Here is a 55,989-nt window from a genome sequence, read left to right on the forward strand (position 1 = left end):
CGCCGAGCCCGGCCACGCGCCCGCCGAGCCCGGCCACGCGCCCGGCGGGGCGGGCCAGGCGCCCGGCGAGCCCGGTCAGGCGCTCGGTGGGGCGGGCCGCGCCGAGCCCAGCCATTCGCACGCCGACGGGCCGGATGGTGGGCGCGCTGAGCCTGGTCATCCGCCCGGTGAGGCGGGGCGCGCCGAGCGCGGGCACTTGCCGGGTGGGCGTGGCGAGCAGCCCGGCGGTGCCGCCGCCGCGGCGGATGGTCTGGCCGAGGGGGTGGTCGTCCGGACGTTCCGGGCGGCGACCGCCGAGAGCGCCTATGTGGCACACACCCTTCGCGAGGCGCACCTTCTGCACGGCGTCCCCTGGTCGCGGATGGCGGTCGTGCTGCGGTCCACCTCGCTGCAGCTGCCGTCCTTCCAGCGCGCCCTCGCCGCGGCCGGCGTCCCGACCGTCACGCACGCCGAGGACATGCCGCTGCACCTCCAGCCAGCCGTCGCGCCCTTCCTGCTGCTGCTCCGATGCGCCCTCGACCCGGCAGCGCTCGACGAGGAAGCCGCCGTGGCCCTGCTGCATTCGCCGCTGGGCGGTGCCGACCCGCTGGCCGAGCGCCGGCTGCGCCAGGGACTCCGCGCGCTGGCCCTGGCGGCCGGCGACCGGCGCCCCTCCGGCGAGCTGCTGCTCGACGCCGTTCGCGACCCGACCGGCCTCGACATGGTCGACCGCCGCTGGGCCCGGCCCGCGCAGACCGTGGCCCGGCTGATCACCACCGCCCGGGCGGCCGCCGCCGAGCCGGGCGCCGACGCCGAGCAGGTGCTGTGGACGGTCTGGCGGGAGAGCGGCCTGTCCGACCGCTGGTTCGGCATGAGCACCCGGGTCGGTCTCTCGGACGACGCCGACGTGGCCCGTGCCCGGCAGTGGCGTGCCGAGGCGGCCGACCGTGATCTCGACTCGATGGTGGTGCTCTTCGACGCGGCGGCCCGATTCGTCGACCGGCTGCCCGGCGCGCGCACCGAGGTGTTCCTCGACCACGTGCTCGGGCAGGACCTTCCGGCCGACTCGATCGCACCGAGCGCCGACCGCGGCGAGGCGGTGCGGCTGCTCACCGCGCACGCCGCCAAGGGCCTGGAGTGGGAGGTCGTGGTCCTGGCCGGCGTGCAGGAGGGGATTTGGCCCGACCTGCGCCTGCGCGGCAGCCTGCTCGGCTCGGAACGCCTGGTCGACGTCCTCGCCGGCCGCGCCGCTACCGGCTCGGCCGCGGTGGTCGGCGAGACGTCCGCGCTGCTCGACGAGGAGCGCCGCCTCTTCTATGTGGCCGCCACCCGCGCCCGCCGCAAGCTGATCGTCACGGCCGTGGCCTCGGCCGGCGTGGGGGGTGCCGAGGGCGAGGAGCAGCCGAGCCGCTTCCTCACCGAGTTGTCCTTCCCGATCCCCGGCCCCGAGTCCCCACCGCCATCGGGCAACCCGCCCGACCCCGACCCTTGGGACACCGGCCCACCCGACCCCGACTCGCCCGGTCCCGACTCGCCCGGCCCCTCCGGCCCACCCGGCCCCGACGCGCCCGGCCCCGACTCGCCCGGCCCCGACGCGCCCGGCCCCGACTCGGCCGGCCCCTCCGGCCCAGGCGCCGCGGGGAGCGACGAGCCCGCCCCCGGCGAAAAGGAAGCCGGCACGCCGACCTTAGAAAGCGCGGACGGTGCCGGCCCGACGGGTGACGATTACCGTGGGCGGCCGGGGATCCGCGACGGCGAGATCGGCGACGGGGAGATTCCGGTCGGGCGGGCGCCGCGGGCGCTGACGCTCGCCGGGCTCGTGGCGGAGCTGCGGACCGTCGTGGTCGGGCCTGACCAGACGCCCGGCCGGCGGTGGGCCGCCGCGGCGGAGTTGGCTCGGCTGGCCGCGGCCGGCGTGCCCGGTGCGCATCCCGACGAGTGGTGGGGGCTGCGCCCGCTCTCGGACGACCGGCCGCTGGTCGAGGAGGGCCAACCGGTCAAGGTCACCCCGTCCTCGATGGAGAGCGCCCTCCGCTGCAGCCTGCGCTGGCTGCTGGAACGGCACGGCGGCGCCGCACCACCCGGCCCCGCCCAGGGCGTCGGCAACCTCGTGCACGCCGCCGCGATGCTCGCCGAGGACGCCAACGCCGATCGGGAGAAGCTCGTCGAGTACGTCGACGCCCGGTTCGACGCGATCGAGCTCGCCGCCCGCTGGCTGGCCGGCCCCGAGCAGGAACGTGCCCAGGGCATGGTCGACAAGCTGCTGCGCTGGCTGGCCGCCAACCCGCGGCGACTGCTGGCCATCGAGCACGAGTTCACCGTGCGCATCGAGGACGACAAGCGCCCGATCCAGCTCACCGGCCGGGTCGACCGGCTCGAGGTGGACGAGAACGGCCGGCTCGTCGTGATCGACCTCAAGACCGGCAAGACCACCACCGTCTCCTCCGCCGACCTCGAGGAGCACGCCCAGTTGGCCGGCTACCAGGCCGCCGTCGAGGCCGGCGCCTTCGCCGGCCACGGCCACGGCGCCGAGAGCGGGGGTGCCGCGCTCGTGCAACTCGGGCCCGGCAAAGATGCTCGCGAGCAGATGCAACTTCCGCTGGCCGACGCGGCCGACCCGCAATGGGCGTACGCGATGGTCCGCCGCACCGCCGAGACGATGGCCGCGGCCACGTTCTCGGCCGTGGCGAACAGCCGGTGCCGGGTCTGCCCGGTCCGCACCAGCTGCCCGATCTCCGGCAAGGGGCGCCAGGTAGTAGAAGATACGCAGTGACCCAGCCCAGCCTCTTCGCCGACGAACCGTCGGCGCCACGTCGTCGTGCCGACTCGGGACCGCGCTACACGCCCGCCGAGCTGGCCAGGCTGTTGCGCCTGCCGCCGCCCACCGGCGAACAGGAAGAGATCATCTCGGCGCCGGTGGAGCCGCTGCTGGTGGTGGCCGGGGCCGGCTCGGGCAAGACCGAGACGATGGCCTCCCGGGTGGTGTGGCTGGTCGCCAACGGGTACGCGCATCCCGACCAGATCCTCGGCCTCACCTTCACCCGGAAGGCGGCCGGGGAGCTCGCCCACCGGGTCCGCACCCGGCTCGGCCAGCTGGTGCGGCGGCTCGGCCGGGACGACGCGCTGGTCGGCGAGGCCACGATCGCCACGTACCACTCGTACGCGGCCCGGATCGTCACCGAGCATGGCCTGCGCGCCGGCTTCGAACCGTCCGCCCGCCTGCTGACCGAGGCGGCCCGCTGGCAGATCGTCGACTCGCTGGTCCGGTCGTACACCGGCGAGATGACCGGGCTCAACCGGGCGCCCGGCACGGTCACCGACGACGTGCTCGCGCTCGCCGCCGAGCTGGCCGAGCACCTGGTCGGCCCGGACGAGCTGGCCGCCTGGACCGGCCGGTTCTTCGCCGAGGTGCAGGAGCTGCCCGGCCGGGTCTACAAGGACGTCTCCGACGTGCTGCAGCGGCAGCGGCAGCGGCTGACCCTGCTGCCCCTGGTGCGCCTCTACGAGCAGCGCAAGCTCGACCTGGAGGCGATGGACTTCGGCGACCAGATGGCCCGCGCCGCCCGGGTGGCCCGCGATCACCCCGAGGTCGGCGAGATCGAGCGCGGCCGGTACCGGATCGTCCTGCTCGACGAGTACCAGGACACCAGCCACGCCCAGGTGACGATGCTGAACGCGCTGTTCGGCGGCGGCCATCCGGTGACCGCGGTCGGCGACCCCTGCCAGTCGATCTACGGCTGGCGTGGCGCCTCGGCCGGCACGCTCGACCGCTTCCCGGGCGAGTTCGTCACCGCCGAGGGTGCGGACGCGGCGACCAAGACCCTCACCACGAGCTGGCGCAACCGCCCCGAGATCCTCGAGGTGGCCAACGAGCTGTCCCGCCCGCTGCGGGACTTCGGCGCGCAGGTGGCCACGCTGCGGGCCGCGTCCCGGGTGGCGGCCAGCGTGGGCGGGCGCACGGTCAGTTGTGCTCTGCTGCCGACGTACCAGAACGAAGCGGACTGGATCGCCGACCAGATGCTGACCGCCTGGCGGATCGCCGCCGGCATGTTCGACGCGTCGCCCGAGCAGATCCCGGTGGAGAAGCGTCCGACCAGCGCGGTGCTGGTGCGGGTGCGCAGCCAGATCCCGGTGATCGAGCAGGCGCTGCGGGCCCGCGGGCTGCCGGTCGAGGTGGTCGGCCTGGGCGGCCTGCTGGACACCCCCGAGGTCCGGGACGTGGTGTGCACGCTGCGGGTGCTGGCCGACCCGGCCGACGGCGCCTCGCTGCTGCGGCTGCTGACCGGCGCCCGCTGGCGGATCGGCCCGCGCGACCTGGTGGCGCTGCATCGGCGGGCGCGCGGGCTGGCCGCGGCCCGCGCCGAGGTGGTCAACCGGGCCGACCCCCAGGAGGTGCTCGCCGACCGGCTCGACGACGCGACGCTGATCGAGGCGATGGCCGACCTGGGCGCCCCGCAGCAGTACTCGGCCGAGGGCTACCTGCGGCTGCGCGCGTACAGCCGGGAGCTGGGCGCCCTGCGGCAGCGGCTGGACCAGCCGCTGCCCGACCTGGTGGCCGACATCGAGCGGACCACCGGGCTGGACGTCGAGGTCGCCGTGCGCGGCTGGCGGGCCGGCGACGCGGGACTGGCCCGCGGGCACCTGGACGCGCTCGGCGACGTGGCGGCCCGCTACGCGGCCGAGACCGACGGCGGCACGCTGGCCGGCTTTCTCGCCTTCCTGGCCGCGGCCGAGGAGGAGGAGCGCGGCCTCGAGCCGGGCCAGGTCGACGTGGTCGAGGGCGCCGTGCAGATCCTGACCGCGCACGCCGCGAAGGGCCTGGAGTGGGACGTGGTGTCGGTGGCCGGTCTGTGCCGGGGCGTCTGGCCGGGCCTGGTTCGCGGCACCGATCACTACCTGATGGGCATCGGCGTGCTGCCGTTCCCGCTGCGCGGCGACGCCGACGGCCTGCCCCGGCTCGATCTCTCGCCGGCCGAGGACCAGAAGGGCGTGCTGGCCGCGGTCACCGCGTTCGGCCGGGCCTGGCGGGACCATGACGAACGAGAAGAACGAAGGCTGGCGTACGTGGCGGTAACCCGTCCCCGCCGTCTCCTGCTCTGCTCGGGGTACTGGTGGGGCGAGGGCGTGAAGCGGCCGCGGGGGCCGTCGGTGTTCCTCGACGAGATCCGGGCGAGCTGTGCGGCCGGCGCCGGGCTGGTCACCGAGTGGGCGCCGGAGCCGGCGCCGGATGCGACCAACCCGTCCGGGGACGAGGTGACCTCGCTGGAGTGGCCGCTCGACCCGCTGGGTCGCCGCCGTCCGGCCATGACCGCGGCCGCCGACCTGATCCGCCGCATGATCGCCGACCCGGATGCGTCGGCCGCGACCGCGTTCGCCGAGCTGGCCGCCCGCGAGCCGGAGATCGCCGCGCGGGCGGGCTTCGCGGCCGACCTGGTCGGGCTGCCGACCCCCGACGACGCGGCCGATCCGGATGTCGTGCGCTGGCGGCGGGAGGCCGACCTGCTGCTGGCCGAGCGGGACGAGCGGTCCCGCCGGGACGGCCCGGTGGAGGTGGCGTTGCCCGCCCACCTGTCCGTCTCCCAGCTGGTGGTGCTGCGCCGCGACCCGCAGGCGCTGGCCCGCTCGCTGCGCCGCCCGCTGCCGCGCCGGCCCGCGCCGTACGCCCGCCGGGGCACCGCCTTCCACGCCTGGCTGGAGCAGCGTTTCGGCTCGGCCCGGCTGATCGACATCGACGAGCTGCCGGGCGCGGCCGACGACGAGGCGGCCGCGGACGACGAACTGGCCGCCCTGCAGGAGGCGTTCCTGACCGGGGAGTGGGCCGACCGTACCCCGATCGAGGTGGAGGTGCCGTTCGCGACCTCGGTGGCCGGCGTGGTGGTGCGGGGCCGGATGGACGCCGTCTTCGCCGAGTCGGGCAACCGGTACGACGTGATCGACTGGAAGACCGGACGGCGGCCCACCGGTGCCGAGGCGGAGGCGGCGGCGGTGCAGCTGTCCGCGTATCGGATCGCCTGGGCCTCGCTGGCCGGGGTGCCGATCAACCGGGTCCGGGCCGGCTTCCACTACGTGCGCGAGCAGGTGACCGTCCGCCCGGCAGATCTGCTGGACGCCGAGGCGCTGACCGCGCTGCTCGCGGAGCTCCCCGAGGCGAGGGCTTGACCGGCCGCCGCCGGGAGATCAAGAGCGGCTAATCGGCGCCGCCGGGGGCAAGAGCGGCTAATCGGCCGCCGCCGCCAGCAGGTGGAGCAGCGCGCCCGCGTACGCGTCCTCGGCGGTAGGCCCCTCGAAGCGTCGCTTCTCGCCCAGCAGCTCCATGGTCACCTCGAAGCCCTCGGTGTCGCGGCGCAGGCCGCGGAAGGTCCCGCCGAGCAGCTCCCGCAGCTGGTCCTCGCGCGGCAGCCAGATCGCCTCCTCGAGCTCGACGTCGTCGAGGGCCCACTCGGTGGTCCCGTTGAAGCCGATCACCCGGCCTTCTGGCGCGTTATGTACCTGTATGGTCATGTTGCTGAGCACGAAAACTTCGTTGTCCAGATCCCGGTCCGGGATCGCGAAGCGGTCGCCCAGGGCCGGCTTCCAGCCCAGACCCGCTGCCCGGAGCTGCTCCGCCAGTTGTACGCCGATCACCGCTGAGTCCCCTCTTCCGTGCTAGGCTGCGGTCGTTGTTCGTTTGGTTCCCAAGTACTCAGGAGCGCCTGTGGGGAAGTCTGCCCCAGGCGCTCTTCGTCGTAACCCGGGTTTCTCCGGTACGGGCGATCAGTACGGCGACACGAGACCCGGGGAATCCGGGTCTTACCACCTCGTTCCCGTCCATAATGGCCGGGAACGATCGACCGTCGAGGAGACGATCATGGTTACCGGCGTTGTGAAGTGGTTCAACGCGGACAAGGGCTTCGGGTTCATCACCCCGGACGACGGCGGGGCCGACGTCTTCGCCCACTTCTCCGCGATCCAGATGTCGGGCTACCGCAGCCTGGAGGAGAACCAGCGAGTCGAGTTCGAGGTCACCCAGGGCCAGAAGGGCCCGCAGGCCGCGAACATCCGCGCAGTCTGATCTTCGCAAAAGGTCAGATCTCTATGTGACGGCGCCGCATCTCTGGTGGGGTGCGGCGCCGCTCATGAGTGTCAGACGGCCGCCGCCTCCGGCAGCGGCGCCGTACCGCCCAGATGGGCGGGGAGCCACCAGCGATCGTCCGGGCCGGCGGGCTTTTCCGGGTACGCCTTCTGCACCGCGTCGAGCAGGCCGGTGAGCCGTGCCTTGAGCGTCGCGGTCAGCGCCTCGGGCGAGACCCCCTTGGGCATCTCGATCGCCTGACCCACCTTGATCAGCACCGGCACGTGCCGCTTGGTCAGGTCTTTCTTGTGCCCCTTGGTCCACAGCCGATGCGGGCCCCAGACCACCATCGGGATCAGGGGCACCTTCGCCGTACGAGCCAGGCGCACCGCGCCGGACTTCATCCCCTTGACCGTGAACGACTCGCTGATCGTCGCCTCGGGGAACACGCCGACCACCTCGCCGCCCTTCAGCGCGTTGGTGGCCTCGCGGAACGACGCCGCCCCGGCGTCCCGGTCGACCGGGATGTGCCGCATGCCGCGCATGAGCGGACCGCTGATCTTGTGGTCGAAAACCGACTTCTTCGCCATGAACCGGACCAGGCGCTTGGCCGGCTGGGCGGCCAGGCCGCAGAAGATGAAGTCCAGATAGCTCACGTGGTTACTCGCCAGCACCGCCCCGCCCTCGGTGGGGATGTGCTCGGCACCGTCGACCTCGATACGCAGGTCGAGTGCGCGGAACATCGTCTTGGCTAAGCCGATGACCGGGGGATACACGAGTTCCATGGAAAGACGGTAGCCGAACGCGCTGAAGATCGGCTGAGCCGGGTTGCAACCAACCGCGCCTCGATTGCGTCTTTATCTGTGACGCCTCTGTTCGCCGTCCCGGGGAGGACCGCATGCGCAGCACGCCCGCCCGTCGTGAGCTGGCGTTCGTGCTCGCCGTGGCCGCCGCGGGTCTGGCCGTCGTCCTGGCGGTGGTCTTCGCGCCGTGGTACCCGGTCGCACCGCCCACCTCCGCCGGGGTCACCACCGTCCGCGACCACATCGTCCACCTCGTCGACGACCGCCCGGCCGGGGAGACCACGATCACCCGGTGAGGCGCGCTCCGCACGGGCGGCGCTCAGGTACGTGGTGTTCACTGGGGCTCATGTCTGAGCCGACCCCCGAGGCGTTCGCCTGGCAGCGGCCCGGCGACCGGTTCGCGTCGGGCATGGTGACGGCTCCGCCCGGCCCGCCGGTCCCGCCACCGCCCGCCCCGCCGGAGCGGCCCCGGCCGGACGGCCCGCGGCGACGGCGGCGTCAGCTGCAGATCTTCGCGGGCATCGCGGGCGGGATCGTGGCGGTCGGCCTGACCGTCATCCTGGTGCTCGCGTTCTCCGGCGACGCCGGCGTCTTCGGCCACCAGGAGTCGGCGCCCACGGACGTGCGGCCCCCGCTGGCCAAGGCCTGCCCCGAGCCCACCTCGTCGCCGAGCGCCGCGCCGACCCAGACGCCGAGCGCGCTGCCCCCGGTGACCGGCGCGCGCACGGTCGACCAGGAGGCGGGGATCTCGTACAAGGCGTACGGCGCGCCCTGGGTGCCGTGGGACGAGGTGTGGCGGGCCGGGACGCTCAACGTGCCGTACAAGACCGGCCAGCACTTCATCACCGAGACGTACGCCGGGGGCGACTACCACGCGTCGATCCTGTCCGCCGCGGTGCCGGCCGGTGACAACGACGCCGTGACGCTCAACCTGGAGTGCGTGGGCCAGCAGGTGGCCGCGGACGTCCGGGCGATGTATTACCCGCAGCCGAACACGCTCGACCGGATCAAGGACGGGCTCACCACGCTGGGCGGCCGGCCGGCCTACCTCAGCGAGTTCCGGTTGCACTTCCATGCGCCCGGACTGACCGCCACCGACGAGCTCTCGGCGGTGGCGGTCATCGACGTCGGCAAGCCGAGCGCGGCCGTCCTGTACGTGTCGATCCCCGGCACCCACAAGCAGTGGGACTACGTGGTCGACGACGTCATGCGTTCGGTCCGGGTGGGTTAGCTGCTGGTCAGGCCCCAGCGCTTGCGCAGGCTGTTGTCGGCCGCGTTGAACAGCAGGTCGATCAGGATGCCGATGGCCAGCACGACGATGATGTAGCAGATCACCAGGCTGGAGTCGGAAAGATCACGGGCCTGCTGCATGCGTACGCCGATGGACAGCGCCCCCGGCACGATCACCAGCAGCTCACCGGCCATCAGGCTGCGCCAGGAGAACGCCCAGCCCTGCTTGAGCCCGGAGATGAACGACGGCAGCGACGCCGGCAGGATCAGGTGCCGGTACTTCGCGAAGCCCTTCATGCCCAGCACCTGGCCGACCCGCAGCCAGGTCCGCGGCACGTAGTCGATGCCGCTGATCAGACCGTTCGCCACCGACGGCGCGGCACCGATGATCACCACGAACATGATCGCGCTCTCGCTGATCTGGAAGAGCAGGATGGCCAGCGGGAACCACATGATCGACGGCATCGTCTGGAGGCCGGTGATCAGCGAGCCGATCGCGGCCCGCAGCGGCGCGAAACGGGAGACGGCCGCGCCCACCACCGTGCCGATCAGGACCGCCAGGCCGAAGCCGATGAGCGCCCGGGTCAGCGTGAGCCGCACGCCGTCCCAGAAGTCCCCGGTGGTGATCACGTCCTTCAGGTCGCTGAACACCGTCTGCGGGCCGGGCAGCACGTAATCCGGCTTCCACCCGGACCAGACCACGAGCTGCCAGACCAGCAGCACGATCGCCACGGCCAGCAGCTTGGGCCAGGCGCTCTTCCAGATCCGTTTGCCGGTCGTGCCCCTGTCCGTCTTCGGCGCGAGCTCGAGCGCGTCGAGCCCGGAGACCTCGTTGTCCTGCACAGTCGCCGTGACGGAAGGGCCCTCGAGCGCGCCCTCGAGCCCGGCGCGAGCGGACGGGTACTTAATGGGCATGGCGGGCCACCTCCGCGCGGAGCCGGTCGGTGATCTCGCCGGCCTGGCCGGCGACCTCGGGGGAGTCGATGCGCCGCGGCCGATGATGGGTGATCGGGAAGTCCTCGATCACCCGGCCGGGCCGGCTGCTCAGCAGCACAACCCGGTCACCGAGCCGCACCGCCTCGCGGACGTTGTGGGTCACGAACAGGATGGTGAGCTCCTGCTCCCGCCAGATCCGCTCGAGCTCGTCGTGCAGGATGTCGCGGGTCATCGCGTCGAGCGCGCCGAACGGCTCGTCCATCAGCAGAATGTCGGCGTTCTGCGCCAGCGCGCGGGCCAGCGCCACCCGCTGACGCATCCCGCCGGAGAGCTCGTGCGGGCGCTTCCCGCCGAAGCCGCCCAGCCGGACGATCTCCAGCAGCTCCTGCGCGCGTTTCCTGCGCTCGGCCTTGCCCACCCCCTGCAGCCGCAGCGGCAGCTCGACGTTGCCGGCGACGGACAACCAGGGGAAGAGGGCGGCCTCCTGGAACATCAGCGAGACGTGCCGGCCGCCGATGTCCAGGGTGCCTGCGCTGATCCGGTCGAGCCCGGCGACCAGCGAGAGCAGCGTGCTCTTGCCGCAGCCGGAGGCGCCCAGTAGGCAGACGAACTCGCCCTGCCGGACCGTCAGCGAGACGTGATCGAGCGCCAGCAGCGCCGAGGCGCCCGACCCGTACTGCTTGGAGACGTTCTCGAGACGGACGACCGCATCGGTGGTACGGACGTTGGTTTGTTCCAGGAGGCTCATGGTGTTCCCGCCTTTCAGGCCGCGGCGTCGCTCACCTCGGGCTGACCGGCCGCCTTGAGCAGCTCGTTCAGCGGGCCGAGGTCGTAGATGCCCTTGAGGTCGACCGGCTTGAGCAGGCCGACATCCTGGGCGTGCTGAGCGCTGGTGAACAGGGAGGAGGCGATCGGGTCGGCGGTGAAGCTGAGGTTGCTGAACGACGCGGCGAGGATCTTGTCCTTCAGCGGCTTGCCGGAGAGCGCCTGGATCTGGGCGTTGGCCGCCTTCTGTGCGTCGGCGTTGTCGGTCTTGATGTAGTCCAGCGCCTTGAGGTGGCCCTGCAGGAGCTTCTTGACCGTGCCCGGGTACTTCTTCAGGAAGTCCTGCGAGACGATCAGGTGGGTGGTGACGAACTGGCCGCCCGGCCACAGGTCCTTCTCGTTGACCAGCACCTTGCCGCCGGACTCCAGCTGCAGCCGGCTGAAGTAGGGCTCGGGCACCCAGGCGCCGTCGATCGCGCCCTGGGCGAACGCCTGCAGCGTGGTTGCGTTGTCCTGCGGAAGGATCGAGACGTCGCCGCCGCCCTGGGCGTCGGCGTTCAGGCCGTTCTGCTTGAGCCAGGAGCGCAGCGCGACGTCCTGGGTGTTGCCCAGCTGCGGAGTGGCGAGCTTCTTGCCCTTGAGATCCGCCGCGGTGTTGATGCCCGGCTTGACCACCAGGCCGGCGCCGCCGGAGGTGCTGCCCGCGATGATCTTCAGGGCCTGGCCCTTCGACTGGGACCAGCCGTTGATCGCCGGGTTCGGGCCGATGTAGGTGGCGTCGATCGCGCCGGAGATCAGCGCCTCGAGCGCGGCCGGGCCGGCGTTGAAGGTCTTCGCCTCTAGTTTGGTGCTGCCCAGGGCGTCCTGGAAGAAGTTCTTGTTGACGCCGATCAGCGCGGGCGCGTGGGTGATGTTCGGGAAGTAGCCGAGCCGGATCGCCGACGCCTCGGCGGTGCTGTTCGCGGCGGCCTTGTCGTCGTCCTTGCCGCAGGCGGTGAGGACGGTCGCGGTGATGAGGGCGGTGGCGGCCAGGGCAAGCACACGTATGGTGCGGGAGCTCATGCTCACTCCTTGTTATTTGTTTATCGGGGAGAGTTCGGCCAAGGTCCGGTGGTCGACGACGCCCTCGATGGCTTCCTCGACGGCGACCCACACGTCACGCAGCCCCGTCGCGGCGCCGTGGTAGGTCGTGGTGGCGGTGGGCAGTCCGCGCACGGTGGTCAGCGCGCCGCCGACGGCCCGCACCACGTCACCGACCGTGATCTCCTCGGCCGGCCGGGCCAGCGCATACCCGCCGTCCACGCCGCGGTGGCTGTGCAGCAGCCCGGCGCGGCGCAGATCGAGCAGGATGCCCTGGAGAAAGCTGAGCGGAATGTCCTGGGCGGCGGCCAGTTCGGCGGCCTTGACCAGGTGCGGCTGTTCGGCGGTGATGGCGAGCATGGCTCTTACCGCGTAGTCGGTGCGCGCCGAGACGTACACGGTCCGGTCCTCCGCTCCACTCCAAACTCTGCTTTCCCTATCTGATGCATGGGAATAATGGACGAGATGGGAAAGGGTCGTCAAGGGCGGACCGCATCGCGGGATGCGTAGTACTCGGACGGGCTAAATCGACCCATAGATCGAAATTGGCGCTCTGCCTGTTGGTGACCTGCCGTGGCCACGGTGCACACGGAGCGCGCTAATGTCAGTCCGTGGCGCGCAGAACAAAGATCCCCGCAACCAAGTACCCGGTCGAGCGATTCACCCTGGACAACGGCCTGCGGGTGGTTCTCACGCCCGACCGCAGCGCACCCGTCGTGGGCGTGGCCGTCGTCTACGACGTGGGCATCCGCTCCGAGCCGGAGGGGCGGACGGGGTTCGCTCACCTCTTCGAGCACCTGATGTTCCAGGGCTCGGAAAACCTGGAGAAGCTGGCCCACTTCCGGCACGTGCAGGGCGCCGGGGGCACCTTCAACGGCTCCACCCACCTCGACTTCACCGACTACTTCGAGGTGCTGCCGGCCGGCGCCCTCGAGCGGGCGCTCTTCCTCGAGGCCGACCGCATGCGCGGCCCCCGGCTGACCGAGGAAAACCTGCTGAACCAGATCGACGTGGTGAAGGAGGAGATCCGGGTCAACGTGCTGAACCGGCCGTACGGCGGGTTCCCCTGGCTCAAGCTGCCCCCGGTGATGTTCTCCACCTTCGCCAACGCGCACGACGGCTACGGCTCGTTCGGCGACCTGGACAGCGCCACCGTCGAGGACGCGGTGGCCTTCTTCGACCGCTACTACGCCAGCGGCAACGCCACGCTGTCGGTGGCCGGCGACTTCGACGTGGCCGAGGCCACCGCGATGATCGAGCGGCACTTCGGCGACGTGCCGGCCCGCCCGGCGCCGCCGCTGCCCGACTTCGACGAGCCCGGGCTCGACGGCGAGCGGCGCGACGTCTACACCGACCGGCTCGCCCCGCTGCCCGGCGTGGCCAGCGCCTGGCGGGTGCCCGACCCGATCGCCGGCTTCGCCGAATACCTGCCGTACGTGGTGCTCGCCGAGGTGCTCACCGACGGCGAGGCCTCCCGGCTGGTCGAGCGGCTGGTCCAGCGGGACCGCTCGGTGACCAGCATCGGCGGCTACATCGGCTTCATGGGCGACGAGTTCCAGGTGCGCAACCCGACCGCGCTGCTGCTGCAGGCGCACATGCCACCCGGCGGCGACGCGGAGAAGGTGCTGCGCACGGTCGACGAGGAGCTCGACCGCCTGGTGCACGACGGGCTCGCCCCGGGCGAGCTGGAGCGTACCCAGGCGCGCATCGCGACCCACCTGCTGCGCGACACCGACGCCGTGCTCGGCCGGGCGCTGCCGATGGCGGTGCTGGAGTTGCAGCGCGGTCGTCCCGAACTGCTCAACGAACTGCCAAAGCTGGTCGGCGAGGTAACCGAGGCGCAGATCGTCACCGCCGCGGCCGCCCTGCGCCCCGACCGGCGCGCCACCGTCGAGGTCCTCCCGGGAGCCGCCCAATGACCACCAAGAACCTGCCCGACCTGCGGCCGGACGCCAAGCTCAAACTCCCCAGGCAGGCCGAGCGCTCGCTGCCCGGCGGGCTCACGGTGATCGCCATCCGGCGTACCTCGGTGCCGCTGGTCGAGCTGCGGCTGCGGGTGCCGTTCAGCAAGGCGCCGCTGCCCCGGGCCACCCTGCTGTCCCAGGCGCTGTTCACCGGCACCGGCACCATGTCGAGCGTCGACATCGCGGCGCAACTGCAGGCGGTCGGCGGCGGCCTCTCCGCCGGGCTCGACCCGGACCGTCTGGTGATCACCGGAAACGCGCTGGCCACCGGGCTGGACCGGATGCTCGAGATCCTGGCCGCGGTGCTGACCGACCCGGCGTACCCGAACTCCGAGGTCGCCACCGAGCGCGACCGGCTGGTCGACCACATCAACGTGGCGCTCACCCAACCGGCGCACATCGCCCGCACCGCGCTGCTCCGGCGGATGTTCGGCAAGCACCCGTACGCGATCCAGACGCCCGAGCCCGAGCAGGTCCGCGCGGTCCGCCCGGCCCAACTGCGGAGCCTGCACGCCGACCGGGTCCGCCCGGAGGGCGCCGTGCTGGTGCTGGTCGGCGACATCAACCCGGAGAAGGCGATCGACGCCGCCGAGAAGGCGCTGGGCAGCTGGACCGGTCCCGGCCGGGACGAGTCGATGCCGGCGACCCCGCCGCTCGAGCCCGGCCCGCTGCTGCTGGTCGACCGCCCGGGCGCCGTGCAGTCCTCGCTGCGGATGGCGCTGCCCGCGCTGCCGCGCACCGACCCGCAGTACGCGGCCCTGGCGCTGGCCAACATGATCTTCGGTGGCTACTTCTCCTCCCGCTGGGTGGAGAACATGCGCGAGGACAAGGGCTACACGTACGGCCCGTCGACCTCGATCGAGCACTACCTGGCCGGTTCCTCGCTGCTGGTCGCGGCCGAGGTGGCCACCGAGGTGACCGGCCCGTCGCTGCTCGAGACGCTGTACGAGCTGGGCCGGATAGCCAGCCTCCCGCCCGGCGAGGACGAGCTCGAGCAGGCCCGCCGGTACGCCCTGGGCTCGCTGCGGCTCGGCATGTCCACCCAGGCCGGCCTGGCGGGCCTGGCCAGCATGTACGCGAGCTTCGGCCTGCGCCTCGAGCATCTGCGCGAGTACTCGGCGGCCCTGGCCACGGCGACCCTGGATCAGGTGGCCGAGGTGGCCGCCAAGTTCCTGGCGCCGACCCAGGCGGTCACCGTCGTGCTCGGCGACGCCGAGAAGGTGGCGGCCCCGCTGGCCGCCCTCACCCAGGTTGTGCGCGGCACCGCGTGAGCAGCCCCGAGTTCCCCGCGACGCCGCCGCTGGCGCGCAGCACGCTCGACCGCTCCGCCGTGCGCCGCCGGGACGAGGCCTGGCTCGCCGAGGCCTGGTCCCAGGGCCTGGTGCTGACCGTCGATCCGCGCGGACGGGCCATGGTCGAGGACCGGCCGGACGGCGGCGTCGGCCTGGTGCTCGTTCCCGCGGTCGACGCGCCGGCCGACGCCGAGCACTGGTTCCTCGGCGTCGACCCGGACGGCACCGCACTCTGGGCGGTCGCCGCGGCGCTGCCCGAGGCCGAGGGGGTCCGGGCGGCGTCCCTGCGCGACGTGGGTCACCTGCTCGACGCCCGGGACGCCGGGTTGTTCACGACCGCGGCGGCGCTGGCCAACTGGCACGCGAGTCACGCGTTCTCGCCGCGCACCGGGCTGGCCACCACGGCGGTGGAGGCCGGCTGGGTGCGCCGGGACACCGACGGCAACGACATGTGGCCGCGCACCGACCCGGCGATGATCGTGCTGGTGCACGACGGCGTGGCCGGGCCGGACGGCCGCTGCCTGCTCGGGCACAACGCCACCTGGCCGGTCGGTCCGGACGGCGTGCTGCGCTTCTCCTGCCTGGCGGGCTACGTGGAACCGGGCGAGTCGGCCGAGGCCGCGGTGCTGCGCGAGGTGGCTGAGGAGGTGGGCATCCCGCTGTCCGGCCTCTCGTACGCGGGTAGTCAATCCTGGCCGTTCCCCGGTTCGCTGATGCTCGGCTTCCACGCCGTCGCCGACCCGGCGCAGCCCATCCGGCTCGACCCGGAGGAGATCGACGAGGCGCACTGGTTCACTCGGGACGACGTCGCGAAGATGATCGCCGGCGGTTTCGTTCACCCCGAGACGGGCGTCCGGATGAGCCTGCCGATGCGCTCTTCGATCGCCTTCTACCTGATAGAGACGTGGTTGGGTGGTTTCACCCGGTAACGCATTGATATCGGTCGAAGTAGAAAAGTTTTCTCCTTCCCCGGTAACCAAAACCGGCCCCCGCTGCGTCTCGAACTACAAAGACCGAGAGGTGGATTTTCGATGACGCAGGTGGAGGCGCCCGCCTGGGCGCCCATGACGGACGACGAGCGCGCCCAGTTCGACCGGGACGGAATCCTCGTCGTGCCCGGGGTGCTCAGCGAGAGCGAGATCGAGGTTGGGCGCAACGCGATCCAGGCTGCGTACGAGCGGGCCCAGGAGCCCGGCGGCCACGGGCTGAACGCGACCGGCGCTCTGCACCAGCTCTCCGCGGTGACCTCCGTCCCCGAGCTGGCGTACCTGATCGACCACCCGACCGCGTTCAAGTACATCTGGTCGCTGCTCGGGTGGAACATTCACATCTACCACTCCCACGTGGACGTGCACCCGCAGATCCACGAGCAGCAGAAGGAGTGGTGGCACTGGCACCAGGACGGCGGCCGGCAGAACCGCGAGATCGAGACCGACCCGCGGCCGATGTTCTCGGTCAAGCTGGCGTATTGGTTCTCCGACGTGAGCGAGACCGGCCGGGGCAACTTCACCGTCATCCCCGGTAGCCACAAGACCAACTGGCTGCCCGGCCCGCCGAGCCGTGGCGTCCCGTGGCCGCAGCCGGAGGGCGCGACCCAGATCACCGCGAAGCCGGGCGACCTGGTCGTCTTCGACCGCCGCATCTGGCACGCCCGGTCGGACAACTACTCGACGTACACCCGCATGGGCGCCTTCTTCGGGTACACGTACCGCTGGATCGCCGGCCGCGACGACGTCGCCCACCTGCCGAATGAGCCGTGGTTCGACGGTCTCAACCCGGTGCAGAAGCAGCTGCTCGGCCACTGCCCCGAGGGCGACGGCACCGGCGACCACGCGTGGGGCCACTACCCGGCCACCACGCCGCTCTACGGCGCGCTCAAGGAGCGGGGCCTGCTGGACTCCAGCATTCCGGCTCTCATCCCGTAAGACCCCCGTTAGAGTCCCCTACGTGGGGCAAACCGGGACATTAGACAAGGCGGCGACCGCGGCGGGCCGGCTCATCCTCGAGGCACTCGGGGAGGAGCGTCCGGCGCGGTCGCTGTCTCGTCTCAGCGACTCGCCGCGCGCCGTCCGGCTGCTGCGGGAGCTGTTCATCGTGGCGATCCGCCGCAGCTTCGTCGGGCGCGAGCCGCGCGAAGTCACCCGTTACGTACGAGACCTGCTGGAGTACCAGTCGCTCCCGGCCGACGGCGAGCTGGCCCGGGAGGCCGAGGCGATCATCCGCGCGGCGCTCGGCGAGCCGGAGCTGGCGCACGGCATGCCCGAGCTGCGGCGCTTCGAGCTGATCTGCCACGTGGTCGGCGACCTCACCCGCCCGCCGGGGAAGCCGCCCGCCGAGCTGTACGCCCTGATCGATCAGGCCGAGCAGCGGGTGGCCCGCTTCGATCGGCCGCGCAACCGGGTGGTCGGGCGGAGGGTGACGTGACGAAGAGCAGACGACGTTCCCGCCTCGGCAAGGACGAGCCCGAGCCCGAGGAGCCGGCCGCCACGACCGAGTCGCAGGAGCCGCCGCCGGCGGTGGCCAAGCCGGTCGGACGCGGTCGGCGCCGATCGCTGCGTGCCGGGCAACCCTCGCCCGCCGGTGTGCGGGAGCAACCCCCGCCGGCCGGCGTGCGGGAGCAACCTCGGCAGGCCGGCGAACGGGAGCAACCCCCGCCGCCGCAGCCGAGCGCCGAGTCGCTCTCCGGCCGCCTGCCGCCCGGCGAGGCCGCCGGCACCGGGCTGATCGCGACCGAGGCGGGCCGCTATCTGCGACAGGCCGCGCGCGATGAGGCGCCGTCCCGCTTCGGCTCGCCCACCGGCGAGGTGGACGAGTCGGCACGCCGGGTATGGGAGATCGCATTCGGTCTGGCGGTGCGCCGCCGGTTCGAGCCGGACGCGGCGCTGGCCGAGATCAGCCGCACGGTCGCGATCGCCGTGCACGATCACGCGGTGGCGGGACTGCCGGTCCTCGACACCGAGATGCTGGTGCGTGCCGCGCTCGGCGAGACGGTGCCGACCGGCGACATCGACGACAGCGTGGTCATCGCCGTACACCTGCTGCTGTTCGCTTCGCTCGCGGACGAGCTCGCGCTGGGCAACGCCGAGGTGGACGCCATCATCGCCGAAGCCGAGGAGAAGGCCTCGGCGCTGATGACGGTCTGAAGGACGGCGAAGCTCGGTGCCGGTCTGAAGGACGGTCGGCCCTCAGGCGGCGATCGCGGCCAGGTGCTCCTTGACCTGGACGATCGACGGGTTGGTCAGCGCCGACCCGTCGCCGAACCGCAGCGTCGGCACGGTGCGGTTGCCGCCGTTGACGGTCTGCACGTACTCGGCGGCGGCCTCGTCCTGCTCGATGTCGACGACGTCGTAGGCGATCCCCTCGCGGTCGAGCTGCGACTTGAGCCGGTGGCAATAGCCGCACCAGGACGTCGAATACATGGTCAACATCGGTCAGGGGTCCCTTCGGCTGGGTCACATGGCACTCTGCCTTGCGACACAACGTCGGACCGGGGTGCCATGATTCCCGCGTGCGGACTGATGCGGTGCTGGCCGGGCTCGACCCCGAGCAGCGGACGGCGGTGACCGCCCCGTCCGGTCCGGTCTGCATCCTGGCCGGCGCCGGCACCGGCAAGACCCGTGCGATCACCCACCGCATCGCCTACCGCACGCTCACCGGCGAGGTCAGCCCGCGGCACGTGCTGGCCGTCACGTTCACCGCCCGCGCCGCCGCCGAGATGCGCGCCCGGCTCGGCGCGCTGGGCGCCACCGGCGTGCAGGCCCGCACCTTCCACGCCGCCGCCCTGCGCCAGGTCCGCTACTTCGCGCCCCGCCTGCTCGAGGGCCGCCAGATGCCCGAGCTGCTGGAGTCCAAAGCACGCATGGTCGGCCTCGCCGCCGCCCGGGTCGGCGTCCGGGCCGACCGCACCGGCGCGCGCGACCTGGCCGGCGAGATCGAGTGGGCGAAATCGTCGCTGGTCGAGCCCGGGGAGTACGCGGTCGCCGCGACCAAGGCGCTGCGCGAGCCGCCGTACGAGCCCGCCAAGGTCGCCGAGGTCTTCGCCGCGTACGAGACCCTCAAGCGCCGGCAGGGCGTGATCGACTTCGAGGACATGCTGCGCGCCGCGGTGTGGGGCATCGAGGAGCACCCGGACGTCGCCGAGGAGATCCGCAACCAGTACCGGCACTTCGTGGTCGACGAGTACCAGGATGTGAACCCGCTGCAGCAGCGCCTGCTCGACTCGTGGCTGGGCGGGCGCGACGATCTGACCGTGGTCGGCGACGCCAGCCAGACGATTTACTCGTTCACGGGCGCGACCTCGGCGTACCTGATCGACTTTCCGCGCCGGCTGCGCGGCGCGGTGGTGGTCCGGCTGGTCCGCGACTACCGCTCCACGCCGCAGGTGGTCGGGCTGGCCAACTCGGTGATCCGGCAGGCCCGCGGCAGCGAGGCGCGGCTGCGGCTGGAGCTCGTCGGCCAGCGGCCGCCGGGCGCCGAGCCCGAGCTCAAGATCTTTCCGGACGAGGCGGGCGAGGCGGCCGCGGTGGCCCGGCGCTGCCGGGAGCTGATCTCCGCGGGCACCTCGGCCAGCGAGATCGCCGTGCTGTTTCGCACCAACGCCCAGTCGGAGACGTACGAGGAGGCGCTCGCCGAGGCCGGGGTGCCGTACGTGGTGCGCGGCGCCGAGCGGTTCTTCGAGCGGCCCGAGATCCGCCAGGCGATGATCGCGTTGCGCGCCGCGGTGCGCTCGACGCCCGGCGAGACCCCGCTGGTGCCGGCGGTGGTCGACGCGCTCGCGGCCACCGGCTGGTCGCGCGAGCAGCCCCCGGCCGGCGGCGCGGCCCGCGAGCAGTGGGAGGCGCTGGCCGCGTTGGTCGCCCTCGCCGAGGAGTACGCGAAGGCGCCCACGCTCGTCCCGATCGGTCAGGCCGGCGCCGTGCAGCGGGACGTGTCGCTCGCCGAGTTCAACGACGAGCTGTCCCGCCGGGCCGAGCAGCAGCACGCGCCGACCGTCGAGGGTGTGACGCTCGCCTCACTCCACTCGGCCAAGGGCCTCGAATGGGATGCCGTCTTCCTCGTCGGGCTCTCCGACGGGACCCTGCCGACGACGTACGCGAAGACGCCCGAGCAGTTGGAGGAGGAGCGCCGCCTGCTCTACGTCGGGGTGACCCGGGCGCGGCAATGGCTGTGGCTTTCCTATGGTCAGGCGCGTTCCGCGGGTGGCCGGCCACGTCGGCCGTGCCGCTTCCTGCCGCGGCTCGAGCGCCACTCGCCGACCGAGCGAGCCGGCGACCGAAGTCGGAAACCCGACCGCCGCCGCCCGCAGGTGTCCTCCTGCCGGATCTGCGGCGCGACCCTGCTGGCCGGCGCCGACCGCAAGCTGGGCCGCTGCCCGACCTGCCCGTCCGACCTCGACGAAGACCTTTTCGAACGGTTCCAGATCTGGCGCAAGCGCACCGCCGAGGAGCTGAAAGTCCCTGCGTACGTGGTGTTCACCGACGCCACGCTGGTGGCCATGGCCGAGCGGCGCCCGAGCAAGCCCGCCGAACTGCTGGCGATCGCCGGGATCGGCCCGCGCAAGCTCGGCCAGTACGGCGACGCGGTCTTCGCTCTCGTGGGCGGCGCGAGCCCCGATGACATCGTGACGAAAAACTTTGAAAACTAGTCCGTAAATTCGTTTGCCCTCGCTTGAGCGAGAGGCATAGCCTCAGGACACGTCTTGCGGAGCGCCCTGCTCCACAAGACGCAGAACCCAATTAGAAGCATGACGAGTGCAGTGCATCTGGAGGAGGTGGCAACGATGGAGATTTACACGATGACCAAGCGACCGTCGATGCCGCTGCACCCTGCCTGCGCTCTGATCGCCCCCGAGCCGAAAGCTCCGGCTCAGGCTGTCTGGCCGGTAGTCATCCTTGCTGCCGAGCAGGCTCAGGTTTCGCGGGTGCACCAGGTCCAGGTCCAGGCCGAGCTGGCCCAGGTCCTGACGTCCATCGGCGGAAGCAATGGCACCACTGGGTTCAAGGGCCTCGATGTCTCCAAGAAGCGCTACGCGGATGGTGGCAGCGGTGTCCCGCCTCGAGGAAGGCCGGTCTGATCGACCAGACCTACCGGCTCACCTCGAGGCCGCGGAACCCGTACAGGGTCCGCGGCCTAATTTTTTGCCGGCTCACCGGCCGGTGCACGACCAGCACTGCGATCCAGAAGATCGACGAAGAGAGAGGTGACCGGGCTTTATGAGTCTGGCGCTGGCCCCGATCGACGTAAGCGTCGACATCGAGGCAAACCTGCCCTGTCGGAAGTTCGACCCGGACCTGTGGTTCTCGGACTCCCCGGCTCAGCTGGAGCTGGCCAAGTCGCTCTGCGGGGACTGCCCGCTGCGCGTCGAGTGCCTCGCCGGCGCGGTCGAGCGGAACGAGCCCTGGGGTGTCTGGGGCGGCGAGATTTTCGAGCGTGGAGCCGTGGTTCCGCGCAAGCGGCCGCGTGGCCGTCCGCGTAAGGCGGACGTGGCGCGCGACGCCGAGCTGGCACACGAGGTCGAGGAGCGGCTCGCCGCGAACGGTCTCGAGTCCCGCAGCCAGGTCCGTCTCGCGGCCTGACAACTTCAGCAAACATCCCTCCCCGAACGGCCACGAGGCCACAACCGAAAGCAGAGACCGAGATGAGCACGAGCGGAGCTTCCAAGATGAGACTTCTCCAAGAAGCGTTGTCCCGGGCCCGAATGCGTCGGCCTCAGCGTGACTACACACCTGAGGCTCACCGTCCCGCCCGCCTGGTAGCCATGGCGGCCCACCACCGGGCCTCCCGCGAACTCGGCGGCAGGAACTTCTGAGACCCACTGACAACCGATGAGAAGAACCAAGACGGGCCCGTCCGCCGCGCGGACGGGCCCGTCTCGCGTCAGGCGCCGGTGAAGAACACGGCGGCTGCGGCGGCAAGCGACGCCGGATCGTCCACATGGCACAGTTCGCGGGCCGAATGCATGGAGAGCAGCGGCGTTCCCACGTCGAGGGTCGGTATGCCGATCCGGGTCGCGGTCAGCGGTCCGATCGTCGACCCGCACGGCACCGCGTTGTTCGACACGAACGGCTGCCACGGCACTCCGGCTGCCGCGCAGATGCGGACCCAGAGCGCCGATCCGATCGCGTCGGTCGTGTAGCGCTGGTTGGCGTTGATCTTCAGGAGTGGGCCGCCGCCGAGGACCGGGCGATGGGTCGGGTCGTGCTTCTCCGGCCGGTTCGGGTGCACGGCGTGCCCGGCGTCGGCCGACAGGCACCACGAGCCGGGCAGCGAGCGGGCCAGATCGATGCCGAGAGCCGCGGCGACCCGGTCGAGCACGTCGGCGAGCAGCGGCCCGGACGCGCCCGAGCGGCTCTCCGACCCGAGCTCCTCGTGGTCGAAGGCGGCCAGCACCGCGATCGCCGGGCGGCCGGCACCATCGCGTACGCCGGCGGCCTTGGCGACGCCCTCGTGCCCGGCCGAGGCGTCCAGCAGGGCGGTCAGGCCGGCGTGCACCGAGGACAGGTTGTCGAGCCGGCCGGCGGCGAACAGCGCGCGGTCGGCGCCGAACCGGGCCGGCGCCGCCGAGTCGACCGCGACCACGTCGTGCCCGGCGACCTCGGCGACCGGGACGCCCGCGAGCCCGGCCAGGTGGGCGAGCACGTCCGGGCCGTCGACCGCGAAGACCGGCTGAACGTCGCGCTGGCGGTCGGGCGCGAACGACGAGTTCACCTCCCGGTCGAGGTGGATCGCGAGGTGCGGGATGCGGGCGAACGGACCGGTGTTCACCAGGTGGACCGTGCCGTCCCGGGTGACCAGCCGGCCGGCGAGCGCGAGCTCCCGGTCGAACCAGGAGGCGATGATCGGGCCGCCGTAGACCTCGACGGCCACCTGGAGCCAGCCGTTCGAGGCGAGCGCGGGCCGCGGCTTGAGCTTGAAGGTCGGCGAGTCGGTGTGCGCACCGAGGATCCGGAACGGGGTGGCCGGCCCGACCCGGTCGGGGACCGCGAAGGCGAGCACGGCGCCGTCCCGGACGAGCACCAGCCGGGAGCCCGGGTGGACCACCTCGCGCCAGTCGGCGGTCTCGTCCAGCGTCGTCCAGCCGGCCGCCGTCAGCCGGCGGGCCACCTCGGCCGCCGCGTGGTAGGAGCTGGGCGACGCCGTGATGAAACTGCCGAGATCGTCGATGTGCGCGGTGGCGTCCATGACACTTATCGAATCATGACGCCGGCGCGCAGGATCACGCGACCGGCGCGAAACCGGGCAGCCACTTCTCCACGATCGACCGGTACGGTGCGGACGCCTCCAACTGGCAGAGCACCCCGATCGAGCCCAGCGTCACCCGGTGGATCAGCAGGTACGACGGCGGCAGGTTGAGCTTGCGGCTCAGCTGGTATGCCGGGGACCGCGGGCTGCCCAGCCGGGACGCCTCGCCCCGCAGCCAGGACCGGGTGAACCGGAACTCGTCGACCGCGAGCGGCTCGATCATCGGGCGCAGGAACTTCAGCACCGCGTCGGCGTCGAGCTCGTCGTCCGGCTTGATGAAGCCCTCGGCGCGCAGCCCGTCGGCGACCGCCTCGGCGTCGCCGTCCAGCGCCAGCCGCACGAGCCGGCCGATCGGCTCGGGGTGCCCGCCGGGCAGCCGGGCCACCGCGCCGAAGTCGATCACGCCGAGCCGGCCGTCGTGCAGGATCCGGAAGTTGCCCGGGTGCGGGTCGGCGTGCAGCAGTCCGGCCCGGGCCGGGGCGGAGAAGTGCAGGGTGGCCATCAGCCGACCGGCCTCGTCGCGTTCCTCGGCGGTGCCGTCGGTGATCACCTTGGCCAGCGGGGTGCCCTCGACCCACTCGGTGACCAGCACCCGCGGCGCGGAGGCGATCACCTGGGGCACGTAGATCTCGTCGTCGCCGGCGAACGCCTCGGCGAAGGCCGACTGGGTCTGCGCCTCCAGCGAGTAGTCGAGCTCCTCGGTGATCCGGGCGCGGAGCTCGGCGAGCAGCGGCTTGATGTCCATGCCCGGCTGAATGATCTTGAACATGCCGGCCAGCAGGGACAGCTGCTTGAGGTCGGCGAGCAGCGCTTCGCCGGCCCCGGGGTACTGCACCTTGACCGCGACCTCGACGGTCTTCTGCTTCGCGTTCTTTCGCGCCCTCGGCAGCTTCCACTGCGCGCGGTGCACCTGGCCGATGCTGGCCGCGGCGGCCGGGCTGTCGTCGAACTCGGCGAACTTCTCCCGCCAGTCGTCGCCCAACTGCTCGGCGAGCGCCTTGTGCAGGCTGGCCACCGGCATCGGCGGCGCGGCCTCCTGCAGCTTGGTGAGCGCCTGCCGATAGGGGCCGGCCATCTCCTCCGGCAGCGCCGCCTCGAACACCGACAGCGCCTGGCCGAACTTCATGGCGCCGCCCTTGAGCTGCCCGAGGACGCTGAACAGCTGCTCGGCGGTGCGCTGCTGGATGTCGGCCGAGATGACGTCGGTGGCGATCCCGACGGCCCGCTTGCCCAGACCCAGTGCGGTGCGTCCGGCGAACCCCAGGGGTAGCGCGGCCAGCCTCGCTGTGCGGGACGCGGCACGACGCGGAATGTCGCTCACCAGATCATTGTGACCGACGGAGCACAGGACAACTGCCCACGCAGTGACGCTTCGCCCGTTACGTGACGAAAGTCCGATAAGCTCGGCACATCAGCGGGCGCACGAGCACGCCGGATGCGGCCCCCAGGTGCGCCGCCGCACCCGACCGGGCGCGGTGATCTCGGCGGTGGCGCCGACCGTCTGCGGGACGGCGCCGTCGAGGAACATCAACACCTCGCCAACCGCGTACGCCGTGGCGGCCAGCAGCGTCGGCACCGTGCACGGCTCCGGCCCGGACGCCGCCGCGACCGAGCCCGGCCAGCCGGCGTCCCGCTCGCGGCGGTGCAGATCGAGACAGTTCAGGCAGGGCCGCCCCGCGGCCGGGACCAGCGGCCCGATCACCGCCACGCCCTCCCGGATGGTGACCGCCAGATGGGGTTGCCGGCGGCCGGTCAGCGCGGCGGAGACCAGCGCCGTCGGCTCGTCGTGATCGAGCTGGACCAGCAGGGACGGGGATCCGCGGCGGACCGCGTCGCTGCTCTTCGGCGCCGCGCGCGACAGGGCGTCGATGATCGCCTCTCGCCGGGGCCGGCCCACGTCGCCGCCGGGCAGCGGACCGGCGGCCAGCTCGTCCGCACGCACCACGCCGCCGATCTCGGGCCGCACGTGGCCCACGCCGGCCTGGGCGAGCGCCACCGCGATCGGCGCGCCGAGCCGGCCCCGCCCGCTGATCACCACCCGGGCCTCGGCCCGCCGCCGCAGCGACCGGGCCGGGCGGGCGACGCCGCGCAGGGCCAGGGCGGCGGCCTCGCCGGTCAGCCGCTGCCGCTGCTCGGCCGGCAGGGTGTGCGGCACCAGCGCGGTGGCCGGGAGGGTGAGGCCCGCCGCGCACAGCGCGTCTAGCAGGGCGCGGCACTCGGCCGCGGTGACGCCGAACTCGGCGGCGCGGATCGTCACGAGCCGCTCGGAGCGGGTGCCGTCGAGCAGGTCGAGGACCCGTTCGCAGCGCGGGTCGGGAAGGTGCAGCAGCAGCGCGCGGGCCGGATCGGAGCCGATTTGCAGCTCGCCGGGGCGGCGCCAGATCCGGGGCAGGCCGGGAATCAGGGTGGGACGGTTCACCGTGACAGGTTGTCATCGGCAGGACGCGGAGCGCGTTCGTTGTCCACAGGGCGACCGCGGCTGTGACACGCGTTGTCCACAGGGAAACGCGAGTTATCCACAGGCCTCAGCCGTTTTCCACACTCACTCAACGCGTCGGGTCGAACACGGTTATGGGTAGAGCGGAGCGCACGCGCCGCTCTACCCAGCCGGGTGAATCAGGCCTTGGCCTTCCCGAGGATTCGGTTCACGGTCGTGCCACAGACCGGGCACTTGCCCTTCGCCATGTTCATGCCGGTCTTCGACACCTCGACGGTGCCCTGGAAGTCGCGCTTCTCCTTGCACTTCACGCAGTAGCCGTTGTACGTGTTGTCGGCCACGGTTCCTCCTAGTCAGTGTCGTCGGCCGGGTCGGCCCGATGAGTGCCTCTCGACAGCGGCGCTGGGGCCGTTCCGCAGCCACGTGGATGTGGCCTCCCCGCCAGGGGCGGTCACTACCCAAGTCCGGCCGTTTCCATGTCTCGTCAGCGCCGCCGTCGTGAGTGTGCCGGAGAAATCATCCTTTTTGCGAAGTTCAGCCGGAACACGCCGGAAATTACTGGCAAAGAGGGTGAAAAAGGATGTTTGCCACCGGTTCGGTACATGCGCTAAGTTGGCCGCTCCACGGAGATGTTGCAGGCATGGAAAATTTTTTCGGCTATACCCGGAGGAAGCGCCCATATCCGGCGCGTGTCATCGGCTGTACTCTTGCGGTGACATGGGTCTCACGGATTAGCGTCTCAACGTGAACCCGAACCTGGGCCGCGCGAGCCGGTAATGGCCCGGACGCGTAAGCCTGTCGTCGAAGTCCGTCGCAGCCAGCGCCGGCGTCGGACGGTGTCCGCCTATCGCGACGGTGAGCGCGTGGTCGTGCTCATCCCGGACCGCTTCTCCCGCGCCGAGGAGACCGAGTGGGTCGAGCGCATGCTCGCCCGGCTGGCCGCCCGCGAGGAGCGCGTCCGCAGCACCGACGCCGAGCTGCTGGCCCGCGCCCGCCGGCTCACGACCCGCTACCTGCCCGATCACGTCCACCAGGTGATGCCGGCCAGCGTGCGCTGGGTGACCAACCAGAACGGCCGCTGGGGCTCGTGCACCCCCGACGACGGCACGATCCGCATCTCGCACCGCATCCAGGAGATGCCCGAGTGGGTGATCGACTACGTGCTGCTGCACGAGTTGGCCCACCTGGTCGTCCCCAGCCACAACGCCCGCTTCTGGGACCTGGTGGCCCGCTATCCCAAGGCCGAGCGCGCCCGGGGCTACCTGGAGGGCATCTCCGCGGCCACCGGCTTGGTGCTCCAAGACGATTAAAACCATTCCCGAGTACGTGTCGGGCCAGGTCCCGCCGCCACCCGGCGAGCTGGGTGCCGTCCCGGCCCCGGACCCGCCACCATCCGGGCTGAGCCGTAACTCGAGCTTCCGAAAACCCACTCGGTAGGGTTGTGCCGTGGTGCGACGGGTTGTTGCGGCTCTGCTGGTGCCGGTCGAGTGGAGCCCGCCCGGGGTGGATCTCCGCGCCTGGCGTGCCGCGCTCGCCGAGGACGTGGTCGACCTGCTGGCCCGCCTCGCCCAGGCCGAGGCCGCCATCGCCGCCACCCCCGCGGACCGCGAGCTGGCCGAGGAGATCGCCTGGCCCGGCATGCGGATCTACGAGGTGCCCACCGCGACGTACCTGCCGGTGCTGGCGGCGGCGTCGGCCGACGGCTTCGACCAGGCCGCGGTGATCGCCGCCGACGCGCCCGACCTCCCCGGCATGATCCTGGGCAAGCTGCTGCGCCCGCTGGAGAACAAGGCCGTGGCGGTCGCCCCCGGCGGCCCCGGCAACGGCTTGCTGGGCCTGGCCACCGCGCTGCCCGCGCCGTCCTGGCTGATCGACCACGACCTGGACGGCGCGTCCGCCGCACTGCTGCGCAGGACCGCGCCGCAGCCGGGCGATGTCAGCTCCACCCCGCAGTGGCGCCGCCTGCGCGGTCCGGCCGAGCTCGCCTCACTCGACCCGGCGCTGGAAGGCTGGGAGAACACCCGCGCCCTGCTGGGCGGATAGGCCCCGCCCGTCCCGCGTGCCGGATAGGGCCGCCCGTCCCGCGTGCCGGATAGGCCCCACCAGTCTCGGCATACGGGAAAGGCGGCCACGCCCGCCCCTCCCGGCGTACCGGAAAGGTCGCGGAACCGAATCGCCTGGCGTGCCCGGCCCGGGGTTATTCGCCCTTGTCCTCGTCGGTGCCCTTTTCCTCCGGCGCCTCGCCGAGGTTGTCGAGCTCGCTGATGTCCCACTCCGCGGCGCCCTGGGCGAAGACCTCCGGGTTGGCGAAGTCTTCATCCGTCGGCAGCAGGTCGGGGTGGCCCCACAGCGCGTCCCGGCCCTGGATGCCGCGGTGCTCGGTGACCGCCGCCCAGAGCGCGCCCGCCTCGCGCAGCCGGCGCGGCCGCAGCTCGAGGCCGACCAGTGCGGCGAAGGTCTGCTCGGCCGGACCGCCCGCGGCCCGGCGCCGGCGGAACGCCTCGCCCAGGGCCGCCACGCCGGGCAGGCGCTCGCCGGCGGCGATGTCGACCACGTGGCCGACCCAGCCCTCGATCAGCGCCAGCGCGGTCTCGAGGCGGGCCAGCGACGCCTTCTGCTGCGGGGTGTCCTCCGGCGTGAAGATGCCCTCGAGGGCCATCGCCTGCATCGACTCGGGGTCGTTCGGGTCGACCCGGCTCATCGCCTCCTCGATCGCCTCGCGGTTGACGGTGATGCCGTTCGCATACGTCTCGACCGCGGACAGCACGTGCGCCCGAAGCCACGGCACGTGACCGAAGAGCCGCTGGTGGGCCGCCTCGCGCAGGGCCACGTAGAGGCGAACCTGGTCGGCCGGGAGCTCGAGGCCCTCGCCGTACGCCTTCACGTTGGCCGGCACCAGCGCGGCCGTGCCGGTCGGGCCGAGCGGCAGCCCGATGTCGCCGGCCGAGAGCACCTCGGCGGCGAGCTGGCCGAGGGCCTGGCCGAGCTGGCCGCCGAAGAGCGCGCCGCCGAGCGTGGCGACCATCGACTGCATCGGGCCGAGCTGTGCCTTCGCCTCCTCGGGGACCAGGTCGCCCATCGCACCGACCATGCGCCCGGCGATCGGGTCGCACAGCTTCTTCCACACGTCGAGGGTGTTGTAGATCCACTCGTTGCGGTTCCACGCGGCGGCCACCTGGATGCCGCTGGGCAGCGCGGAGACCGGGTCGAGCCAGAGGTCGGCCAGGCGCAGGCTCTCCTCCACCTGGTGGCGCTCGAACATGTTCACCGCGGGGTCGCCGGCGGCGGAGAGCTGGCTCGCCGCGATCTGCCGGGCCATGTCCCAGTTCACCGGGCCGCTGTCGGGGCCACCGGCGAACATCCGCTGCAGATCGGCCATGAACTGCTGCATCTGCTGCGGGTCGGAGGGGTCGGGCGGCTGGGCGCCCGGCAGGGAGAAACCGAACGGGATATCAGGCACGTAGATAACCGTACGCGCGAAACAGGCGCTCCGGACCGATGGCGGTGTCAGCTCAGAGAGAACTCAGGGTAGCGAGATATCCTCCCGCGCATGAGACGTCGCGGTGTAACCGTCATCCTCGGCGCCCTGCTCACCGCCCTACTGGCAGTCGGTGTCATGGCGGCACCCCTGCCCTACGTCGTGCTGAAGCCGGGTCCCACGGTGAACACGCTCGGTTCCAGTGATGGCAACGAGGTCATCCAGGTGACCAATGCGAAGACCACGCAGTCCGCCGGGCAGCTTCGGCTGACCACGGTGAACGTGCAGTCGCAGGTCGAGCTGGTCTGGGCGATCAGCAGCTGGTTCAGCAACAAGGACGCGGTGGTCCCGCGCGCACTGATCTACCCGCCCGGCCAGACCGAGAAGCAGGTCGAGCAGCAGAACGCGCAGGAGTGGACCCAGTCGCAGGACAGCGCCGTGACGGTAGCGCTCACCAAGCTCGGTTACCCCGTGCAGACGTACGTGAAGGGCGTCACCGCCGGCAGCGCCGCCGCCGGTCGGCTCCGGCCCGGCGACGTGATCACCTCGGTGGACGGCGCCCGGGTGACCAGCCCGACCACGCTCACCGACGCGGTGCGGGCCAAACCGGCCGGCACCACCTTCACGATCGGCTTCACCCGCGGTGGCCAGGCGATGACTGCCAAGATCACTTCGAAGGCCAGCGGCACCGACAAGACCCCGCGCCTGGGCGTCGAGATCGCGACGAAGCAGAACGCCCCGTTCCAGGTCAAGATCGACCTCGACAAGATCGGCGGACCCAGCGCCGGCCTGATGTTCACCCTCGGGATCATCGACAAACTCGAGCCGGAGGATCTGACCGGCGGCAAGGTCGTCGCCGGTACCGGCACGATCGACGACGACGGCAACGTCGGCCCGATCGGCGGCATCCCGCAGAAGCTGGTCGGCGCCAAGCGAGCCGGCGCCCAGATCTTCCTCGTGCCCAAGGACAACTGCGCCGAAGCGCTCAAGAACGCGGTCGCCGGGCTGCCGATGGCCGAAGTGGCCACGGTGGACGACGCACTGACCGCGCTCAAGACCTTCACGTCCGGCGGGACCCCTAAGCCCTGCTCGGCATCGTGACAGATGTCGTAATGTGAGACACCGGTTGCCCCAAATGATGTGTGGAGCCCACGTTGGTCATGCGTAACAGCCCTCTTCCGAGGATGAGCCGGCGCGGTCGCGTCACCGTCGGTGTCCTGGTCGGGGTCTTCCTTCTTTTCACGTTGCTCGGTTGGGGCATCGACGCGTACACCGACTATCTGTGGTTCCACGAGGTCGACTTCGTCAACGTCTTCTCCGGCGTGCTGGTGACGCGGCTGCTGCTGTTCGTGACCATCGGGCTGGTCGTGGCCCTGATCATCGCGGCCAACCTCTACCTCGCGTACCGGCTGCGGCCCCTGCTGCGGCCGCACTCCGCCGAGCAGGCCACCCTCGAGCGGTACCGGATGGTGATCGGCCCGCGCCTGGGCACCTGGATCACCGTGCTCTGCGTGATCATCGGCTTCTTCGCCGGCCTGTCCGCCCAGGGCCAGTGGAAGGAGTGGATGCTCTTCCAGAACGCGCAGCCGTTCCGCGTCGACGACCCGCAGTTCAAGATGGACATCGGGTTCTACATCTTCAACTACCCGCTGTGGCGATACCTGCTCGGCGTCGCGTTCACCGTCGTGGTGCTCTCGGTGCTCGGCGCGCTCGCGGTCCACTACATCTTCGGCGGGGTGCGCCTGCAGGGCGTCGGCGACCGGATGACCACCGCGGCCCGGGCCCACCTGACCACGCTGGTCGCGATCTTCGTGCTGCTCAAGGCCGTGGCGTACGTGCTGGACCGGCGCGCCCTGCTGCTCGAGCAGCACGTCTCCCCGGGGCTGTACGGCGCCGGGTACACCGACGTCAACGCGCTGCTGCCGGCCAAGGAGATCCTCGCGTACATCTCGATCGTGGTGGCGATCGCGATCATCGTGTTCTCCAACGCGGGCATGCGCAACCTGGTCTGGCCCGGTGTCTCGCTCGCCCTGCTGGCCATCTCGGCGGTCGCGATCGGCGGCATCTACCCGCTTGCCGTGCAGAACTTCTCGGTCAAGCCGAGCCTCGCCGACAAGGAAGCGCCGTACATCCAGCGCTCGATCAACGCGACCAGGGCGGCGTTCGGCCTGGAAACCACCGAGGCCAACCGCTATCAGGCCAACAACGTCGTCCCGCCGACGACGCTGGCCAGCGACACCAGCGCGCAGAACGCGCGGCTGGTCGACCCGCAGCTGGTGTCCCAGGCGTTCACCCAGTCCCAGCAGTCGCGCGGCTTCTACGACTTCGGCAAGAAGCTCGACGTCGACCGCTACACGGTGAAGGACCCGACCAGCAAGGACCCCAACGACAAGGGCGTCACCAGCGACTACGTGGTCGGCGCGCGTGAGATCAACGACGACAAGCTGACCCCGCAGCAGCGGAACTGGCTCAACCGGCACACGGTCTACACCCACGGCTACGGCCTGGTCGCGGCCCCGGCCAACGAGGTGGTCTGCGGCGGCCTGCCGTACTTCGTGTCCGGCTTCCTCGGCGAGGACCGGCCGCCCGGCTGCTCCTCGTCGACCGAGGAGATCACCGTCACCCAGCCGCGGATCTACTACGGCGAGCAGTCCACCGAGTACGCGATCGTCGGCCAGACCGACAAGAGCAAGAAGGTCGAGTTCGACCGGCCCCAGGAGGGCAACAACAACGCCGAGGAGCTCTACACCTACGACGGGCAGGGCGGCGTGCCGATCGGCTCGTTCTTCCGCCGGCTGGTCTTCTCGATCAAGCTGACCGAGAGCAACTTCCTGCTCTCCGACGCGGTCAACGACAACTCGAAGCTGATGTACATCCGCGACCCCCGCTCCCGGGTGGAAAAGGTGGCGCCGTTCCTGACCATCGACGGCGACCCGTACCCGGCGGCCGTCGACGGCCGGATCGTGTGGATCCTCGACGGGTACACGACGGCGAACACCTACCCGTACTCGCAGAAGATCAACCTGGCCAACGAGACGCGCGACGAGCTCACCGGGCAGGGGCAGTTCGCGCTGGCCCGGGACGACGTCAACTACCTGCGCAACTCGGTGAAGGCGACCGTCGACGCGTACGACGGCACCGTCAAGCTGTACGAGTTCGACGACCAGGACCCGCTGCTCAAGGCGTGGAACAAGGCGTTCGGCGGCCACCTGATCGTGCCGAAGGCGGATACGCCGCCCGACCTCGCCGCGCACTTCCGCTACCCGCAGGACCTCTTCAAGGTGCAGCGGAACCTGCTCACCAAGTTCCACGTGACCGACCCGCGGGCGTTCTTCTCCGGCCAGGACTTCTGGCAGGTGCCGAACGCGCCCGACGAGCCGTCCAGCAACGTGAAGCAGCCGCCGTTCTACCTCAACGTGCAACTGCCCAACCAGGCCAGCACCCGGTTCCAGCTCACCGCCGGCGTGACCCCGTTCAACCGGGAAAACCTGGCGGCACTGATCTCGGCGTCGTACGTCGACAACAAGCCGCAGCTGCAAATGCTCGAACTACCCGACCAAACGGTCATCCCCGGACCGGTCCAGGTCCATCAGAAGATGACCAACAACGCCGCGGTCAGACAGCAGCTCAGCCTGCTCTCCACCAACAACAACCAGGCACAGGTGCTCTACGGCAACCTGATCACCCTGCCGGTCGCGAGCGGCATCCTGTACGTCGAGCCGGTCTACGTGAAGACCGGCAACCAGGACACCGCCGCGCCGCTGCTGCAGAAGGTCCTGATGTCGTACGGCGACGGCGGCACGTACGTGGTGCTCGCCAACAACCTCAAAGAGGGCCTGGACGCGCTCGTCCAGCAGGGCAAACAGAGCCCGACCCAAAACGGCAACCAGGGCCAGACCGGAAACAGCGGCGGCAACAACAACAATGGCGGCGCGCCGCCCGCCCAGCTCAACACCCAACTGGCCCAGGCCGCCGCCGAGGTCGACCAGGCGATCAACAACGTCCGGCAGGCCCAGCAGTCCGGCGACTTCGCCAAGTACGGCGAGGCACTGCAGGCCCTCGACGCCGCCATGACGAAGTTCCAGACCGCCCAGCAGGCCGCCGCGTCCGGCACCACCAACCCGACACCGACCGGCTCGGCGGCGCCCTCGGCCTCGAGCACACCCACCCCGAAGGCCAGCGGATGAGATGACGCCCACAAGCCCGGAGGCCGTTTTGCAGGCGGCCTCCGGATTGCGCTAGTGTTAACAGGCCGACGCGGGGTGGAGCAGCTCGGTAGCTCGCTGGGCTCATAACCCAGAGGTCGCAGGTTCAAATCCTGTCCCCGCTACGAGTCTGAGGCCCTGCTGTCCGCACACACCGCGGACAGTAGGGCCTCTTCGCATGTCTGCCGGGGGGCCGAGCCCCCCGAACCCCCCACGGTGCGACTGTTGCGCAGCCGGGGCTGTCGCGGCCTTTTCCTGATGCGTCCACGGTGCGACTGTTGCGCAGCCGGGGCTGCCCGCGGCCTTTCCTGATGCGTCCACGGTGCGACTGTTGCGCAGCCGGGACTGTCGCGGCCTTTTTCCTGATGCGTCCACGGTGCGACTGTTGCGCAGCCGGGGCTGCCCGCGGCCTTTCCTGATGCCTCCATGGTGTGACTGTTGCGTATTCGGGGCTGTCGTGGGCGGTGGGACTGGTGCGCATTTGGCTGTTGTGGCCTTGAAACGGGTTTTGCGCGCTGGCTCGCGCGTCGGCGCAGGAGTTCGCGGTTGGGGGCTAGTCGATGTGGGCGGCGAGTAGCTTGCGGGCTGCGGGGCCGTCTTCGGGGGCTACGAAGACCTGGACGCCTTGGAGTTGCAGGGCGGGGTCCTGGGCGCCGGCGTCGTCGGCGTTGATGCCGACCTTGATGCCGTTGCTTCGCAGCAGGCCGGCGATCACCTCGGCCTCGATGCGGCTGTCCACCACGGCTACCTCGACTACGTCTTGGAACTCCACATCGACCTCCATAGGTGGGGGGTTTGCCCGGTTTCATCTCAGCCGTTCCATCTCAGCCGTCCCGGCGAGGGCCGGCTACCTCCTCGGGGGATGATCCTGGCCGTACGCCGGGGCGCACGGCCAGGCGCAACGTGGGTGATCAGCGAGCCGGTGACGTCGGCGACCGCGGCCCGAGATCACCCGGGGCGCGGAGTCGGCCGCGGCGTTGCGCCCGACCGGTCAGCCGAGGATGGCCGGCAGCGGGATGTAGCGGCCCAGCAACTGGTCGCCGGCGGCGTTGGGGTGGTAGCAGTCGGTTCGTAGGTCGGCGATCATGACGGTCGGGTCGGTGGGATCGCGGAGGACGGCGTCGAAGTCGAGGACGTCGTCGAAGACGGTGGTCGTGCGGATCCAGGCGTTGACCGCCAGGCGGGTCTGCTCCTTGGCGCTGCCGGCAGGGTTGCACATCGGCAGGATGGTGGCGCCGACGATGCGGGCGTGCCGTGCGTGCACCCGGGCGGCGATCGTGCGCATGGCGTCGATGACCTGGGTGGCCGAGGCGGAGGGGGCGTTGTCGCCGCCGCCGATGTCGTTGGTGCCCTCCAAGAGCAGGACGGTGCGCAGGCCGGGTACGGCGAGGACGTCCCGGTCCAGACGCAGGGGCGCGGGCGGGCCGCAGCACTGGCCGGTCGGGTCGTACGGGTTGGGCTGGACGCTGACCGTGTTGCCGGAGATGCCGGCGTTGGCCACGGCGAGGCGGGCCTCGGCGGGCAAGGCGTCGAGCCGGTCGGCCAGCACGTCCGTCCACCGTTGACCGGGCGGGCCGTACGCGTTGTAGCCGTCGGTGATGGAGTCGCCGAGGGTGACGAGGGTGCCGCGGGCCGCCGGGCGATCGGTGGTGATCAGGTCCATCCACCAGGTCTGGCCGGCGTGGTAGCCGGCGGCGGTGCTGCCGGTGTTGCCAGGGATGACCGGGTAGCCCGGGAAGGCGTCGTCCGAGGTCGCCGACGCGGTGTTGCCGCCGGTGCCGATGTACGAGGCCGGCGGGTCGTAGGCGAACGGCGGGAACGTGTGGTCGTTGACGGGGCTGCCGGGCGCGTAAAGGCTGACCGCCACGTCCTGCTGGGCGGCCACGGTGACCGGCACCGGGTCGCTGAGCGTCTCCTGACCGGGCGCAATCGTGACGGTGCGTGCACCGTGGAAGGTGACGCGCTGGTTGGAGCCGGGCGCCAGGCGGGCCGACCCGGGTGCGATCGGGCGACCCAGCCAGGCCTCCCGGATCACGACCGGGGACGCGCCGAACGGGTTGCCCAGGCGTACCCGGAGGCCGGTGGCGGAAACCGAGACCCGGGCGATCTGCCGGACGGTCGCGTCGGGGGCGACGCCGTGCACACCTTCGAGGGATGCCGACCAGATGCCGGCGGGCCCGGCGGCGGGGTTCGTGCCGGCCGCGGCGTCGGACGGGCCGGCCGAGCTGAGTGTGGTGGCGGCGGCCAGACCGAGGATCAGGGCCGCCGTCGAGCGCCGAAATTTGCGCACTGTGATCACCTCCATATCCACCGGTCATATTGACATACATCACTTCCTAACGCGCGCCGTGATTTTGTCGGTGCGGGTGCAAAAATCTCCGGCCAGCGTGCGACCCTGTCCGGTATGGCGCAGTTCTCCACCCCGATCGACGATCGCTGGTTCGACGACTACAAGGTCGGCGCGGTCTACGAATTCGGTGACATCACCATCACTGAGGAGGAGATCCTCGAGTTCGCGCACCGGTTCGACCCGCAGCCGATCCACACCGATCTCGCGTACGCGGCCGACGGCCCTTTCCGCGGCCTGATCGCCAGTGGATGGCACACGTCGGGCATCTTCATGCGCCTGTTCGCCGACCACTATCTCTCCAAGGTGGCCAGTCTCGCCTCGCCCGGGGTGGACGAGCTGCGCTGGCCGCATCCGGTGCGCCCGGGCGACCGCCTGCGCCTGCGGGTCCGGGTCCTGGAGGCCCGGCCGTCCCGGTCGAAGCCGGATCGCGGCATTGTCCGCACCCGCGCCCAGCTGCTCAGCCAGGAGGACCAGATCGTCCTCAGCCTGGTGGCCGTCAACCTGCTGCGCCGCCGCCCCTGAGCCCCGTCGCCGCGTACCGGAAAAGGGTTTGAATGTTTGTCGATTGGCGCCGGCGCCGTTCGTCAGGCGGGTGAGGACGAACCTTCGGAAGGAGCGGCTGTGCGGTACGTGATGATCATCGCGGGCGAGGAATCGCATTGGTACGACGATGCGGTGGCCTCGGGGTTGATGGACGAGGTCAATGCCTGGTGGGACAAGTGGCATCGGGCCGGCAAGATCCAGCTGGGGGGTGCCGAGCTCCAGCATTCGCGGACGGCGAAGACAGTGAGCGCCGGCCCGGACGGGCAGCCGACCGTTACCGACGGGCCCTACCTGGAAATCAAGGAAGTGGTCGGCGGATTCATTCACCTCGATGCCGGCGATATCGATGACGCGGTCGCGGTGGCGGCGGGATGGCCCGGGATCCGGCTCGGGGATCGCATCGAGGTGAGGCCGGTCCTGGAGCGCTGAGCCGCGCGGATCAGGTGGTGAAGCGGGCCAGCCGCCGGGTGAGAAGCTCGCGTTCCGCGTTGTTGGTGGCGAGCGCGAGCGCCCGGTGGGTGGCCGCCCTCGACTCCTCGTGGCGGCCGAGCCGGGTGAGCAGATCCGCCCTCGTGGCGTGCCAGTGGCGGTAGTTGCCGAGACGGTCGGCGAGGGCATCCACCTCGGACAATGCGATCGCCGGGCCGTCGATGAAGCTGGTCGCCACCGCCCGGCCCAGCAGAACCACCGGCGATGGGCGCAGGATCGCCAAATCGTCGTAGCGGCGGCGAACCGCGGGCCAGTCGGTTTCGGCATAGGACCGGGCCAATGCGTGCGTCGCCGCGATCGCGGCCTCCAACTGGAAAGGGCCGTGGCGATTCTGCGCGGTGGCGCGGGTCAACCGCCCCAGGGCGTCGCGGATGAGGGCGCGATCCCAGAGCGCGCGATCCTGATCCGCCAGCAGGATCAGACGGCCGTCGGCGTCCAGGCGCGCCCGGGACCGGGATTCGTGCAACTCCAGCAGGGCGGCCAGGCCGGCCGGCTCGGGCTCGTACGGCAGCAGATCGGCCAATTGGCGGGCCAGGTCCAGGGCCTCGCGGGCCAGCGAGCGCTCGCCCAGATGGCCCTCGTTGTAGATCAGGTAGATGATCCCGAGGACGGCCGGGAGGCGGGCGGCCGGATCGATGATCTCGAAGCTGACGCGCCGCAGGCGGCGTTTCGCGCGGACCAGTCGCTGGGCCATCGTGGCGGTCGGCAACAGGAATGCGGCCCCGATAGTTTCGGCGGAAAGCCCGGCCACGGCGTGCAGGGTGAGTGCCATTTGCGCGGCTTCCGGCAGGCTCGGATGGCAGCACGCGAAGATCAGCACCAGGCGGTCGTCGCCGGTGACGGTCGGCGGCGGCGCGGCGGAGAGCAGCCTGAGCTTCTCCCGGCCGGTGGCCTCCCGGCGCAACCGGTCGAGCGCCTTGTGCCAGGCGGTGGTGACCAGCCAACCGGCCACATTGTCCGGTACGCCCTCGTCCGGCCAGCGACGCAGCGCCTCGGCGACCGCCTCCTGCAGGGACTCCTCGGCGCGGTCGAGATCACCGAGGCGGCGGGCCAGGCCGCCGAGCATGGTCGCCGCGTGCCGGCGCCACGCCTCGTCGAGCACCGCCCGAACATCGATCATGCTGGAAGTTTCCCGCATCGGGCAGACAGTCCGCACGGCCCCGGTGGAGCGGAGGCGGCGCTGATCTCGCCTACCGAGTACGCGCCCGAGGGCCGGACGCTCGGTCTCGTGGCGTCGATAGATGGGTAGGCCGGCCGCCAAGGTGGGTAGCCGTTCCCGATCCGCGCGACCGCCTCTCCGTCATACGGTGACTGGGCCGACGTAAACGGAAGGGGCGACAAATGCCGATTTACATGGACGTACACACGATCGACGGCACGGTGGCGATGGACGACGTGGCCAAGGCCCATCAAGCCGACCTGAAGACGCAGGGACGGCACGACGTGAGCTACCTGCGGTACTGGGTGGACGAGACGCAGGGCAAGATTTTCTGCCTGGTCGAGGCGCCGTCCGCGCAGGCCGCGGCGGACGTGCATCGCGAGGCGCACGGGCTGGTGGCGGACGAGATCTACCAGGTGCAGGAGGGGTCGTAGCTGCGGGGGCCGCGGCCGGGTCGACGTACCTCCTACCCGGCCGCTACCTGTCCGGCCGCCGTGAGGTGCTCGGTGAGGACGGCGATCTGGGTCCGGCGGGCCTCGGCGTGCCGGCGGAGACCGGCCTCGGTGAGCTCGACGAAGACGCCGCGCCGGTCGTCCTCGCAGTGCGTACGGCGGACCAGGCCGCTCTTCTCCAGCCGGGCGACCGTCCGCGACAGCGCGCTCTGGCTCAGGTACATGGCGGCGGCGAGATCTTGCATGCGTCGCTTGTCACACTCCCTGGTGGTGAGACGGTCCAGGGTCTCGAAGTCGCTCAGGGTGAGGCTGTGCGCGTCCTGCAGCGCGCGCTCCAACTGCGCGGCGACGGCGTTGTAGCTCGTCAGCAGCGATCGCCACCGGTCGACGAGCTGAGATTCGGCCTCCATGCCGCTGCATCCTACCCGCGGGACACCGTGAATGCACCAGCATTTGTTGCGTACGACTCTATTGCGTTGTCATTTGATGCGTACGCATATAACGTCGCCGCCGTGACTATCACGGAAGCTCTGCCGCGGGTCGCGGCACCCGCGGAAGTCCGCTGGAGCGCTCGGTTGTGGGGAGTGCTCGCGGTTCTCTGCACCGTCCTGTTCCTGGACGGACTCGACGTCTCCATGGTCGGCGTGGCCCTGCCGTCCATCGGTACCGAACTGGGCCTGTCCACCACCTCGCTGCAGTGGATCGTCAACGGGTACGTGCTCGGCTACGGCGGCCTGCTGCTGCTCGGCGGCCGCACGGCCGACCTGCTCGGCCGGCGCCGGGTCTTCCTGGCCGCGCTCGCCGTCTTCACCGTCGCCTCGCTGGTCGGCGGCCTCGTCGACGACGGCGGCCTGCTGATCGCCACCCGGTTCGTCAAGGGCCTGGCCGCCGCATTCACCGCGCCGACCGCGATGTCGATCCTGACCACCACGTTCGCCGAAGGGCCGGCCCGCAACCGGGCACTGTCGATCTTCACGGTCTTCGGGGCGAGCGGCTACTCGTCCGGCCTGATCCTCGGCGGCCTGCTGACCAGCCTCGGCTGGCGGTGGAACTTCCTGGTGCCGGTACCGCTCGCGATCGGCGCGCTGGTCGGCGGCGCGTTCCTGATCGCCCGCGACAAGCCGGCCGCCACCGGCGGCCACGACCTGGCCGGCGCCCTCACCCTGATCTCCGGGATGCTGGTCGCCGTCTACTCGGTCGTCTCCGCACCCGCCCGCGGCTGGCTCGACCCGGTCACCATCAGCCTGTTCCTGCTGGCGATCGCCCTCCTGGGCGCGTTCGTCGCCATCGAGAACCGGGTACGCCACCCGCTGGTCCGCCTCGGCATCCTGCGCATCGGCTCGATCGTCCGGGCCAACGCCAGCATGATCGCGCTGATGGGGTCGTACGTGAGCTTCCAGTTCATGATGACCCTCTACCTGCAGGACGTGCTCCACTGGGCGCCGCTGCGGATGGCATTCGCGCTGCTCCCGGCCGGCCTGGTGGTGGCGTTCGGCTCGCCGTTCGTCGGCAAACTCATCACCCGGTACGGCACGGCGCCGCTGATCGTCACCGCGATGGTGTCGCTCAGCCTCGGCTACGTATGGTTCCTGGCGACAGCCGGCACCCAGCCGCACTACCTGGTCACCGTCCTGCCGACGATGCTGCTGCTCGGCGGCGGGTTCGGCTTCGGGTTCAGCTCGGTGATGGCCCAGGCCACGGACGGGATCCCCGACTCGGAGCAGGGCCTCGCCTCCGGCCTGGTCCAGTCGTCGGGCCAGGTGGGCACCGCCCTGGTGCTCGCGGTCGTCACGGCACTGGTCTCGACCAACGCCGGGGCCGCCACCGACTTCGGGCAGTTCCACCCCGGCCTCAACCTGGTTACCGGAGTAGCGGTCGTCGGGCTGCTGCTGAACGCGATTCCGCTGGTGGCGCAGGTCGCACGTACCCGATCGGCATGAGCTTCACCCCGCGCGGTAGAGTGGTCCTACCGACGCGGGGTGGAGCAGCTCGGTAGCTCGCTGGGCTCATAACCCAGAGGTCGCAGGTTCAAATCCTGTCCCCGCTACGAGTCCTGGGGCCCGCTTGTCCGCACACTTCGCGGACGAGCGGGCCTCTTCGCATGTTTGCCGGGGGGCCGAGCCCCCCGAACCCCCCCCACGGTGCGACTGTTGCGCATCGGGTCTGCCGCGGCACTTACCCCAAAACGCGGGCTGTTGCGCATTCCGGTTCTGCCGCGGCCTTTCCCCACGCGACTGTTGCGCCTCGGGGGATCCCCGCGGGTCGGCGGGGTTGGCGAATCGATAGGGTTGGGGCTCATCTGATCGATGTATCCCAAATCTTCGATTGGCTGGCGTGCGCGCTGAGCGTGGTCGGCGGTCGGCGATCACTACCTGCGTTGGGGGCGGCGCCGGGAGCGGCGGCGTGCTGCGCGGATCGGAGCTGGAATGCTGCACGGGTTGAGGCGTCATCGGCATCGGCTGATGGCGGGGGCCGCGATTGCGGTGGTCGTCGGGGGCGGCATGGCGCTCTCGGTCGGCACGGCCCAGTCTGCGGAACAACAGCCCGTGGCAGCCCCGGCTCCGGCCGCCGGGTCGCAGTTGACCGTCGGGGCGCGTGCGGTGGCCCTGAACCAGCCCGCGGAGCCGTTCCTTGCCAAGATCCCGCCGTCCGCGAAGGCCGACGTCACCGGCATGTACTCGCCACAGGTGGCGTGGCCGCTGGTGGGCATACACATGGCGCTGCTGCCCACCGGGCACGTGGTGAGCTACGGGACGCCGGTGGGCGAGGCCAGGCAGGGCGGCTTCGCCTACGACGACTGGGATCCGGCCAGGGGCACCGGCGCGGACACCCACCGGCAGTCGGCGTCCATGCACCAGAACGACAGCTTCTGCAACGCCCTGGCCCAGCTGCCCGACGGCCGGCTGCTCATGGTGGGTGGCAATGCCCTCACCGCGACGATGCTGTACGACCCGGCGACCGGCCGGCAGGCGATGGGCGCCCAACTGGCCCGGCAGCGGTGGTACACCTCGGTGCTGCGCCTGCCCGACGACCGGATACTGGTCCTCGGCGGCGGCAACTCCTACAACACCGACGCGTACCTGCACCCCGACGACGACTCGGGCGTGGCCACCACCCCGGAGATCGGGTCCGGCACCGGCGCCTGGACCTCGCTCACCGGGGCGACCAGCACGGTCGCGTTCGGCGCGCGGGACAACCGCTGGTGGTATCCGCGGGCCTACATCGCGCCGGACGGCAAGGTCTTCGGCGCCTCGTACGACCGGCTCTGGAAGCTCGACCCGAGCGGCGCCGGCAAGGTCACCGCGCTCGGCACCCTGCCCACCCCGATCGGCGTGTCCGGCTCCTCGGTGATGTACGCCCCCGGCAAGCTCCTGTTCGCCGGCGGCGGCCAGCACAAGAACGGCACCGACGAGGTCGCCACCAACCGGGCCACGCTGGTCGACATCAACGGCGCCAACCCCACGGTCACCGGCGCCGCCTCGATGCGGCTGGCCCGCAACTGGCTCAACCTGACGGTGCTGCCCAACGGCGAGGTGCTCGCCAACGGCGGCACCCGGGTCGGCGTCCAGGGCGGCGCGGCCAACTCCGCGTACCAGACGGAGATCTGGAACCCGGGTACCGGCAAGTGGCGCGACGGCGCCGCGGCGCAGCGCATCCGCAGCTACCACTCGACCGCGCTGCTGCTGCCGGGTGGATCGGTGCTGACCGCGGCCGGCGGCGTGCCCGGGCCGGAGGACAACTTCAACGCCGAGATCTACTACCCGCCGTACCTGTTCACGAAGGGCCCCGGCGGCCGGGTGCGCTGGGCCGACCGGCCGCAGATCACCAGCATCGCCGGCTCGCTGACCTACGGCGGCAGCGTGACGCTCGGGCTGGCCGACGACCGCAAGCTGACCTCGGTGTCGCTGATCCGGGCCGCCAGCGTCACACACTCCTACAACACCGACGAGCGGCGAGTGCCGCTGACCTTCCGGCAGAGCGGCAGGACCGTCACCGCCACCATGCCGGCCAACGCCAACCTGCTGCCGCCGGGCACGTACCTGCTGTCCGGGGTCGGCGCCGACGGCGTGCCCACCCCGGCCCAGACGGTCACGGTTCACCGTTCCGGACCGGGCACGGTCACCCTGTACGACAGGGACCACACTGCCGCGGACCGGACCGGGCCCAGCCTCAAGGTGCAGTTCCCGGTGACCGACGGCGTCGTCAAGGCCGGCGCCGAGATCCGCGTCCAGGCCACGGACGCGAGCAAGGCCACCGACGCCGAGCTGCTGATCGACGGCAAGCTCGTGGACACGAAGAAGATCGCCCAGGACCGGGCCGCGCTGCGCTGGGACCCGGCCGCCCGCGACGGCAAGGCCACCATGACCGTCCGCGTCTACGACTCGCTGGGCAACGTCACCACGAAGACCCAGAGCGTGCTGGTCGACAACGCCAAGCCCGTCCTGACCGTGACCCCCGGCACCTACGCCCGCGGCACCACCATCACCGCCGGGGCCACCGCCGTCCGCGACGCCAGCGGCCTGACCCAGCTGCGGGTCCACATCGACTCGGAGCCCGCGGTAACCGCGACCGCCGCGCCCTGGACGGTGCGGCTGACCAACAACAACCGGCGCGACGGTAAGCACACGATCACGTTCGAGGCGCGCGACAAGGCGGGCAACGTGACGGTGCTGCAGCGTCCGCTGTACCTCGACAATCAGAAGCCGACGGTGAGCTTCAAGAGCGCCCCGAAGAACAACACCAAGCTGCACGGCCCGGTGACCATCACCGCCAACGCCGCGGACAACCTCGGCGTCCAGCAGGTGGAGCTGCTCGTCGACGGCAAGGTGGCCGGCACCGACACGACGGCCGAGTACCGCTTCACGCTGACCCCGTCCAGGTACGGCACGACGTTCACCGTGCAGCTGCGGGCCTACGACCGGGCCGGCAATGTCGCGTACGGCGAGAAGCGAACGTACCGCCGCTGACCCCAACGCCAGGAGCGGGACGGCTGCGAATTCGCCCGTCCCGCTCGTGGCGTCACGGTGCCCCGGTCAGCCGTTGACGTGGCGGAGGACGGCCAGGACCCGGCGGTTGTCGCTGTCCGAGGGCGGCAGGCCGAACTTCGCGAAGATGTTGGCCACGTGCTTCTCCACGACGCCGGGTGTGATCACCAGAGCGGCCGCGATTCCGGCGTTCGATCGGCCCTCGGCCATCAGCGCAAGCACCTCACGCTCCCGGGCGGTCAGCGACGCCAGCCCGGCTGCCTCCTGGCCGGCCCGCATCAGGTGGCCGACCACCTCCGGATCCAGCGCGGTGCCGCCGGAGGCCACCCGGGTCAGCGCGTCGACGAAGTCGGCGACGTCGGCGACGCGGTCCTTGAGCAGGTATCCGACGCCGCCCGGCCGCTCGGCGAGCAGCCGGGTCGCGTAGCGGGTCTCCACGTACTGCGAGAACACCAGCACACCGACGCCGGGATGGTCGCGCCGGATGTCGATCGCGGCGCGCAGGCCCTCGTCGGTGTGGGTCGGTGGCATCCGGATGTCGACGACGGCCACGTCCGGCAGGGCGGCGGCGACCGCGGACCGCAACGCCTCCGCGTCGGCGACCGCCGCGCACACCTCGAAACCGCGGTCGGTGAGCAGCCGGACCAGTCCCCCGCGCATCATCGCGGCATCCTCCGCGATCACCACCCGCATGGCGTCGTCTCCGTTCACACGTGTGGGGGCAGGTCGATCTCGACCCGGGTCGGGCCGCCGGCCGGGCTGTGCACGCGCATCCGGCCGTCCACCACGGCGATGCGGCGGGCCAGACCGGACAGGCCGGGGCCGTCCGGGTTCGCGCCGCCGATGCCGTCGTCCTCGACGCTCAGCAGCACGTGTCGGCCGGATCGGCCGACGGTGAGCCGGATCCGGGTCGCCCGGCTGTGTTTGGCCGCGTTCGCGAGCAACTCGGCGGCGCAGAAGTACGCGATGGTCTCGATCGCCGGCGCCGGCCGGTCGGGCAGCTCGACGTGCACCGCGACCGGGATGGCGCTGCTCGTGGCGAGCGTGGCCAGCGCGTCGCCGAGACCGTTGTCGAGCACCGGCGGGTGAATGCCGCGTACCAGATCGCGCAGGTCGGCGAGGGCGTCCTTCGCTCCGCGGTGGGCGAGCGCGACCAGTTCCCGGGCCTGGGCGAGGTCGGGCGGCGGGCCGTCGGCGCCGAGCTTCTCGGTCGCCATGCCGAGGTTCATCGCCAGCGTGGCCAGCCGGATCTGCGCGCCGTCGTGCAGGTCCCGTTCCAGCCGGCGCATCATCGCGGCCGCGTCGTCGATCGCGCGAGCCCGGCTGACCTGCAGTTCGCGGACCCGCTCGGCGAGCCGGCCCGGACCGAGCAGCCGGCGCATCGCGGCCAGGTCGGGCGTCGTCCCGGCCCGCATCAGCCACGGCGCGACCAGCAGCATGGCGAGGCCGGCCGCGGCGATGAGGAAGGTGCCGCCGAACGTCCGGGTACCGATGGTGCCGAACGGCGTCAGCGCCCACACCGGGCCGAGGCGGGTGCCGGCCGGGTGGTTGCGAAACAGCGGCCACCACACCGGGTAGGTGAGGTTGACCAGGCCGAACACGTAGCAGAACGCGCCGTACCCCGCGGGGATGGCCAGCGGCACCTTGAGCAGGGCGTACCCGACGGCGCGCCAGCCCGGCCCGTCGGCGACCAGGGCGCCGATCCGCCGGGATGACCGGGGCGGCGGGGCGTCCACGCGCACGTCGAGCAGCCGCTTCGCGAGGGAGCGGTGCACGGCTCCGGTGGCCCGCCCGATCGGGGCGGCCAGCACGACCAGGAGCGCGACGGTGAGCGGGAACAGGACCAGGAACACCGGCGCGACGACCGGCGCGGCCGGGCGGGACAGGGCGCCGGTTGCCCAGAGGACGAGGGCGGCCAGGGCGGGCACGAGCGCCGGCACGGCCAGCACCGCGGCCGCGCTGACCACGCCGGCGACGCAGAACACCGCCTGGCGCAGGGCCAGGGTGGTGAACGGGGCGCGCAGCGCGGTCATCGGCCCATTGTCGCCGGTCACGCGTCGCGATGACGGAGCAGAACGCCGCCGCACAGGAGCACCACCGCTGCGTACCCGCACATCAGCAGCACGCTGACCCACCCGGCGAACAGCCCGGGAATGGGCGAGGTCACCGCGATCGAGTTGAGCAGCATCAGCAGCGGGAGGAAGCGGCCGACGGCGATGCCGCTCTCCCCGAACAGGCCGGCCACGATCATCGGGACGAACATCAGCCCGAACAGCGTGCCGATCGCGGCGCCCGAATGCCGCACGATCGTCCCGATGCCGAGCCCGATCAGCGCGGTGGCGCCCAGATACACGCCGGTCAACAGCACCGCGCGCAGGATCGGCGGGTCGCCGAGGGAGGCGGCCGGGATGGCGGTGCCGCGGATCGCGAGCTGCCCGCTCAGATAGCCGGCGAAGCTCGCGACCAGGCCGACGGCGAGCGCCGCGCCGCCGCACACGGCGGCCTTCGCGGCCAGGACGATCCGGCGCCGGGGTACGGCGGCGAACGTCGAGCGGATCGTGCCGGTGCCGTACTCGCCGGTCACCGTCAGGACGCCGAGCGCACCGAGGAGCAGTTGGGCCAGGATGGCGCCGCCGAGGCTGTTGTCCAGGATCTGGGCGGCGGTGGCGACCGGGGTGTGCGATCGGTAGCCGAGTCCCACCCCGGTCCCGGCCGCGGCCATCGAGACCACCGCCGCGATCGCCAGCCACCACGTCGACCGGACGCTGCGCAGCTTGATCCACTCCATCCGGGCCGCCCGCCGGAATCCGTACCCGTTCATGACGCTCCCACTCCGCGGTAGTCGGTGGCCTGCGACGTGAGCCGGAAGAACGCGTCCTCCAGGCTTTCGTCGCCGGCGGCGAGCTCGGCGACGGTCGTCTCGGCCAGCAGCCGGCCGCGACCGATGACCACCAGCCGATCGGCGGTCAGCGCCATCTCGGCGATCAGGTGGCTGGAGACGAACACCGTCCGGCCGTCGGCGGCGAGTCCGCGCAGCAGGTCCCGGATCCAGCGGATGCCCTCCGGGTCGAGTCCGTTGACCGGCTCGTCGAGCAGCAGGACGGCCGGGTCGCCGAGCAGGGCCACCGCGACGCCGAGCCGCTGGCGCATACCGAGCGAGTACGTGCCGGCGCGCCGCGTCGCCGCCTCCGACAGTCCGACGGTGCGCAGCACCTGCTCGACCCGGGAACCGGGAAGGTCGTTGCTCGCCGCGAGGGCGCTCAGGTGGGCACGGGCGCTGCGGCCGGGATGGAACGCCCCGGCGTCGAGCAGCGCGCCGACCGTCTGCAACGGCCGGTTCAGATCCGCGTACGGGACGCCGCCGATCAGCGCCGCGCCGTGGTCGGGGGCGTCCAGGCCGAGGATCATCCGCATGGTCGTCGACTTGCCGGATCCGTTCGGACCGAGGAAGCCGGTCACCACCCCCGGCTGGACCCGGACGCTCAGAGCGTCGACGGCGACCCGGCCGCCGTAGCGTTTGGTCAGCTCACGTAGTTCGATCACACCAAAAGACGCTAGGCGGGGCGGTCGGCGGTCAGAAGCCGGAAACCATCCGGCTCCGCCCGGGGGTTTTCACCCCCAACGGCGGCGACGCGGCCCGATCGGGTGACGGCGGCGGCGCCGTGGATCACCTGGATCGGGGCCGGGCCGTAGCGAAGGCGAAAGAGCGGCTTCGCACGTACGGGATCGGTGGTGGCGACCTGCACGCAGCTGCCGTCCACCTGGGGCGACAGCCAGTTGAGCGGGATGCCGCGGCTCTTCCAGTAGCGCTCGTCGGCGGACACCCGGTTGAGCAGCGCGTTCAACTCGCGGGCGGAGTGCGCGGCGTCGACGAGGCCGACCGGCTTGCCGGGCAGCGCGGCCCGCACGGCGGCGTCGAACGGCGCGGACGGGATGCGGAAGACGATGATCTTCGAGTGATCCGGCGCGAGCTCGACGCCCGCGTACACCTGGGGATAGCGCGCGCCGATCCGGTCGACCGCGGCGGCCATCTCGTCGAGGCGGTCCTGCTGGGTATAGAAGCTGGTGTCCGTGGTCGGCGGGGCGGAGCCGACCGGGGGCGGCGAGGTGCTCGTCGCGTCGCACGCGGCGGGGGCCGGTGCCGGCGCCCCGGTCTCCGGTCCGTCGTACCGGGGCTGGCGGGCGCAGCCGCCCAGGCCCACGACCAGCAACAGCAGTGGCACACCCAGCATCGGCCGTCGACACCTCATGGCGACTCCTTCCCCCGGCGGGACATGGTTCTGACGGGCTCGCCGCCCGGGTGGTTCCGTCTGCCGCTACCGTTGCCTCATGGCAGTGCCGGAGGAGATCGCCCGCAGCAAGTACGTCAGCCTGACCACGTACCGCAAGGACGGCACGGCCGTCGCAACCGCGGTCTGGCAGGCGACGAGCGACGGCCGGATGTACATCGTGTCCGACGCCGACGCGTGGAAGGTGAAGCGGATCCGGCGCGACAGCCGGGTCAAGGTCACGGTCTGCGACCTCCGCGGCCGCATCGCCGAGGGCGCCCCGACCGCGGAGGGCACCGCCGAGGTCCTCGACGACGCCGGCACCCGGACGGCGCGGAAGGCGGTGGCCGACAAATACCTGCTCTCCCGGGTCGGCAACTGGCTGGCGAGCACCCTCCACCTGCGGAAGGCTCCGGTGATCGGGATTGCCGTGACCCTCTGACGGATGGTCACAGGAGGTGCCAGAAACGGGTGACTACGGTGGCCGGCATGCGCTTCCGTCGATCCCTGGTGGCCGCCGTGCTGATCGTGGCCGGCTGCAGCAGTCACGGCGCACCGTCCGGGGTGCACGGCAGCGCCACGGCCGCGCCGCCGCCGGGTCGATCCGCGGCCGCGACCGACCGCGATTTCGACGGCATCCGACTGCCGGTCTTCGCCTCGCCGCCGCCGGCCGAGCCGGTCACCGCGCCGAGCGGCGCGCTGGCGCCGATGTATCGCCGGCTCGCCGTCCACCAGCGGGTCGCCTTCCTGACCATGGACGACGGCCAGGTGCAGCTGCCCACGGCGGGATCGCTGATGGCGGCCGCGCACGTCCCGTTCACCATGTTCCTGATCGGGCCGGTCGCCGCGAAGAACCCGCCGTTCTTCGAGCGGCTCGTCGGCGAGGGCGGGGTGATCGAGGACCACACGCTCACCCACCCGAGCATGCGCGGCCTGCCGTACGCGACCCAGCGCTACCAGATCTGCGGCGCCCGCGACCTGCTGCGCACGACCTTCCACAGCACGCCACGGTTCTTCCGGCCGCCGTACGGCAACTACGACGAGAACACTCTCCGCGCCGTGCATGACTGCGGGCTGCAGGCGGCTTTCAACTGGACCGAGACGGTCAACAACGGCAAGGTCTACTACCAGACCCCGGTGCATCGCATCGAGCCCGGCGACATCATCCTGATGCACTTCCGCCCGGCCTTCGTCAGCGACGTCACCGCCGCCCTGACCGCCATCCACCGGTCCGGCCTGACCCCGGCCCTGCTGGAGAACTACGTCAACTGAGGGTCAGTCGCTCGCTTCAAAGGTGGCGTGCAACCGGTCAGGCGGGAGCGGGCGTGGCGCGCATGGCGGGGGAGGCGTAGCCGGTCGGTACGCGCACGCCGGCCAGCCACTCGGTCAACCGCACGCCCTCGTCGCGCAGGGCTCGGGCCGCCCACGGCGGCACCTTCTCGAGCAGGCGCACCTCGACGACGCCGGCCGGGTCCTGGGTCCAGCAGCCGACGATCCGGCCGTTCGCCCACGCCGTCGTGCCGGCGTTGCCGGTACGGTCGAACAGGTCTGCCCGGTGCGGGCCGAGGTAGAAGTCGCGCGACTTCCAGCCCATCACGGTCGGGTCGAGCACCGGCAGCAGCGCCACCCACGGCCCGGGGTCGGGCACCTCGCCGGCGTCGTCCGGGAGCAGCCAGCCGGTCTCGCCACCGGCGAGCGTCACCGCGACCGCGTCGAGGGCGGCCAGTGCCGCGCGCACCACCGACTTGGTCGAGCCCAGCCACCAGACGAGATCGTCCTCGGTGCCCGGGCCGAAGCTGACCAGCCAGCGGCGCACCAACTCGCGATAGCCGGCCGTCGCGTCCAGCGCCGGCGGCACGGCGCCCAGCCAGTGGCTCATCAGGGTCCAGCGCGGCCGGGACGTGTGCCATCGGCCGGTGTTGACGCCGCGTACCACGTCGGCGGTCAGGCCGAGGTGGGTCAGCACCCGGGCCACCGGCGACTGCCCGCCGGCGGACTCCTGGATGCGGACGTCGATCATCGGAACGGCCTTGCGGATCTCGCCCGCCGTGTGGCCCTCGGGCACGTCGGCCAACAGGTCCAGCACCTCGGCGCGGGCCCGGGTCAGCCAGTCGGCGGGCATCCCGGACCGGACCACGTCGCGGGTCACCCGGGCCTGCTCGGCGCCGGCCACCCGCGCCGAGGCACTCGGCCAGACGGCCGGCAGCAGATCCCGCGGGAAGACGAACAGCGTGCGGCGCATCGCCAGCTGCTTCACCAGGCTGCGGTCGGCGTAGAGCGCGCGGTCGAGGTCGGCCACCGTGCAGGCGTCGAAGCGGGCGCGGCAGGCGAGGTGGACCGTGGCCGGCTCGGTGGCGTGCAGCACGGTCATCGCCCGGGTCACGGCCTCGGGGGAGTCGGCGCGAAAGGCCGGCGCCAGCGCGTGCCGGACCGCCAGCCGGGCCCGGCGCTCGTCGTCGGTCACCAGGCGCATCGTGTCATCGTGTCACGCCCGCGCCCGGGGACTGGCCCTACCCTTGGCCGGTGGCCGCCGATCGCCTGCACCGCGTTGCCGTCCTCGTGCTCGAGGGCGCCAAACCGCTCGACGTCGGCATCCCGGCACAGGTCTTCACGACCAGATCGAGCATGCCGTACGAGGTGCGCGTCTGCGGTCCGGCGCCCGGCTTGGTCACCGGCGGCGACGGGCTGTCGTACCACGTCGCCCACGGCCTCGACGCGCTCGACTGGGCCGACATCGTCTTCATCCCCGGCTACCGCTTCCCGGACCGGGAGGACCCGCCGCCGGCCGTGGTCGACGCGCTGCTCGCCGCGCACGCCGCCGGGAAAAGGCTCGCCGCGATCTCGACCGGCGCGTTCGCGCTCGCCGCCACCGGCCTGCTCGACGGCAAGCGGGCCACCACGCACTGGCACTACACACGCCAGCTCGCCGTGAAGCACCCGCGCGTCCGGGTGGACGAGAACGTGCTCTTCGTCGACGAGGGCAGCGTGCTCACCTCGGCCGGCGCCGCCTCGGGGATCGACCTCTGCCTGCACATCCTGCGCCGGGACCTCGGCGTGTCGGCGTCCAACCACGCGGCCCGCCGGCTGGTCGCGGCGCCCTACCGCAGCGGCGGCCAGGCCCAGTACGTGCCCCGCAGCGTTCCCGAACCGCTGGGCGCGCGGTTCGCCGCCACCCGGGAGTGGGCGCTGCATCGGCTCGACAAGCCGCTCACCCTCGAGGTGCTCGCCCGGCACGCGGCGGTGTCGCCGCGCACGTTCTCCCGGCGATTCGTCGAGGACACCGGATACACGCCGATGCAATGGGTGCTGCGCGCCCGCATCGACCTGGCCCGCGAGCTGCTCGAGCGGTCGGAGCGCAGCGTCGAGCAGATCGCCGAGGATGTCGGCCTGGGCACCGGCTCGAATCTGCGCCTGCACTTCCAGCGCGTCCTCGGCACCACGCCGAGCCAGTACCGCCGAACCTTCGGTGGCTAGATCCTTGCGAAGGGTGGCGCTCGAGCCGCTGTCGATTCTTCGGGCCGGGAAACAGGCTTGGGGCATGACTCGCATCGCCATCAACGGATTCGGTCGCATCGGGCGCAACGTGCTGCGCGCCCTGCTCGAACGGGACAGCAAGCTCGAGGTCGTCGCCGTGAACGACCTCGCCGAACCACGGGCCCTCGCCCGCCTGCTCGCCTTCGACTCCACCTCGGGGCGGCTCGGCCGGCCGGTGAGTGTCGACGGCGACACCCTGGTCGTCGACGGCCGGCGCATCAAGGTGCTCGCCGAGCGGGAGCCGGCCGCGCTGCCCTGGGCCGACCTCGGCGTCGAGGTGGTCCTCGAGGCGACCGGCCGCTTCACCAAGGCCGAGGCGGCCCGCGCGCACCTCGCCGCCGGCGCGCGGAAGGTGCTGGTCGGCGCCCCGTCCGACGGCGCCGACGTGACCATTGCCTTCGGCGTCAACACCGGCGCGTACGACCCGGCCGCGCACACGATCATCTCGAACGCGTCCTGCACCACCAACGCGCTCGCCCCGCTGGCGGCCGTGCTGGACGAGCTGGCCGGCATCGAGCACGGCTTCATGACCACGGTCCACGCGTACACCCAGGAGCAGAACCTGCAGGACGGCCCGCACCGGGACGCCCGCCGGGCCCGCGCCGCGGCGGTCAACATCGTGCCGACCACCACGGGCGCGGCCAAGGCGATCGGCAAGGTGCTGCCCAACCTGGACGGCCGGCTGTCCGGCGACTCGATCCGGGTGCCGGTGCCGGTCGGCTCGATCGTCGAGCTGAACACGACGGTCCGCCGGGAGGTGTCGCGCGACGAGGTGCTGACCGCGTACCGGGTGGCGGCGGACGGGCCGCTGGCCGGGATCCTGGAGTACTCGGACGACGAGCTGGTCTCGTCGGACATCACCGGCAACCCGGCATCGTCCATCTTCGACTCGAAGCTCACCCGGGTCGACGGCCGGCACGTCAAGGTGGTCGCCTGGTACGACAACGAGTGGGGCTTCTCGCACCGGGTGGTCGACACCCTGGAGCTGATCTCCTAGCCGTCGGCTCAGCCCGGCAGCTCCGCCTGCACCTTCTCCCGCCGGCGCCGACCCCAGCTGCGCGTCTCGTCCAGCACCAGCTTGTCGATCGCCGCCACCAACTCCCGCTGCCGTTCGAGCGTCCGCTCGTCCGCGGGCAACAGCCGATACTGGGAGATCGCGGCCTCCGCCTGGGCCCTGGCCTCGGAGGCCGCGAGCCAGTCGTCGTGCCACGAGACGACCCGCCGCAGCCCCGCCAGGAACGCCACGAACGCCGCCACCGTGGCCGTGATCCACGCCGGCGCGCTGAGCGCCGCCAGCACGGTCGCCGCGCCGGCCAGGAACAGCGCCCCCGATTCGGACAGCACGTACTTGCGCCGGGTCTTGCTCATTTGCGCCCGGTACCACTCGAGCTGCACCATCGCGTGCACGAGCGCGCGATCGCCGAGCTCCTCCTCGGAGAGCCGGCGGTCGATCTCGATGAGCTGCTGTCGCTGCGCGTGCGTCACGCTCCACAGTCTGCCGTGAAGGTCAAGAAGCCCGGTGGGCCAGGGTCTGCCCTGGTCCGGAGCCGGCGTCTGAGAGAGTGGACCGGTGGGTGAACGGGTGCTGGAAGCGGATTGTGCGAGCTGTGTCGGGCTCTGCTGCGTCGCGCCGGCCTTCGTCAAGTCGTCCGACTTCGCCATCACCAAGCCGGCCGGGCAACCCTGTCCGAATCTTGGCGCCGACTTTCGGTGCGGCATCCATGAGCGGCTCGCGGAGAGCGGCTTTCCCGGGTGCGTGGTGTTCGACTGTTTCGGGGCCGGGCAGCGGATCAGCCGGGAGACCTTCGGCATCGGGCAGGACTGGCAGAGCGCGCCCGAGATGCTGGGGCTGCTTCCCGTCGTACGGCAGCTGCACGAGCTGATGTGGCTGCTGACCGAGGCGCTTAAGCTGGCCGCAGCGGTTCGCGTACACCCGAAACTGCGTGCCGAACTCGCCCGGATCGACCACCTGGCGGGCGGAACGCCCGCGCAGCTCAAGGGGCTGGACGTGGACGCGGAGCGGCGGAAGGTCAACCCGCTGCTGCAGCAGGCGAGCAACCTGGCCCGGGCCGGCACTCCGAAGGCCGACTACCGCGGGGCCAATCTGATCGGGCGGAAGATGCGCGGCGCCGCCCTCAACGGCGCCAGTTTCCGGGGTGCGCTGCTGATCGGGGCGGACCTGCGGGGCGCGGATCTGCGGCGGGCCGATTTCACCGGAGCCGATCTGCGCGGTGCCGACCTGCGCGGGGCGGATCTCACCGGTGCGCTGTTCCTCAGTAGGTCACAACTGCGCGCGGCGGTCACCGATACCTAGGATGTGGCCATGCAGAGCGTGTCGGGGTGGGTTTGGCTGCTGACCGTTCTCGGCATCGTCGGGCTGCTGCTGTTCGACTTCTTCTTCCACGTACGCAAGGCGCATGTGCCGTCGCTCGGCGAGGCCGCCCGGTGGACGGCGATCTACGTGGCGATCGCCGTTCTGTTCGGACTCGGGGTGACCGTCTTGGCCGGCGGGCAGAGCGGGGCCGAGTATTTCGCCGGCTACGTGACCGAGGAAGCGTTGTCGGTCGACAACCTCTTCGTGTTCCTGCTGCTGCTCGGCAGCTTCAAGGTGCCCCGGGCCGACCAGCAGAAGGTGCTGCTCGTCGGCATCGCCGTCTCGCTGGTGGCCCGGACCGGCTTCATCTTCCTGGGTGCCGCGCTGATCGACTCGTTCGCCTGGGTGTTCTACATCTTCGGGCTGATTCTGCTGGTCACGGCCGGCAACCTGCTGCGGCACCAGAGCGGCGAGGAGGAGGAGCCGCCCAACAACATCATCATCCGGGTGGCCCGGCGGGTGCTGCGCACCTCCGACGTGTACGACGGGGACAAGCTGTTCACGTACCGGGACGGGCGGCGGATGATGACGCCGATGCTGCTGGTGATGGTGGCGATCGGCGGCACCGACATCCTGTTCGCCCTGGACAGCATCCCGGCGATCTTCGGGCTCACGCAGAACGTGTACATCGTGTTCACCGCGACCGCGTTCTCGCTGCTGGGGCTGCGGCAGCTGTACTTCCTCATCGACGGGCTGCTGGACCGGCTCGTCTATCTCTCGTACGGGCTCGCGGCGATCCTCGCGCTGATCGGCGTGAAGCTGATCCTGCACGCGCTGCACGAGAACAACGTGCCGTTCATCAACGACGGCGAGCCGGTCCACGCCGCCGAAATCTCCACCGAGGTGTCCCTGGCGACCATCGTGGCCATCCTGCTGATCACCGTGGTGGTGTCGCTGCTGAGCCCGAAGGGCCGAGCGCAGACGTACGTGGCGACGGCCCGCCGGCACGCCACCGAGTTCCTCGAGGTGGAGACGGACCCGGCCTACTGCGACGAGCTGTTCCACAAGCTGCTCGGCGAGGAGGCCAAGCTCCGGACGCTGCCGGAGAAGTATCGGGCGCGGATCCGGGCCGAGGACGAGCTGATGGACCTGCTGCGCCGGGCGCACGACCTGCACGACGAGCGGGTGGCGACGGGGCGCTGCTTCGTAGTAGCCGGGGCGGGACCGACCGGGGCAGCCGAGTAGCCGCTCAGAAGTTGTGGGTGGTCGAGCCCATCTCGTCGTCGGCCGGGTTGCGCGGGGCGACGCTCCGGGCGCGGGCCGAGTTTCCGGCCAGCCGGGCGGCGGTCCGGCGCACCTGCTCGGCCCGGTCGAGCGGCGCCTCGGGACCGCCGAGCAGGCTGGAGAGGTTCGTCCGCTCGTTCGGGTCGTGGTCGTAACCGGCGCCACCGGCGACCAGGCCGGCCACCCGGGCGGCCAGGTCGGCGGCGCGGGCCTCCAGGTCGGGGCCGCCGCGCAGGGTGACCTCGTCGGCCGGGCGGGCCGGGCGGGAGCGGGCCACCTCGTCGAAGCCGGGGCGCAGGACCTGCGGCGGGGTCACGCCGAACTCGGCGCGGCCGGCCATCGGCGCGGCGTACGGGACGTAGCCGCCGTCCTGGCCAGGGTGGGCCCGCGGGGCGGGCGCGGGGGTGGCGGGCGGCGCCGAGCCGACCACCGGGCTGCCGGGCGGGTACTGGTAGGTCGTGTAGGGCTGTTCGTCGTAGACGTCCGGCACGGCCGCGGTCGGTGGCGGCTCGACCGCCGGAACGGCGCCGAGCAGCGAGACGGTCTGCCCGTCGCCGCCCTGGTAGTTGCTGAACTCCGGGCCGATCACCAGGCGGGACAGCATGCGGGCCTGCGGCGCCGGGATGCCGAGCTCGGCGGCGTGGTCCACCCGGTACCGGGCGATCGCCTGGCGCAGCACGTTGGCGAGCCGATCCGCGTCACTGACCGAGGTGAGGTCGCCGCCCGCGAAGACCAGCGCCGGGAACGCGCCGCCGGAGCCGGCGCAGACCAGCTGGATCTGGGTGACGGTGGCCGAGCGGCCGGCGTCCCGGCTGCCCGGCTGGACCCGCAGGTGCTGGGGGAACGGCCAGCGCAGCTCGCCGGTGGCGCCGGTGGCGGCGTCGCGGTAGACGACGCGCTCCTCGGTGACCACGACCTCGGTCTCCTCGGGCAGCGCCCAGCGGGGGAGGGAGTTGGGCTCCTCGAACGCGTACTCGGCCACGGCGCAGCGCCCGGTCCACAGCACGCGCGAACCGGACGCGTCTGCGGCGGTGCCGGACGCGGCCAGGAAGAATCTCTCGGACATGCTCGCCTACCCCCCAGTCGGCGGCCGCGCGTCGGACGCGGCTGAGGTTGATTACAACCGGGCGCACCGGGCCTCGACAAGTCA

54 protein-coding genes and 2 tRNA genes are annotated in these 55,989 nt (G+C 71.6%); 31 read left to right on the plus strand and 25 right to left on the minus strand.

What is annotated here, in order from left to right:
* Nucleotides 1-343 (minus strand): hypothetical protein (locus ODJ79_RS39985; protein ID WP_263028919.1); only part of this gene is annotated, 343 nt, incomplete at its 3' end.
* 18 nt (nt 344-361) lie between these two features.
* Between ODJ79_RS39985 and ODJ79_RS39990 the strand changes: the two genes are divergently transcribed.
* Nucleotides 362-2,752, plus strand: a complete 2,391-nt coding sequence (locus tag ODJ79_RS39990; protein ID WP_263028920.1) for a PD-(D/E)XK nuclease family protein — start codon at nt 362-364, stop codon at nt 2,750-2,752.
* A complete protein-coding gene (locus ODJ79_RS39995) occupies nt 2,749-6,138 on the plus strand; it encodes an ATP-dependent DNA helicase (RefSeq protein ID WP_263028921.1) in 3,390 nt (1,129 codons plus the stop codon). The genes ODJ79_RS39990 and ODJ79_RS39995 overlap by 4 nt, the downstream gene beginning before the upstream one ends.
* A 57-nt stretch (nt 6,139-6,195) precedes the next feature.
* Here the strand turns inward: ODJ79_RS39995 and ODJ79_RS40000 are convergent, their stop codons facing one another.
* Nucleotides 6,196-6,603 (minus strand): pilus assembly protein CpaE, encoded by a 408-nt coding sequence (locus ODJ79_RS40000; RefSeq protein ID WP_263028922.1) that lies wholly within the window; start codon nt 6,601-6,603, stop codon nt 6,196-6,198.
* A 223-nt stretch (nt 6,604-6,826) separates the two neighbouring features.
* Between ODJ79_RS40000 and ODJ79_RS40005 the strand changes: the two genes are divergently transcribed.
* On the plus strand, nt 6,827-7,030 hold the full coding sequence (locus ODJ79_RS40005) for a cold-shock protein (protein WP_030442529.1): 204 nt from the start codon (nt 6,827-6,829) through the stop codon (nt 7,028-7,030).
* 71 nt (nt 7,031-7,101) lie between these two features.
* On the opposite strand, the gene ODJ79_RS40010 is transcribed toward ODJ79_RS40005, so the two are convergent.
* A complete protein-coding gene (locus tag ODJ79_RS40010; RefSeq protein WP_263028923.1) occupies nt 7,102-7,815 on the minus strand; it encodes a lysophospholipid acyltransferase family protein in 714 nt (237 codons plus the stop codon).
* A gap of 113 nt (nt 7,816-7,928) precedes the next feature.
* Here ODJ79_RS40010 and ODJ79_RS40015 point away from each other — a divergent pair, with 113 nt between their 5' ends.
* Together ODJ79_RS40015 and ODJ79_RS40020 are read left to right on the plus strand one after the other, a co-directional pair.
* Nucleotides 7,929-8,129 (plus strand): hypothetical protein, encoded by a 201-nt coding sequence (locus ODJ79_RS40015; protein ID WP_263028924.1) that lies wholly within the window; start codon nt 7,929-7,931, stop codon nt 8,127-8,129.
* Between the two features lie 50 nt (nt 8,130-8,179).
* Nucleotides 8,180-9,064, plus strand: coding sequence for a hypothetical protein (locus tag ODJ79_RS40020; protein ID WP_263028925.1), 885 nt, complete (start codon nt 8,180-8,182; stop codon nt 9,062-9,064).
* Here the strand turns inward: ODJ79_RS40020 and ODJ79_RS40025 are convergent.
* The 4 genes from ODJ79_RS40025 to ODJ79_RS40040 are packed head-to-tail and all read right to left on the minus strand — an operon-like array spanning nt 9,061 to nt 12,243.
* A complete protein-coding gene (locus ODJ79_RS40025) occupies nt 9,061-9,978 on the minus strand; it encodes an ABC transporter permease (protein WP_263028926.1) in 918 nt (305 codons plus the stop codon). The two genes, ODJ79_RS40020 and ODJ79_RS40025, sit on opposite strands and share 4 nt — an antisense overlap.
* Nucleotides 9,968-10,747 (minus strand): ABC transporter ATP-binding protein, encoded by a 780-nt coding sequence (locus tag ODJ79_RS40030; protein WP_263028927.1) that lies wholly within the window; start codon nt 10,745-10,747, stop codon nt 9,968-9,970. Before ODJ79_RS40030 ends, ODJ79_RS40025 begins: the two co-directional genes overlap by 11 nt.
* A 14-nt stretch (nt 10,748-10,761) precedes the next feature.
* Nucleotides 10,762-11,826, minus strand: a complete 1,065-nt coding sequence (locus tag ODJ79_RS40035) for an ABC transporter substrate-binding protein (RefSeq protein ID WP_263028928.1) — start codon at nt 11,824-11,826, stop codon at nt 10,762-10,764.
* A 12-nt stretch (nt 11,827-11,838) separates the two neighbouring features.
* Complete coding sequence (locus tag ODJ79_RS40040; RefSeq protein ID WP_263028929.1) at nt 11,839-12,243, minus strand: RrF2 family transcriptional regulator; 405 nt, start codon at nt 12,241-12,243, stop codon at nt 11,839-11,841.
* 212 nt (nt 12,244-12,455) lie between these two features.
* Here ODJ79_RS40040 and ODJ79_RS40045 point away from each other — a divergent pair, with 212 nt between their 5' ends.
* The 6 genes from ODJ79_RS40045 (at nt 12,456) to ODJ79_RS40070 (ending at nt 18,243) form a co-directional block, all read left to right on the plus strand.
* Nucleotides 12,456-13,763 (plus strand): M16 family metallopeptidase, encoded by a 1,308-nt coding sequence (locus ODJ79_RS40045; RefSeq protein ID WP_263028930.1) that lies wholly within the window; start codon nt 12,456-12,458, stop codon nt 13,761-13,763.
* Nucleotides 13,760-15,079, plus strand: coding sequence for a M16 family metallopeptidase (locus ODJ79_RS40050; protein WP_263028931.1), 1,320 nt, complete (start codon nt 13,760-13,762; stop codon nt 15,077-15,079). The genes ODJ79_RS40045 and ODJ79_RS40050 overlap by 4 nt, the downstream gene beginning before the upstream one ends.
* Nucleotides 15,076-16,029 (plus strand): NAD(+) diphosphatase, encoded by a 954-nt coding sequence (nudC, locus tag ODJ79_RS40055; RefSeq protein ID WP_263028932.1) that lies wholly within the window; start codon nt 15,076-15,078, stop codon nt 16,027-16,029. The genes ODJ79_RS40050 and nudC overlap by 4 nt, the downstream gene beginning before the upstream one ends.
* A 102-nt stretch (nt 16,030-16,131) precedes the next feature.
* Nucleotides 16,132-17,025, plus strand: a complete 894-nt coding sequence (locus tag ODJ79_RS40060; RefSeq protein WP_263028933.1) for a phytanoyl-CoA dioxygenase family protein — start codon at nt 16,132-16,134, stop codon at nt 17,023-17,025.
* 22 nt (nt 17,026-17,047) lie between these two features.
* Nucleotides 17,048-17,524 (plus strand): hypothetical protein, encoded by a 477-nt coding sequence (locus tag ODJ79_RS40065; RefSeq protein WP_263028934.1) that lies wholly within the window; start codon nt 17,048-17,050, stop codon nt 17,522-17,524.
* The gene (locus tag ODJ79_RS40070; RefSeq protein ID WP_263028935.1) at nt 17,521-18,243 is read left to right on the plus strand and encodes a hypothetical protein; all 723 of its coding nucleotides are present in this window, start codon (nt 17,521-17,523) and stop codon (nt 18,241-18,243) included. Before ODJ79_RS40065 ends, ODJ79_RS40070 begins: the two co-directional genes overlap by 4 nt.
* Before the next feature lie 42 nt (nt 18,244-18,285).
* Here the strand turns inward: ODJ79_RS40070 and ODJ79_RS40075 are convergent, their stop codons facing one another.
* The gene (locus tag ODJ79_RS40075) at nt 18,286-18,528 is read right to left on the minus strand and encodes a mycoredoxin (protein ID WP_263028936.1); all 243 of its coding nucleotides are present in this window, start codon (nt 18,526-18,528) and stop codon (nt 18,286-18,288) included.
* Between the two features lie 80 nt (nt 18,529-18,608).
* On the opposite strand from ODJ79_RS40075, the gene ODJ79_RS40080 reads away from it, so the two are divergent.
* The 3 genes from ODJ79_RS40080 (at nt 18,609) to ODJ79_RS40090 (ending at nt 21,675) form a co-directional block, all read left to right on the plus strand.
* Nucleotides 18,609-20,744, plus strand: coding sequence for an ATP-dependent DNA helicase UvrD2 (locus ODJ79_RS40080; RefSeq protein WP_263028937.1), 2,136 nt, complete (start codon nt 18,609-18,611; stop codon nt 20,742-20,744).
* Nucleotides 20,745-20,879: 135 nt separating this feature from the next.
* Nucleotides 20,880-21,173: a hypothetical protein gene (locus tag ODJ79_RS40085; protein WP_263028938.1), complete on the plus strand. Its 294-nt coding sequence runs from the start codon at nt 20,880-20,882 to the stop codon at nt 21,171-21,173.
* 139 nt (nt 21,174-21,312) lie between these two features.
* Nucleotides 21,313-21,675, plus strand: a complete 363-nt coding sequence (locus ODJ79_RS40090; protein WP_030442546.1) for a WhiB family transcriptional regulator — start codon at nt 21,313-21,315, stop codon at nt 21,673-21,675.
* 301 nt (nt 21,676-21,976) lie between these two features.
* On the opposite strand, the gene ODJ79_RS40095 is transcribed toward ODJ79_RS40090, so the two are convergent.
* From ODJ79_RS40095 to ODJ79_RS40110, 4 genes are all read right to left on the minus strand, one after another.
* Nucleotides 21,977-23,281, minus strand: a complete 1,305-nt coding sequence (locus ODJ79_RS40095; protein ID WP_263028939.1) for a M18 family aminopeptidase — start codon at nt 23,279-23,281, stop codon at nt 21,977-21,979.
* A 34-nt stretch (nt 23,282-23,315) separates the two neighbouring features.
* The gene (locus ODJ79_RS40100; RefSeq protein WP_263028940.1) at nt 23,316-24,662 is read right to left on the minus strand and encodes an ABC1 kinase family protein; all 1,347 of its coding nucleotides are present in this window, start codon (nt 24,660-24,662) and stop codon (nt 23,316-23,318) included.
* Between the two features lie 90 nt (nt 24,663-24,752).
* Entirely contained in the window at nt 24,753-25,760 is a 1,008-nt protein-coding gene (locus ODJ79_RS40105; protein ID WP_263028941.1) for a hypothetical protein, read from the minus strand.
* A gap of 197 nt (nt 25,761-25,957) precedes the next feature.
* Nucleotides 25,958-26,119, minus strand: coding sequence for a DUF5679 domain-containing protein (locus tag ODJ79_RS40110; RefSeq protein WP_015625326.1), 162 nt, complete (start codon nt 26,117-26,119; stop codon nt 25,958-25,960).
* Between the two features lie 435 nt (nt 26,120-26,554).
* Between ODJ79_RS40110 and ODJ79_RS40115 the strand changes: the two genes are divergently transcribed.
* Nucleotides 26,555-27,088, plus strand: a complete 534-nt coding sequence (locus tag ODJ79_RS40115; RefSeq protein ID WP_263028942.1) for a M48 family metallopeptidase — start codon at nt 26,555-26,557, stop codon at nt 27,086-27,088.
* Nucleotides 27,089-27,224: 136 nt separating this feature from the next.
* Complete coding sequence (locus tag ODJ79_RS40120) at nt 27,225-27,821, plus strand: hypothetical protein (protein WP_263028943.1); 597 nt, start codon at nt 27,225-27,227, stop codon at nt 27,819-27,821.
* 154 nt (nt 27,822-27,975) lie between these two features.
* Here the strand turns inward: ODJ79_RS40120 and ODJ79_RS40125 are convergent, their stop codons facing one another.
* Nucleotides 27,976-29,238: a zinc-dependent metalloprotease gene (locus ODJ79_RS40125; RefSeq protein WP_263028944.1), complete on the minus strand. Its 1,263-nt coding sequence runs from the start codon at nt 29,236-29,238 to the stop codon at nt 27,976-27,978.
* A gap of 90 nt (nt 29,239-29,328) precedes the next feature.
* Here ODJ79_RS40125 and ODJ79_RS40130 point away from each other — a divergent pair, with 90 nt between their 5' ends.
* From ODJ79_RS40130 to ODJ79_RS40140, 3 genes are all read left to right on the plus strand, one after another.
* Nucleotides 29,329-30,357, plus strand: coding sequence for a PDZ domain-containing protein (locus tag ODJ79_RS40130; RefSeq protein WP_263028945.1), 1,029 nt, complete (start codon nt 29,329-29,331; stop codon nt 30,355-30,357).
* Between the two features lie 83 nt (nt 30,358-30,440).
* A complete protein-coding gene (locus ODJ79_RS40135) occupies nt 30,441-33,443 on the plus strand; it encodes a UPF0182 family protein (RefSeq protein WP_263028946.1) in 3,003 nt (1,000 codons plus the stop codon).
* Between the two features lie 69 nt (nt 33,444-33,512).
* A tRNA-Met gene (locus ODJ79_RS40140) sits at nt 33,513-33,586 on the plus strand.
* Between the two features lie 428 nt (nt 33,587-34,014).
* Here ODJ79_RS40140 and ODJ79_RS40145 read toward each other — a convergent pair.
* Nucleotides 34,015-34,233: a DUF2007 domain-containing protein gene (locus ODJ79_RS40145; protein WP_263028947.1), complete on the minus strand. Its 219-nt coding sequence runs from the start codon at nt 34,231-34,233 to the stop codon at nt 34,015-34,017.
* A gap of 219 nt (nt 34,234-34,452) precedes the next feature.
* Nucleotides 34,453-35,751, minus strand: coding sequence for a GDSL-type esterase/lipase family protein (locus ODJ79_RS40150; RefSeq protein ID WP_263028948.1), 1,299 nt, complete (start codon nt 35,749-35,751; stop codon nt 34,453-34,455).
* 114 nt (nt 35,752-35,865) lie between these two features.
* Here ODJ79_RS40150 and ODJ79_RS40155 point away from each other — a divergent pair, with 114 nt between their 5' ends.
* Both ODJ79_RS40155 and ODJ79_RS40160 read left to right on the plus strand, forming a co-directional pair.
* The gene (locus ODJ79_RS40155; RefSeq protein ID WP_263028949.1) at nt 35,866-36,333 is read left to right on the plus strand and encodes a MaoC family dehydratase; all 468 of its coding nucleotides are present in this window, start codon (nt 35,866-35,868) and stop codon (nt 36,331-36,333) included.
* Nucleotides 36,334-36,432: 99 nt separating this feature from the next.
* On the plus strand, nt 36,433-36,783 hold the full coding sequence (locus ODJ79_RS40160; protein WP_263028950.1) for a YciI family protein: 351 nt from the start codon (nt 36,433-36,435) through the stop codon (nt 36,781-36,783).
* Nucleotides 36,784-36,793: 10 nt separating this feature from the next.
* Here ODJ79_RS40160 and ODJ79_RS40165 read toward each other — a convergent pair whose 3' ends face one another.
* Complete coding sequence (locus ODJ79_RS40165; RefSeq protein ID WP_263028951.1) at nt 36,794-37,963, minus strand: RNA polymerase sigma factor; 1,170 nt, start codon at nt 37,961-37,963, stop codon at nt 36,794-36,796.
* A 221-nt stretch (nt 37,964-38,184) separates the two neighbouring features.
* On the opposite strand from ODJ79_RS40165, the gene ODJ79_RS40170 reads away from it, so the two are divergent.
* Nucleotides 38,185-38,436 (plus strand): DUF4242 domain-containing protein, encoded by a 252-nt coding sequence (locus ODJ79_RS40170; RefSeq protein WP_263028952.1) that lies wholly within the window; start codon nt 38,185-38,187, stop codon nt 38,434-38,436.
* 32 nt (nt 38,437-38,468) lie between these two features.
* Here the strand turns inward: ODJ79_RS40170 and ODJ79_RS40175 are convergent, their stop codons facing one another.
* Nucleotides 38,469-38,864: a MarR family winged helix-turn-helix transcriptional regulator gene (locus ODJ79_RS40175; protein ID WP_263028953.1), complete on the minus strand. Its 396-nt coding sequence runs from the start codon at nt 38,862-38,864 to the stop codon at nt 38,469-38,471.
* Nucleotides 38,865-38,966: 102 nt separating this feature from the next.
* Between ODJ79_RS40175 and ODJ79_RS40180 the strand changes: the two genes are divergently transcribed.
* From ODJ79_RS40180 to ODJ79_RS40190, 3 genes are all read left to right on the plus strand, one after another.
* Nucleotides 38,967-40,394 carry an MFS transporter gene (locus tag ODJ79_RS40180; protein ID WP_263028954.1) on the plus strand — a complete coding sequence of 476 codons (1,428 nt, stop codon included), beginning with the start codon at nt 38,967-38,969 and terminating at the stop codon, nt 40,392-40,394.
* 33 nt (nt 40,395-40,427) lie between these two features.
* Nucleotides 40,428-40,501: transfer RNA gene (locus tag ODJ79_RS40185), tRNA-Met, on the plus strand.
* Nucleotides 40,502-41,000: 499 nt separating this feature from the next.
* Nucleotides 41,001-43,421 carry an Ig-like domain-containing protein gene (locus tag ODJ79_RS40190; protein ID WP_263028955.1) on the plus strand — a complete coding sequence of 807 codons (2,421 nt, stop codon included), beginning with the start codon at nt 41,001-41,003 and terminating at the stop codon, nt 43,419-43,421.
* A 66-nt stretch (nt 43,422-43,487) separates the two neighbouring features.
* On the opposite strand, the gene ODJ79_RS40195 is transcribed toward ODJ79_RS40190, so the two are convergent.
* Genes ODJ79_RS40195 through ODJ79_RS40215 form a run of 5 tightly spaced genes read right to left on the minus strand, consistent with a single transcriptional unit; the run spans nt 43,488 to nt 47,689 of the window.
* The gene (locus ODJ79_RS40195) at nt 43,488-44,132 is read right to left on the minus strand and encodes a response regulator transcription factor (RefSeq protein ID WP_263028956.1); all 645 of its coding nucleotides are present in this window, start codon (nt 44,130-44,132) and stop codon (nt 43,488-43,490) included.
* 14 nt (nt 44,133-44,146) lie between these two features.
* Nucleotides 44,147-45,472: a sensor histidine kinase gene (locus tag ODJ79_RS40200; RefSeq protein ID WP_263028957.1), complete on the minus strand. Its 1,326-nt coding sequence runs from the start codon at nt 45,470-45,472 to the stop codon at nt 44,147-44,149.
* A gap of 17 nt (nt 45,473-45,489) precedes the next feature.
* On the minus strand, nt 45,490-46,260 hold the full coding sequence (locus tag ODJ79_RS40205; protein ID WP_263028958.1) for an ABC transporter permease: 771 nt from the start codon (nt 46,258-46,260) through the stop codon (nt 45,490-45,492).
* On the minus strand, nt 46,257-46,982 hold the full coding sequence (locus ODJ79_RS40210; protein WP_263028959.1) for an ABC transporter ATP-binding protein: 726 nt from the start codon (nt 46,980-46,982) through the stop codon (nt 46,257-46,259). The genes ODJ79_RS40205 and ODJ79_RS40210 overlap by 4 nt, the downstream gene beginning before the upstream one ends.
* Before the next feature lie 11 nt (nt 46,983-46,993).
* Nucleotides 46,994-47,689 carry a hypothetical protein gene (locus tag ODJ79_RS40215; RefSeq protein ID WP_263028960.1) on the minus strand — a complete coding sequence of 232 codons (696 nt, stop codon included), beginning with the start codon at nt 47,687-47,689 and terminating at the stop codon, nt 46,994-46,996.
* Nucleotides 47,690-47,768: 79 nt separating this feature from the next.
* Between ODJ79_RS40215 and ODJ79_RS40220 the strand changes: the two genes are divergently transcribed.
* Together ODJ79_RS40220 and ODJ79_RS40225 are read left to right on the plus strand one after the other, a co-directional pair.
* Nucleotides 47,769-48,149, plus strand: a complete 381-nt coding sequence (locus tag ODJ79_RS40220) for a PPOX class F420-dependent oxidoreductase (RefSeq protein ID WP_263028961.1) — start codon at nt 47,769-47,771, stop codon at nt 48,147-48,149.
* Nucleotides 48,150-48,196: 47 nt separating this feature from the next.
* Nucleotides 48,197-48,979 carry a polysaccharide deacetylase family protein gene (locus tag ODJ79_RS40225; protein WP_263028962.1) on the plus strand — a complete coding sequence of 261 codons (783 nt, stop codon included), beginning with the start codon at nt 48,197-48,199 and terminating at the stop codon, nt 48,977-48,979.
* A gap of 37 nt (nt 48,980-49,016) precedes the next feature.
* On the opposite strand, the gene ODJ79_RS40230 is transcribed toward ODJ79_RS40225, so the two are convergent.
* Nucleotides 49,017-50,180 carry a winged helix DNA-binding domain-containing protein gene (locus tag ODJ79_RS40230; RefSeq protein WP_263028963.1) on the minus strand — a complete coding sequence of 388 codons (1,164 nt, stop codon included), beginning with the start codon at nt 50,178-50,180 and terminating at the stop codon, nt 49,017-49,019.
* A gap of 50 nt (nt 50,181-50,230) precedes the next feature.
* Between ODJ79_RS40230 and ODJ79_RS40235 the strand changes: the two genes are divergently transcribed.
* The gene (locus tag ODJ79_RS40235) at nt 50,231-51,181 is read left to right on the plus strand and encodes a GlxA family transcriptional regulator (protein ID WP_263028964.1); all 951 of its coding nucleotides are present in this window, start codon (nt 50,231-50,233) and stop codon (nt 51,179-51,181) included.
* A gap of 64 nt (nt 51,182-51,245) precedes the next feature.
* Nucleotides 51,246-52,238, plus strand: coding sequence for a type I glyceraldehyde-3-phosphate dehydrogenase (gene gap / locus ODJ79_RS40240; RefSeq protein WP_263028965.1), 993 nt, complete (start codon nt 51,246-51,248; stop codon nt 52,236-52,238).
* An 8-nt stretch (nt 52,239-52,246) separates the two neighbouring features.
* Here gap and ODJ79_RS40245 read toward each other — a convergent pair whose 3' ends face one another.
* Nucleotides 52,247-52,726, minus strand: coding sequence for an SLATT domain-containing protein (locus ODJ79_RS40245; protein WP_263028966.1), 480 nt, complete (start codon nt 52,724-52,726; stop codon nt 52,247-52,249).
* An 85-nt stretch (nt 52,727-52,811) separates the two neighbouring features.
* Between ODJ79_RS40245 and ODJ79_RS40250 the strand changes: the two genes are divergently transcribed.
* Together ODJ79_RS40250 and ODJ79_RS40255 are read left to right on the plus strand one after the other, a co-directional pair.
* Nucleotides 52,812-53,555 (plus strand): pentapeptide repeat-containing protein, encoded by a 744-nt coding sequence (locus ODJ79_RS40250; RefSeq protein WP_263028967.1) that lies wholly within the window; start codon nt 52,812-52,814, stop codon nt 53,553-53,555.
* 9 nt (nt 53,556-53,564) lie between these two features.
* Entirely contained in the window at nt 53,565-54,800 is a 1,236-nt protein-coding gene (locus ODJ79_RS40255) for a TerC family protein (RefSeq protein ID WP_263028968.1), read from the plus strand.
* Nucleotides 54,801-54,804: 4 nt separating this feature from the next.
* Here the strand turns inward: ODJ79_RS40255 and ODJ79_RS40260 are convergent, their stop codons facing one another.
* Nucleotides 54,805-55,905, minus strand: coding sequence for a translation initiation factor 2 (locus ODJ79_RS40260; protein ID WP_263028969.1), 1,101 nt, complete (start codon nt 55,903-55,905; stop codon nt 54,805-54,807).
* Between the last annotated feature and the right edge of the window lie 84 nt (nt 55,906-55,989).

The organism is Actinoplanes sp. KI2 (assembly GCF_025630775.1).
Taxonomy (GTDB): domain Bacteria; phylum Actinomycetota; class Actinomycetes; order Mycobacteriales; family Micromonosporaceae; genus Actinoplanes.

What these genes read in the sequence shown, in the direction of transcription:
- ODJ79_RS39990 (WP_263028920.1), top strand. Translation starts at nt 362, where the DNA reads ATGGCGGTCGTGCTGCGGTCCACCTCGCTGCAGCTGCCGTCCTTCCAG.
- ODJ79_RS40005 (WP_030442529.1), top strand. Translation starts at nt 6,827, where the DNA reads ATGGTTACCGGCGTTGTGAAGTGGTTCAACGCGGACAAGGGCTTCGGG.
- ODJ79_RS40010 (WP_263028923.1), bottom strand. Translation starts at nt 7,815, where the DNA reads ATGGAACTCGTGTATCCCCCGGTCATCGGCTTAGCCAAGACGATGTTC.
- ODJ79_RS40015 (WP_263028924.1), top strand. Translation starts at nt 7,929, where the DNA reads ATGCGCAGCACGCCCGCCCGTCGTGAGCTGGCGTTCGTGCTCGCCGTG.
- ODJ79_RS40020 (WP_263028925.1), top strand. Translation starts at nt 8,180, where the DNA reads ATGTCTGAGCCGACCCCCGAGGCGTTCGCCTGGCAGCGGCCCGGCGAC.
- ODJ79_RS40025 (WP_263028926.1), bottom strand. Translation starts at nt 9,978, where the DNA reads ATGCCCATTAAGTACCCGTCCGCTCGCGCCGGGCTCGAGGGCGCGCTC.
- ODJ79_RS40030 (WP_263028927.1), bottom strand. Translation starts at nt 10,747, where the DNA reads ATGAGCCTCCTGGAACAAACCAACGTCCGTACCACCGATGCGGTCGTC.
- ODJ79_RS40035 (WP_263028928.1), bottom strand. Translation starts at nt 11,826, where the DNA reads ATGAGCTCCCGCACCATACGTGTGCTTGCCCTGGCCGCCACCGCCCTC.
- ODJ79_RS40050 (WP_263028931.1), top strand. Translation starts at nt 13,760, where the DNA reads ATGACCACCAAGAACCTGCCCGACCTGCGGCCGGACGCCAAGCTCAAA.
- ODJ79_RS40060 (WP_263028933.1), top strand. Translation starts at nt 16,132, where the DNA reads ATGACGCAGGTGGAGGCGCCCGCCTGGGCGCCCATGACGGACGACGAG.
- ODJ79_RS40075 (WP_263028936.1), bottom strand. Translation starts at nt 18,528, where the DNA reads ATGTTGACCATGTATTCGACGTCCTGGTGCGGCTATTGCCACCGGCTC.
- ODJ79_RS40085 (WP_263028938.1), top strand. Translation starts at nt 20,880, where the DNA reads ATGGAGATTTACACGATGACCAAGCGACCGTCGATGCCGCTGCACCCT.
- ODJ79_RS40090 (WP_030442546.1), top strand. Translation starts at nt 21,313, where the DNA reads ATGAGTCTGGCGCTGGCCCCGATCGACGTAAGCGTCGACATCGAGGCA.
- ODJ79_RS40095 (WP_263028939.1), bottom strand. Translation starts at nt 23,281, where the DNA reads ATGGACGCCACCGCGCACATCGACGATCTCGGCAGTTTCATCACGGCG.
- ODJ79_RS40115 (WP_263028942.1), top strand. Translation starts at nt 26,555, where the DNA reads ATGGCCCGGACGCGTAAGCCTGTCGTCGAAGTCCGTCGCAGCCAGCGC.
- ODJ79_RS40130 (WP_263028945.1), top strand. Translation starts at nt 29,329, where the DNA reads ATGAGACGTCGCGGTGTAACCGTCATCCTCGGCGCCCTGCTCACCGCC.
- ODJ79_RS40135 (WP_263028946.1), top strand. Translation starts at nt 30,441, where the DNA reads ATGAGCCGGCGCGGTCGCGTCACCGTCGGTGTCCTGGTCGGGGTCTTC.
- ODJ79_RS40155 (WP_263028949.1), top strand. Translation starts at nt 35,866, where the DNA reads ATGGCGCAGTTCTCCACCCCGATCGACGATCGCTGGTTCGACGACTAC.
- ODJ79_RS40165 (WP_263028951.1), bottom strand. Translation starts at nt 37,963, where the DNA reads ATGATCGATGTTCGGGCGGTGCTCGACGAGGCGTGGCGCCGGCACGCG.
- ODJ79_RS40170 (WP_263028952.1), top strand. Translation starts at nt 38,185, where the DNA reads ATGCCGATTTACATGGACGTACACACGATCGACGGCACGGTGGCGATG.
- ODJ79_RS40175 (WP_263028953.1), bottom strand. Translation starts at nt 38,864, where the DNA reads ATGGAGGCCGAATCTCAGCTCGTCGACCGGTGGCGATCGCTGCTGACG.
- ODJ79_RS40195 (WP_263028956.1), bottom strand. Translation starts at nt 44,132, where the DNA reads ATGCGGGTGGTGATCGCGGAGGATGCCGCGATGATGCGCGGGGGACTG.
- ODJ79_RS40200 (WP_263028957.1), bottom strand. Translation starts at nt 45,472, where the DNA reads ATGACCGCGCTGCGCGCCCCGTTCACCACCCTGGCCCTGCGCCAGGCG.
- ODJ79_RS40205 (WP_263028958.1), bottom strand. Translation starts at nt 46,260, where the DNA reads ATGAACGGGTACGGATTCCGGCGGGCGGCCCGGATGGAGTGGATCAAG.
- ODJ79_RS40215 (WP_263028960.1), bottom strand. Translation starts at nt 47,689, where the DNA reads ATGAGGTGTCGACGGCCGATGCTGGGTGTGCCACTGCTGTTGCTGGTC.
- ODJ79_RS40220 (WP_263028961.1), top strand. Translation starts at nt 47,769, where the DNA reads ATGGCAGTGCCGGAGGAGATCGCCCGCAGCAAGTACGTCAGCCTGACC.
- ODJ79_RS40225 (WP_263028962.1), top strand. Translation starts at nt 48,197, where the DNA reads ATGCGCTTCCGTCGATCCCTGGTGGCCGCCGTGCTGATCGTGGCCGGC.
- ODJ79_RS40230 (WP_263028963.1), bottom strand. Translation starts at nt 50,180, where the DNA reads ATGCGCCTGGTGACCGACGACGAGCGCCGGGCCCGGCTGGCGGTCCGG.
- gap (WP_263028965.1), top strand. Translation starts at nt 51,246, where the DNA reads ATGACTCGCATCGCCATCAACGGATTCGGTCGCATCGGGCGCAACGTG.
- ODJ79_RS40255 (WP_263028968.1), top strand. Translation starts at nt 53,565, where the DNA reads ATGCAGAGCGTGTCGGGGTGGGTTTGGCTGCTGACCGTTCTCGGCATC.
- ODJ79_RS40260 (WP_263028969.1), bottom strand. Translation starts at nt 55,905, where the DNA reads ATGTCCGAGAGATTCTTCCTGGCCGCGTCCGGCACCGCCGCAGACGCG.